Source organism: Nostoc sp., assembly GCF_035638895.1.
GTDB lineage: Bacteria > Cyanobacteriota > Cyanobacteriia > Cyanobacteriales > Nostocaceae > Nostoc.
In genome coordinates this window covers 1-55,128 of record NZ_DASQZC010000394.1, presented here as the reverse complement: position 1 = coordinate 55,128, position 55,128 = coordinate 1, and the positions used below count along the sequence as shown (strand labels likewise).

The window sequence follows — 55,128 nt, the reverse complement described above, 5'->3', positions numbered from 1 at the left end:
ATCGCATTTATTGGAAAGGTTCACATTATGAACGATTACAACAGTTTATTGACAGAGTACTTAACTCAGATAGAGATGAGTAAGTTAGTGATTGCAATATTTAACCAGCTGAAATATTGCCACTAAATATTTGACTACCCCCGATTCTTGGATCTTCATCTCCGCTATTGAAATCATCAGGAGTAGGGTTTAGCTTACTCTCTCCAGTAACTTCTTCAGGTTCAATGGGATCTGCCTCTTGACCTTTATCGATATCAAGAGAGAGAGGAGGTTCTTTGGCGTGAGAGAAATCGATAAGTGGATTGGCTTGGTCGGAAGTCATGAGTTGTTAAATTATACAGTCTTCTTTAGTGTTGAATTTATTTTGCTTGCAAACATCTTTCTTGAGAAATAAACCACGTATTATATAAAGATAAAAAACTATAGGACTCATATTTGATTTTTGAACAAAACTCAGTACACCTTTATTCCTTCTTCCCAGTCACCAGTCCCCAATCCCCAGTCCCTTACCTTTACGAGTGATTCAGAAATCAAATCGGATTGCTATATGACCTGATTTGATTATTGTTTTCTTTAATTATGAGTCTCACAGTCAAAATTAACATTTTTAGCGATATTCAAATATTTTCTTTTATTTAAGCCTACTATTACTGTTGAATACCCTGGCGAAACTCTCTAAGCGCTTCCAAGGGAGACGACAACAAAATACAACGATTGAGCAGGGATAAATCTAATTCTGGTAATAGCTCACTTTTAACAACTTTCTCATATTCTTGTTCTCGTAAGCAGTAAACTTCAATTGTGCCATCTTCCCAAAACCAAACTTCCGGGACTCCCATTAATTTGTACTTCTGTAACTTTATGGGACTACCGCTAGTAATCACTACTTCAATGCACAAGTCTGGTACAGGTTTGTCCGTTCCAAAGCAATAAGATAAATCTGCTTGATATTCCACTATCTCAGGAATAACCTGGCTAAAACTCCCAGTGGGGAAAAATTCAATGCCCTGTTCCAAGAAATACTGCCCCAAGAGCAAACCAGTCAAACACTTAATTGCCTCATGAGGCTTGCCAATACTCACAATTTCTAAGATTCCCTCACAATAAAACAACCGCACTCCTGCTACATTTTCAAAGCTAGCTTGAATCGCTTTAAACTGTTCCCAACTTAATCCACGTTTGAAGAAGTGTTGTTCTTCTGGGAAGTTAACAGCATTTTCTAACATTTGAGTCATAATATTTTTTACTCTCGCAGTTAGTACTCATGAAATTTATCTTATTTCCATCCTAAATCAAAACCAAATTATCCCGATGAATCACGGTTTCCACACCCGCATAGCCTAAAATTGCGGAAATCTCCCGCGAATGACAGCCGCGAATCTTTTGCAATTCATCGCTGTTGTAATTTACAAGTCCTCTAGCAATTTCGTTACCGTTGGTATCACACAATTGCACTGCGTCCTGTGTGCGAAACTCTCCTTCTACTAACTTAATTCCAGCTGCTAATAAGGATTTTCCTGCTAGAGAAATTGCCGCGATCGCACCTTCATCTAAATACAATTTACCCGCAGGTAAAAGTCCATAAGCTATCCAACGTTTACGCGCCGAAGTTGGTTCAGGTTGCGGTTCAAAATGCGTCCCAATCAGTTCACCTTGGATAATTTTTTCGATATTCTGGGGAAATCGCCCTTGGGTAATTACGGTACGAACTCCAGCAGCGATCGCAATTCTCGCAGCCGAAATTTTTGTCACCATACCGCCAGTACCCCACTGAGAACCTTGAGAACCTGTTTGTATTTGTAATTGAGCTAATTCCTTAATGCTACTCACTAAAGCGATCGGCCGCGCATCTGGTACGGAACGCGGATCGGCTGAGTACAATCTATCGACATCGGTAAGCAAAAATAGCCAATCTGCTTCTACTAGGCTGGCGACTAATGCCGAAAGGGTGTCATTATCACCAAATTTCAGTTCGTCTATGGCTACGGTATCATTTTCATTGACTATAGGGATCACTCCCAGCGCTAATAGTTCCTGAAAAGTGTTGTAGGCGTTGAGATAGCGGCTGCGCTGTACTAAGTCGCTGCGAGTGAGTAATACTTGAGCGATCGCCTGTTGCAAGGTAGTAAATAAATCATCATATATCCGAATTAACCTGCCTTGTCCAACTGCTGCTACAGCCTGTTTTAGTGCGATCGCTTTGGGACGTTCAGTTAAGCCCAACCGCGCACAACCCACTCCCACAGCCCCAGAAGAAACCAAAATCACTCGGTGTCCTTGGCGTCTTAAATAACAGAGTGTTTCCGCCAAGGTAGCAATGGTAGAAAGTGCTAATTGTCCCGTTTCTGGTTGGGTTAGGCTCGAAGTGCCGATTTTGACAACAATTGTTAATGACATCTAAAAAGTGAGGAGTTAAGAGTGAGGAGTTAGGAGCTGAATTTAATTCATAACTCATAACTTCTAACTCCTAACTAAATTTGTAAAGCGCCAATCCCTCTATAGTGAAGGCTGACGCTTTACGGGTTTATATTTATTTTGTATGCTGTAGGGTCTTTTTTGGCTGACCCTATGTTATTAATACTTATGATCCCCGATTTTTGGATTCCAGTAAGATTCTTTAACCATTTCTTTAGATTTACTTTCCTGATGATTTGTCAAGTTTTGTGAATCTTGCTTTTCTTGGGGGTAATAGAAGCTCCCAGTATTTCAGATATCCAAACTTCAAAGTTGCGGACAGGATGAGAACGCAGGGCTGTGTCTGCATGGACAATCGGTTCAACTAGAATGGTAAACATCCCCAAGCGATTACCTGCAATGACATCCGTAAATAAGCGATCGCCTACCATCCCCACTTGATGAACTGGTAGATCCATTCCCCTAAGTGCTGCTCTAATTTTGCGTCGGGAGGGCTTGGCTGCACCTAAGTAGTAAGGTAGGTTGAGCGATCGCGCAATTCCACCAATTCGCGCTTCACTCAGGTTGTTACTCACTAAACACAATGCAGTACAGGTGCGAATTTGCTTTACCCAATCTTGTAGTTCTGGGGAAGCCAGCCCTACTCTAAAGGGTACTAAAGTTTCATCTACATCCAATACCAGCCCTTTAAGCCCGTATTTTTGGATAATATCTGGTGTTAGGTTCAACACTGAACCTTCTAAAATCAAGTCAGGCTGTAAAAAATTGTTCCAGGCCATAGTCAACAGTCAAATTTAAGTAGCTCTAGACAAATGAGCATAACCCAATATAGTTTAGTTAGTCGAACTCGATTCTGGTATCTCTCCCTGAACACTTTGAGATAAAATCCCTAAAATCTTATCGATCTCTTTAATGTAATAATTATTCAAATCAATAAATATATCGTTTTCTTCTAACTTCAAAAACTTCCAAATATCCCCCGTTGTTACCGCGCCATAAATTTTCCTAATATCATTTCCTTCTCGTTGATTAAACAATTGTGCTGCCAACATTGTCGCCCCACATTGACCTAATCCACCTTTAATATTTTCATTTTTCGCTTCAATAATAACCACCACAGGCACATTAATTGTTAATTGCTCTTTAGCACGGCTGATAATAAAATCACAATAGCCATTTAGACCTTTTTCGGCATCTACATTAAAATCTGTTCCCGAAAACAAACTAATTGGATAATTAGCCCTGCGTCTTACCTCCAACAAAATTGGAGTGATAATCATTTCTGAACGAGCTTTTTCAGTATTAATTGCTAAAGCCAGTTCTGCCGTTTCTTCTAAAGAATTTATGAGTTTCTCGCTTGGCTGTAAAGGTTCTATGTCGGCACATAAATCAGTTTCTTCATCAATGTGGATGCTGAATGACTTTTTAAATTTACTTAGTGTAAAGTCGCTATAAGCCATTTTCAGCACCTCATCCCAATTTTGGATTTTGCGGAAAGTTGTAAGGAGGGTTTCCCTCGGTAGCAAACTTTTCAAGACGGATAATGGAATTGAAAATCTTTACCAACTAAAATGCTTTTTTCGGGATTTTAAACAATACTATAGCCTTTCTTAATCATACAAGATACATCATAGCCCCCTCCTCGCTTGCGGGGAGGGGGTTGGGGGTGGGGTTCTTGTACCTCATTCAACCGAGAACTGCTATAATTGTCCCAGTTTAATGTCAATATTTCACTGTTTCCACATTTCATGAGACATGGTAAAAGGTTTAGCTAGATTTTGATTACAATGAAAACTTTCAATTAAAAAATTCAAAATGAAAATATTACATTTTGAATTTTTAATCTTATTCCACTTCATTAAAAAGATGTTCTTCTAACAGAGGTTGCACTTTGCGAAACTCCTCTGGAGAAAGTAATTCAGGTTCACCTGTTTTTGTTATTCGTGCAAAAAACAACAGGGGATCGAGGGGTGTATAAATTGCATACTCCTGATCTTCATCATAGAAGCTAGCGAGTAGCTGTAATTGCTCTGGATCTAAATCCGCTTCTTCGTCCTCGATTTCTAAGGTGAAGAGTTCTGATTCTTCAACGGGCGGTAAATCACCTGCAACAGTCAGAGCATAAGCTGTATTCTTCAATATCAGGTTCTGCTCAGATAGTACAGCTTGGGCAGTGGCAAAAATTTGCTCAATAATGCTGTCATCTTCTACCAGAACCGCTTCTTCTTCCTCACCGTCACCTTCCCAAGAAAAAATTTCTACAGGTGAGTCTACAGGAAGGAGTAAAACGTATTCTTGCTCATCGACTTCGAGGGAATGCTCTATGTAACATTCGAGCGATCGCCCTTTGTCATCGGTTAAAGTGATGGAACCCGCATGAGCGTTATCATTTTCTTCAGGAAATGGAGGGGAAAACATAGCCGAAATGTAGAAATTTAATAAATACCAACAAGTTTTAAAATCGCTTAACTATTTAATGACATCTTATGTCAACTAAATAACTTTATACGTAGATGCAACTGCTGGCTAATCGTTTTCAGAATATCATGTTAAAAGGTATCAATATTCAATAGCCGCAACTGAACTGTGGGAGGTAGCACGCTTAACATCCAACCATTGTTGTAAAATCAAAGCGGCTGCCTTGCGGTCAATCAAACCTTTATGGCGTGACGGGGAGCGGTTCTCAGCTATCAGCAGTTGTTCTGCTTGAAATGAAGTTAATCGCTCATCCATATATTCCACAGGCAGTTTCAGTGCTTTAGCAAGTCTTGTAGTAAATTTTTGAACTTGACGCGCTTGAAATCCTAGTGAGCCATCCATTGAATAAGGTAAGCCCATCACCAGGATTTGCACCTCGCGTTCATTAACTATTTGCCGAATTTGTTCGACATCCTGCTCAAAAGATGTGCGCTCAATTGTGGTAATCCCGGTGGCAATTAAACCCGTGCGATCGCACCCAGCGACACCAATGCGTTTGCGACCAAAATCTAGTCCTAACGCTGAAATAAAAGGTTTTGGTTGCTGTTGGGATATCACAATTAATTCTCCTGGGGTGCATCTGCTGATTCAGAAATCGCTGATGCTTCCATGCTAGGATTTTTTACCGAAAAGTTAATCGGTTCTGACAAGCTTTGCAGTGGTTTATCTGACGATGGCAGTTGTCCTGGTTGTATCCATGACATCCCACCTGGTATAGGTTTACGTGCCGGTTGTAAACCTTGCAGCATATCAGTCCACTGAATTCCTTCTAAGGAGACGAATTTAGACTCCCGTAGCTTGTGCCATACAGAGCGAGACATAACTAATGTATGTTCTACGCGTTTTGCCCCAATTCGCTCCAAATATTCTTCTCGCTCTGCCTGATAGTCTGAGGAGGCGAGTTGTAACCCTTGTTGAGGAAAATCTTGGGCAATACGAGCCAGTTGAGATAGTAATTCTGGGTACAGCCAAGTATAAGCAGGATGGACTGTCAGCGTTGCAACGTGCGGAACTTCACCCTTACGGTCAAGTTGTACCTGAAAATAGCCGATCGCAGCTTTGCGTTGCGGTTCAAATACGTAACCACTCACTACTTCTGTTTTGCTCACCCATTGCATTACTGCATCAGTTAAAGCACTAAACAAGCTGGTTTTAAAGTCGCGGGTATTACGGTCAAAAACCTGACGGACTAAAGGCGGCATCGATGCCGTATCTAGTTGATATAGCAACTGGGCATCAGCATTACTTACTGGCAAAAGGTTGGGTAAGTCTGGCTCTGCTTGCGCTAATTCAGCCAGTAATTCTGGCCCAATTTCCCAGTATGTCATTTCTGCCAGACGCTGGAATCCATTTTGTCGATATAGTGCCAGCGCCTCTATGTCATTGATATTAACTTCCAGTAACCAAGTCCGAGCTTCCAGAATCGATTCAAAGCAATGACGCAAAAGTTGTGAGCCAGTTCCTTGTTTATCGACACCACGCTCTAATAGGACTCGATCAATGCGCCAAGTGCTGCGTGTCCGGTTAAAGGGTGACACTTGAATCATCCCTAAAAGGATCCGTCCTTGCTCTGCTATGTAGGCACAGAGGCGATACTGTAGCGGGTTAGGAAACCAACTCAAAAATTTGAGTAATCCATACCAGCGACGCAGCATGAGCATCTGGCTGATGGCAAAACCTGCTCCCTTGGGAGTGAGGGCTGAGAATGACTCTTGAGTTATGCGCTCAATTCCGTCCAAATCCCGGTATTGGACTGGTCGGATAACAACGCTGAGGTTTCTGGGAAGTAATGAAGTCATTTTTATTCGAGCCGCTATTTAGCCTTAACTAACTGCTCTTCAAAGGAACTGCTGCAATAATATTAACATTAACTGCTTTTTGCCCCTTACTATTGCGCCAAAAGGGTGATTTTAATAACTTAATACTTAAAAAAGCAGAAAGAGCAGACCTTGCGAGAACACCATTGGCATTAACCCAACAACATCTGCCTTATATTTTATTGGAATTTTGATTAAAATTTGTATATATTTTATAGCCCTTGTCGAGAAACTAGCTTTTCAAAGTTGGCTTGGGTTTGATGGAGTAATTGCTGGCGACTATCTACCAGTGTTTGCTTCAGGGTTGGAACAAGATTGCGAGCTTGCAGAGTCATGTGAAGTTGCAGGTTGGCGACGTATTCACTGAAATCTTGATTCATTTCATCTGCGCTTGCATTCGTTAATAAATTTGATTCCCTTGCCACTGTGTTCTCCTGTGTTAATCCTGTGCTGTCTCTCTTCATGACCAAAAAGTATCACGTTATTTTGACTAACTTCTTAATTTGCAATGAAGTTTAACGCTTCTTAGGGATAGGGATAGCGATCGCAGTAGGGTTTTCTTTGCCCCTTAAAATCTCAAACCAACACCACCTTGTACAGAGATAGCTGTACCACCACTATCACGGTAGGCATCAAAAGCAATGATGGCATTGCCAAAAAGCACAGTATTGCTATTTGGGATCATATAATCAATGCCCGGTTGTAAAGCAAAACTAATTTTGTCGCCTACAGGAGAAGATCCACCACCACCAGCCAACACTAACCCAGCACCCAGGTAAGCATCAGCTTGCCAGTTAAGGGGAAAATCGTAAGAAACCGTTGGTACAATTGCCGTATTATTACCAACTAACACTTGGGCACGCAGTGAAATCGGTGCTTCCAAAAGCTTATAGCGGCCGGCTATAACCCCCCCCAATTGGATACCGTCAGTAAAACCAAGAGTGGGGCCTATACCGATATAACTGCCGTATGCTACTTGAGCTTGTGCTGGTTTAGCACTTGCCAGACTCAAAACCAAGCCAGCCCCCAAAACTGAAACCAAACATGGAATATATTTCATAACCAATTCCTCACACCAATATGTCATTTGTCATTTGTCATTGGGCATGGGGCATTGGGCATTAGGTATTGGTTATTCACCTTGTCTTCCTCATCTTCCCCTGCGCCCCCTGCTCCCTCTGCCTTTCCCCTCCCCCTGCTCCGTGCCCCCTGCCCCTCTGCTCCCCTTCCCATTCTACGGGCAACTAGAATGAATGCCTCCTTGAGTACAAATGTATGCTATTTGCTTGGGATCTAAATTTTTGGCTTTAGAAAAATCAACCCCTTGGACTACGGCAGATACTGAGCCTAAATCTGGGGTTTCTACAAATTGATCTGCTGGATCTTGTTTACTAGGGGCGAGAATTGCTCCCTTAAAATCTGCTCCAGCAACATTTGCCCCCCGTAAATCTGCAAGACTCAGGTCGGCATTTTGCAAGTTAGCGTTTTCCATCTGGGCAGAACGCAAAACAGCGCCAGCTAGACGAGTGGCGCGAAGGTTAGCATTGCTGAGATTAGCACGATCCAAATAGGCTCCTGATAAATCTGCCCCTTGCCAATCAGTGTTAGTTAAATTGGCAAAGGATAATTGCGTTCCGATGGCAGTGGCGCGACCTAAACGGGCAGCGTACAGATTGGCTTCGTTCAATTTAGCGTCGCCTAAATCGGCTCCAGTCAAGCTGGCTTTTTCCAAAAGTGCGTTTCGCAGATCGGCTCCTACTAGTTGGGCGCTGTTGAGTTTAGCCTCATATAGACGTGCGTTGGATAAATTGGCTCTGTTAAGAGTAGCACGGCTCAAATCGGTACGGTTCATCAAGACGCGACTGAGATTAGCATCAGTAAGATTGGCTTGCTGCAACTGAGCTTGGCTTAAATCAGCCATTACATCGTCGTAGGTATCCCAACGTCCATCTTCACCCACATCTCGAAAGCGGCTACCTTTAAAGCTGGCTTGGTTAAGATTTGCAGATTTAAACTTAACTCCTGACAAATCAAGGTTGTCTAGTACCAGGTTGAAGAAGGAACTTCCTGGAATCCCGCTTTGACCTAATTGGGTGCTACTAAGGTCAACGCCCTCGATTTTACCGCTATAAACAGAGAGAATCTTGTTAAGCGTTCGCTGGTTTCTTTGTAACCGCCCTTGCCGTAATTCTCGTTCTTGAGTTGCAGTACTACCCACAGCCTCTAGTTCGCTAACCAAAAACTGATTCTTATTTTTTAATTCCGGGATGGCTTTGGGGCCGACAGTTGTTAAAGCTTGTTGAATCGTATCCAAAAGGCTGGGGTTGGTTTCGCTAACCAAAAGATCCGCTAGAAATTTAGCGGACTGTGGGTCATTAATGCCACCCATAGCCAGAATTGTACTTTGGCGTTGCTCATTAGTCGCTCCAGAGTTGGAATTCCATTGGTTGCTAAGTTCAAGGAACTGTTCCCTGTTGATTTCCTCGGTTGCTCGCTGGGATTGTTGAATTTGGATATAAACTTGAGTACCGATTAAAGTTGCCAATACAGCAGTCATACTTGTAAGCCCTACCCCAAACAAAGTCAGATTAGGATTTTGCTGTATCCGTCGCCAGATATTGGGCGACTGATTAGTTTGGGCTGCCGCTAATTCTTCTCCCTCCTGCCATTCTTCTGCTTCATCATTACCATCAGCAGACTGAGCTTGTTTGTTATTAGCTAAGAGTGAGGATGGCAAGGGGCGAGTCGCATCTATTGTATAAGTGCCTGCAAGTTGATCGTGCAATGCGCGACGGCCCCGGCGTGACGGTAAGCCTATCCCTTCACCCACAATCATTAACAAAGATAAAAATGTGAATAATCCTAAATTAGGAAAAGCAAAGCTGTAGCGCCACAGCAGATAGGCGATGGAAACGGGTACAGTCCAACGCCCAACTCCTTCTCTAATCACGACTGCCCCTAAACCAGGTGATCTTCCTTGCTCGTTGACAACCCGCACTTTTAACCAACGTTTAGGAATTGTGCTACCAGTCTTAGCCAGTAAATACAATTGCCACCATGAGAGAGTTACAGGTGCTAACAGGGCGATTGTCCACAAAATATTAGTCGGCCATGCCACGTTACGGATGCCATAACTAACAGGTAGAGCCAGGGGTCTAGCGATCGCTCTTTCTGTAACTACCAGCACGGGGTTAAGGGGCACTCGGTCAAAATCGCTTCTAGAATTGGCATAAACACCAATGCCGAAGGGAATCAACCCACTTGTAACCACTAGTGTAATTTCAGCCGCCCAAGCAGCAAACCGCCTGCTTGCTAGTAGCAACGAATTGGCTCTTTCTGGTTGTTTAGACTGCCCAGATTGATTACTTCTTTTGACAATTGGTGTCGTCATCGCATAATTTCCTTTGACATTATTTATACGCCGCGATCGGCACAGTTAAAATAGACTAAGCTAATTGGCAAAAAGAAAAGCATATTGAAATAGAATGCAGTCATAAGTCAGGAGCCTTTTATATCATGGCTCCTGACTTTCATAACTACAGGTATGCAAAGTAAATGCATATCAGCTTATTACTTACGTTGAAAGCTACTGGACACAAAAATTTTGTATCCAACATACACTAACACTGCCAAAAGTGCCAAACTAATTACAGATGCAACCAGTTTAAACACTGCTTGCAGCATTGCCAAGCCTACTAGCACCGTCACACCTGAAACTACCAGCTTTTTTGTTCCAGATAGGCTGTTGAACCAAATCTGAAATCGCTCCAGTTGCAAATTAAATTTGGCAAAAATAGATGCCTCAGTCTGTTTTTGCTCTTGTGGTTGGGGAACCACTTCCGGCGAAGAATTAATCTCTGCCTCTAGCTTATTGAGGCGACGCTGCAAGTCTTCTTCTCTTTGAGGATTCATCAATCTTTTCTACCTCAGCTAGGTCACTTATTCCACAACAGACCAACCAAATTATATTTTTGGTGGTTGTCTTAGTGATTTTAGCTAATGTCTGTGTATGCAATACCTTTCTAGGCAGTAAAAATTATGATGATTTTTGAAATATTAACGTAATACGGATTGAAGTGTAAAATCTAGAGTAGAAAATTTTGGTGTAAAAGCGCCACCACACATAGATAATTTGCATAGTTAATGGTCTTTATACCCATCGTATCTTCACAAAAAATCCTTAAATGAATGGTATTACTTTATACGGCAGATTTTGGAACCAAGATAGATTGCTGCCGTCTATTAAATCAGACGCTATAACTAATATTGCTCTAAAAAAAATTTGGAGCATTAATTAAAATGAAAACGCTTAGGCTACTTACAATTGTTCCCACAGCTTTGGCGATGAGTTTGGTTTTTGCCCAGACTAATTTGGCACAGACACCAACAATCCAAATTAATCGGAATCTCGAAGCAGATCCACTGATTTTGAAGGGAAAGTCTGGGGGAACTGTCAAAAGTAATTGTGGCAATATTCCCACTGAACCTAATCACGTTATCCAGGTTACAGAATCACTACCTTATTTGCGATTAACAGTAGAGAGTGAAGGAAAGCCAACGCTATTGATCGATGGGCCTGGGGGGCGTTTTTGTGTAATGGCAGATAAATATTCTGGAGGCAAGCCAGAACTTTCTGGTTTCTGGCAAGCAGGAACATACTCGCTGTTTGTGGGCGAACAATCCCAAGGAAAGCCAAACTTTAACTACACCCTCTCAATCTCGCAAGAAACAAAGAAATAGTCATTTGTCCTTTGCTAATGACTAATGACTAATCTTCCAGTGATTTGGCTGGGACTTCCACAGCTTTGACATCAATTGTGCCTTCTGGTGTGAAACGCTGAAAATGACTGTTTTGTACTAACAGTGACTCTCCACAGTTAGGGCACTGCAACTGACTGTTATTTAAACCTGTAAATTCATATCGACAAACGGGACACTCGTCAGCAACCAAGTTACGTTGCAGCCACCAACGAAAGCCAAAAAAAGCCACAATGGGTGCTAAAAACAGCAAACCGACAATAATTAGCAACGAATTAACCAACCAACCCAAGCCCAATGATGCCAGCAACCAAATAACTGCCAGCAGGGTAAGCCAAGGGCGGAGATTTAAAAGATTCAATTGAAATGATTTAAAGCTCATTTTTTAAATTTCGTCCTGCTCTCCTTCTAGGATAGCGATTTTATTGACAACTCCCCGTCCCGAAGGAGCGCGGATTCTTGGTTCATTGGGACTATTCATGTAGCTTGCCCTCCCCAAAATTCACTGCGATTTGCCCAACCGCTCTATATCCGCGCCGCAACACCACTTGCGCGGCTGCAACATCTCGATTCGTTTCATAGCCACACTCAAGACATCTATGTACCCGTTCGGATAGTTCTCTATCAATCAATTCACTTGGTCATTGGTCATTTGGACTTCATTGCTGAGGATAGAAGAATTTTTTGCAAGTGCTGTTGAAAGGCATCTATGCCAAACAGAGCGATCGCTTGTTCTCGTAGCCACTCTCCATTACATCGCTGGTCATTTCCTTGAAGCATTTCTATACAAGCCTCTGCTACCGCATCAGGACTGCGGTGTGGGACTCGCCATCCCAGTTTACCATCTTGCAAAGGATCGGCTGAACCATCGTCGTCACCCGATAATACAGGCACTCCACAAGCCATTGCTTCCAGATAAACTATGCCAAAGCCTTCTTGTGAAGGCATAATATAAGCATCAGCAAGGCGGTAATGTTCTATTAATTCTTCTGTAGCAACAAAACCAGCAAATACGACGCGATCGCTCACACCTAAATATGCAGCCAGTTTAGCTAATCGCGGTTGGTCATCACCGCGACCAATTACTAAATATTTCACTTCTGGGAAAACTTGAGCGATTTGTGGTAATGCCCGAATCGTTACATCTACACCCTTGTAAATATCCCCTGACCATAACCGTGCTACTGTCATTAACACCTTAGCACCAGTTAAGCCATACTTCTTTTCTAATTCTGCCTGCTTGGAACCAGGAGTAAATTTATCCCCATCAATTGCACAAGGCATCATCTGTACAATTTTCGGGTTTAGACTATTAGCAGCACAAGCGCGATCGCGGCTGTAACGACTAATTGTCCAAATTCCAGCTGCTGATGTCAGGGTGCGACGTTCTTTATTTTTGAGCGGTTCCCAGACTTCTTTGCCGTAAGTTAGGACTGTGTAAGGAATCCCCAAGGGCTGGCAAAGAGTTTGTACTAATACTCCTAAGTTAATATGACCGCAGAAAACTTGTTCTGGACGGTTTTGCAATAGACACTTAAGTAAAGCTGCTGCCATTTGCAATCTCCCCAAATAGGGAGACTGATTTTTAAAGTAATGAAATTTTAAGTTTTTGTCTTTAAACGGATTTAAGCTCTCAGGACTATCTCGCAGCAAAAACACTTCCGCTTTGTAGACTTGATTCAATCCCAGATAGGCGCGAAAAATATCTTTTATATATGATTGAATACCGCCTTCGTGGGCAAAAATTTCTAAAAACACGAAGACATGATTAGTTTTTTTGTTAATTTTATCACCTAGCTTGAGGTTTTCTGTCGCTGTTGTGATATGCATGTTAGGTTATTTACACTCGCGGTAAGGGTGCGATGCCTGCGGCAAGGACTTCATTTTACGCACCGCTTTTTAACCGCTCTAAATCTGTTTTTACCATTTTTTCTAAAAGTTCCTCAAAGCTTACTTGGGGTTCCCAACCAAGGTTTATTTTAGCTTTTGCCAGTGTTCCCAGTTTGGTCAAATTAGGTTGTCGATGTGGGGGTACTAATCCTACAACTCGATAACCACGGTTGAGGAGCAAATGGCTGAGATAGTAGCCATCTTGACCAGTTATTCCTGTAATTAGGGCTGTCTTAATCATATCTCCCCTATTTCCTCTATCTCTTTAAGCACAAAATGGCACTTGTTGGAGAACAAAAATAAGACTCTTAACACTGCTGACAAATATTAACAAGGGAGCTAATGTAACTCGAATGTTATCTTTACTGTATTCATTAATTTTTTTTATACAATATTCTTTGAGGCTTTACAAAAAAAATATAATAAATAAGCAATTTTACGTAAAAAACATACTACCCCAATCTAGATAATCTTGGAAAAGAGTATACTTTTATCAATCAAATAACTACATATTTGACTAAAGACTCCTTTTGCCGATGCTTCTGTTTTAACATGAGATTTATTTCTGCCTCCTTCCTCTTCTTTGGCTGCTTCACTTTTACTTTTGTGTTTCTTGAGAGTATTTGACAATGAGGAGGCAATTTCTACCATCTGCACCACGTTCGTATACAACACGATCAGCCAACCGCCGCAGCAGAAACCATCCATAACCGCCTACTTGCAGCGTACCTGGTTCTGGCTCTGCGATCGCATCAGGATTAAAAGGTTTTCCATAATCCCAAATTCTGATCTCTAGTCGGTCAATCCATAGATAAATGTTAATCTCAATGGTTGTTTCTGGGGGTAAAGCATGATGAGCGTGACGAACAGCGTTAGTAAAGCCTTCTGCTAGTGCTAAATTTAGCCGATCAAGTTGGGTTTTTGACCAGCCAAGTTGAGACAAATGTTGCAGACAAAATTGCTCAAACCATTCTTGTACCTGGTTTAGGAGACTGAGTTCGCTCTTAACCGTCAGATGGTCTTGCTGCACTATGCTAAACATTAACTGTGACTTAAATATAAGTAAACCCAAGTTGCTAGTTATTAAATTTTGCACTATTCGCAAAATTTCTTTGATATAGAAAAATTTAAATTGAGATATTCTATGTCCCAAAAGACAAAACATGAACGATTTTGGCATTTCGAGAATTGTAACTAGCAACTTACGTTAAGTAAGTTAAAAATGTTTGTATTTGATGACTTTTGGTGATTTTAACTTTTGGAATAGCTTTTCCATCCAAAACTTCAGATCCCAGATGCAATCTGAATTATTAAAATTGACGCCTGTAAATTTTTTTCAAAAGCACATCTGCATCTGCTCTTGAAACTCACAGGCGTCAAAGCACTTTGTGGTGACTAATTTAGAATAGTCCCAAGGTTAAAGATTTATCCAATGGCAAGGCAGCACCAATACCCAGCCACAAGGTGATAAGGGTACCAAAGAGGAACACTGTAGTTGCAACTGGACGACGGAAGGGGTTTTGGAACTTGTTAACGTTCTCAATAAAGGGAACGAGGATTAACCCCACTGGTACGGAACCCATTGCTAACACTCCTAAAAGTTTGTTAGGAAGCGATCGCAAAATCTGGAAGACTGGATACAAGTACCACTCTGGCAAGATTTCCAATGGTGTGGCGAAAGGATTTGCTGGTTCACCGGTCATAGCGGGATCTAGCACAGCTAGAGCCACAATCGCAGCGAAGGAACCCATGATCACGATTGGAAAGACATAAAGTAGGTCATTAGGCCAAGCGGGTTCACCATAGTAGTTGTGACCCATGCCTTTAGCTAGTTTGGCTCTTAACTGAGGATCGCTCAGGTCAGGTTTTTTTTGTGTTGACATATTGAAATGTGCTCTCCTGCTTAACTTAAATTAAAGCATTTGTGAAAGCTATCAGCTACTAGACAACCCTAGAAGGCGGCAAACAGTATTTATCTATTTCCGGTCAGCCGCCTGGAGGGTCTCTACAGCTTTAGCCTTCAGATACAAGTGTTTGTTTTTTGAAACTTATGTACAATTAATTTCTTGTGTTTCATAAGTTTAAAACAAACAACTTCATCTGGGAACTGATAAATCTTGGCTTTAGATAATAGCTGAGATTACAAAGGCCCGGAAATGCCTTGTTTGCGGATCATCAAGAAGTGAAACAGCATGAAGACTGCAATCAACCAAGGCAATACAAAGGTGTGTGCGCTGTAGTAACGAGTTAGTGTTGCTTGACCAACACTCGAACCGCCGCGTAGCAGGTCGGAAATCAGAACGCCAACCACGGGAATTGCTTCTGGTACGCCGCTAACGATTTTCACAGCCCAGTAGCCAATTTGATCCCAAGGTAAGGAATAGCCTGTGACTCCAAAGGAAACTGTGATGACAGCTAGGATGACACCACTTATCCAGGTCAGTTCGCGGGGTTTTTTGAAACCACCAGTCAGATAAACCCGGAAGGTGTGCAAAATCATCATCAATACCATCATGCTGGCAGACCAGCGATGGATGGAGCGAATTAGCCAACCGAAGCTGACTTCATTCATGATGTACTCCACAGAGGAGAAAGCTTCAGTAACTGTTGGTCTGTAGTAGAACGTCATCGCAAATCCAGTGGCAAACTGGATGAGAAAGCAAACCAGGGTAATTCCACCCAAACAGTAGAAGATGTTGACGTGGGGAGGGACGTACTTACTAGTAACGTCTTCGGCGAGTGCCTGAATCTCTAGGCGTTCCTCAAACCAGTCGGAAACGTTGGCCATACAATCTCAAGTTCCTAAAAGTCGGTTGCGGTTGATAAATCCCGAAGTTCTAAATCGGCGACCAAAATTCTGATGATCTCAAGCCTCGGCATCCTGTAAGTTTGCCTTTAGGTTTTCCCGTTCGATAAAGGAAAGGGGTTGCCACAGGCTAGGGTAGCAGCAGAATTGTCTACGGACTTCTCATAAGCCGCCGTTTGTGACTTCTCTCCCAATTAGCAATTTTGGGATTTTAGTAAAGGCGAGTTTTCTTTGCTTGTCAGCTTTCAGCGTGCTAAGAGTCTTCAGAAACTTTACACTCTGTAAAGAAGGAATATATTGCGATCTCTTTACGCCCCTGCACAGAAAAAGGTGGACACAAAGTAGATTTTATCCTTTGATGAGTGGATACAACGCATCAGTTGACTGAACAACTTGATGAGAGGAATGCACCACTTCTATAAAAAAAGTAACATAATCGAGAGATAGATTTCATCAACAACAGAGCAAGTGAGCATTTCTAGGCAATTTGGGTTGAGGTGGAATTGATAATGGGGTTCATGAACAAACAAGTCTTTCGGGTTGGATTTTCATTGTTAATGGCGTTTTGGTTGGCGTTGGGTACGCTCACCCAGCCGGCGATGGCTTTGACGACGGAACAAAAGCTGGTTTCGGAAGTTTGGCGAATTGTTAATCGCACTTATCTCGATGAGACGTTTAATCATCAAAACTGGGCAGCAGTCCGGCAAAAGGTTCTAGAGAAGCCACTAACAGACTTAAATGCCAGTTATGCGGCAATTGGGAAGATGCTTAAGAGCCTTGACGATCCTTTTACCCGCTTTTTAGATCCGGAACAGTACCGCAGCTTACAGGTTAATACTTCTGGCGAACTGACTGGAGTCGGATTACAAATTGCTCTAAATCCTGAGACTGGCAAGTTGGAAGTAGTGGCTCCCATAGCAGGTTCACCAGCAGACAAAGCGGGAATTAGACCACGCGATCGCATTCTCAAAATTGAAGGCGTTTCCACAGGAAATCTTACCCTAGATGAAGCTGCGACTAAAATGCGGGGCCCCAGTGGCAGCCTTGTGACTCTCGTGATCGAACGGGACGGAGAGGCAGAAACGGAAATTAGACTGACACGCGATCGCATTGCTCTTAACCCTGTGGTTTCAGATTTGCGTGTTTCTCCTGAGGGTACGCCCATTGGCTACCTTCGTCTTACTCAATTCAATGCTAATGCCTCAACGGAATTGGCACACGCTATTTCTAGTCTAGAAAAAAAAGGCGCTGATGCCTACATTCTAGATTTACGAAATAATCCTGGGGGGTTATTACAATCAGGAATTGAAATCGCCCGTCTGTGGTTAGACTCTGGTACTATCGTCTACACTGTGAACCGACAAGGTATTCAAGGTAGTTTTGAAGCCTTTGGGCCACCCCTGACGACCGATCCTCTGGTGATTTTGGTGAATCAAGGAACTGCCAGTGCTAGTGAAATTCTTGCTGGCGCCCTCCAAGATAATGCTCGCGCCCAGTTGGTAGGCGAAACCACCTTTGGTAAGGGCTTAATTCAATCTTTATTTGAATTATCAGATGGTTCGGGCTTGGCAGTCACAATTGCTAAATATGAAACTCCTCAACACCGGGATATCAACAAACTAGGTATTAAGCCAGATAAAGTGATTTCCCAAGATCCAATTAACCGTGACCAGATTGGCACGGAAGCGGATTTGCAATATCAAGCAGCAATGGAACTTTTGAAGAAAAACTCGGTTGTGGCGGGGAAGGTGTAAAAAGTTGGTGTTGCTGATTTCATGTATGGAAATGATTCTGCATGATATCAAAATCCTTGTAGAGACGTTGCAATGCAACGTCTCTACATTGGGATTCATACCGCAATTCAGCAACGCCATAATTTGACAGGCGATCGCGACTCATAGCTGATTGCTAGTCCTAGCCCAGTACCTTCTCCTTGTTTCTTTACATCACCCACCTGTTCAAAGGGTTGGAAGATTTTCTTGAGTCCGCCTGGCGATATCCCAACCCCTGTATCTTCGACCTCAAAGCGAATTCGATAGGTTGCAGTTTCTAGTTTGTGAGTTTTCATCACTAGGATACAATTCCAACTTACGGGCTTCGATTTTGGCGAGGTCAAGGATATCGTTAATCAGATTGAGCAAATGATTGCCGGACTGATAGATAATATCTATACCTTTTTTAGCTCGTTCTGTTAAGGGTTCGCCGTTTTGGAGAATTTGGGCATAGCCCAGGATGCCATTGAGTGGTGTTCGCAGTTCATGGCTCATGTTAGCCAGAAACTCGCTCTTGGCAAGGTTAGCAGTATCGGCTTTCTCTTTTGCTTCTGCTAGTTGTAGTGTCCGTTCTTCTACCTTTTGTTCTAAGGTTGCAAAGGAGCTTTGCAACTGTTTGACCATACTATTAAAAGATGCGGAGAGTTCTCTAAGTTCATCGGTGCGATTGCTCGGTAGAATCGTATTCCAATTCCCTGTTTCTAATTGTTTGGCGGCGCTATTGAGTTGTAAAAAGCCTCAGAAGGTCAATTTTTAAGTTTTAACTCCCCATGCCCAATGCCCAATGCCTCAAAAAGGCTGTATCCGCAGCAAAGCTGATAAATCCAGAGAGGCGAGGTGTTGATAAGCTTGATCGATAACTCGCTTGCCCCTGAGAAAGCCTGTATTAGCACCGGGACAAATGTATCTAAGAGTTTCTGGTGTAAAATTTTCTAACAAGAATCGAAGACTCTGGATTTGCCTGGGCCAGTGAAAGGTTTTAGCTGTCCGTAATGGTACTGGCTCACCGTGCTGATTAGGGAGTAAATGACGACCAGAAAACAATATACCTCCAAGTTCACTGTAGTATAAGCAAGATGAACCGGGAGAATGACCTGGTGTCCAAATCGCTTGGGCTGCGCTATCAAGCGTAAATTCCTGCCTAAAGGTAGTTAAGGTTAAGCCTGGTAACAAATAAGCTTCTTGCTCTTGAATCAACACCTCGCAGCCAAAGGTTTGCTGAATTTCAGCAGCCTTGCCAATCGCGCCTCGATGGGTGATAAATAACCAACGCACGCCTCCATAAGATCGCAAAAAATCTTGATTTGTTTGGTCTAGGGCAGGGCAGTCTATCAGGATATTGCCTTCATTTCTTACAATAAGATAAGAGGTTCCCCCTAATGTGTCCCGATTGGGTGGAAAAGCAAAAATGCTCTCTTGTGCGAAGTCCGATTGCAGAGAACCTGCGCTAGGAACTTCGTTAGGAAAAACAGCCCGTGGTGGCTTAGTTGTATGACTTGGCACTTGAGGTAGAGGGCACATGATAAAAGAGCCGAAACTGAGGAGTTGTAGACAATCTGGTGACAGTGTGGAAATTCTAAAGATTGAACTGGGGATTGGGGATTAGGGACTAGGGACTGGGGACTGGGGAAGATTTGAATGGAGATTGGTACGCCAACCAAATTTTAAAAGAATTTCTTCCCCAATACCCAGTACCCAGTACCCAACACCCAGTTCCCTGTTAACCGTTGTGAAAAAAAATTGGGATTTGAGGTCTGCCTTGTAGTTAATGCTATGGTGCTGAAGCTACTGGCGGCGCGTTTTGTCAAAATTACTGAAGATAATATGGCATTTTGGTTTCTATTTATCCTCCTACTGGGGCTAGCTACTTATCTAATGGTGCAGCACAGCGTCGCTCAGATCACCCGGACGCCAGTATGGTTGTTGTGGCTGGTTTTAATGGCACCAGCATTACTGTTGAGTGCATGGACGCTGGTATATGGGCCGAAACAACCTCCACCGCCAGGGCTGATTCTTTGGTCGATATTTGTCTCCACAGTGTTGTACTGGACATTGTTTCAATGGGGGCGTCGATCGCCAACAGATACACAGGCACAAACCCAACCCCAAGCCTCAGAATCACGGCCCACTATTCAGCCTATTGCAGAACCAATAGTGCGTCCCATTGAGCCAACGGAAGAAACTCAACTACGAAATTGTTTTCCTTGGTCTGTATACTACGTTCAAAATATTGAGTATCGACCACAAGCCGTGATTTGCCGTGGTCAGTTGCGAACTAAAGCTAGCAACGCTTACCAGCAGATTAAGACTAATATTGAAGCACAATTTGGCGATCGCTTCTTACTGATCTTTCAAGAAGGTATGGATAGCAAGCCTTTCTTTGTGCTAGTTCCCAACACTCAAGCTGCTAAAGAGAGAAATAATACAACACCACGACGCGAACAAGAACGCTTAACTCGTCCAGGACTAGCACTTTTACTGCTAGCAGCTACTTTGGTAACTACTACCTTGGTGGGAGTGGAAATTGCTGGTGTTCCTCTTCCGTCTATATGGCAAATTGGCTCTTTGTTCAAAGTTCTATCTAACCCAGATGTTCTATTCAAGGGATTGCCTTATGCTTTAGGGTTAATGACTATTTTGGGCATTCACGAACTTGGGCATTATTTAACAGCTAAATTCTACAAGATTCGCTCGACTTTGCCTTACTTTATTCCCATACCCTTCTTCTTGGGAACTTTTGGTGCATTTATTCAGATGCGTAGTCCCATTCCCAACCGCAAAGCTTTATTTGACATTAGTATCGCTGGGCCAATTGCAGGCTTTGTGGTGACTGTGCCATTACTAATATGGGGCTTGGCTCATTCTGATGTGGTTTCCATCCCTGAAAAAACCCAACCTTTAAATCCTGATGCCCTTAATCCCAAATATTCCATTTTAGTAGCGGTACTCTCGAAGTTAGCCTTGGGTAGTCAGTTAACGGCAAAATCAGCCCTTGATTTGCATCCAGTTGCAGTAGCTGGTTTTTTGGGACTAATTGTTACAGCCTTAAATTTAATGCCTGTGGGACAGCTAGATGGAGGTCATATTGTCCATGCGATGTTTGGACAACGAACTGCGATGGTAATTGGTCAAATTGCTCGCGTGTTATTGCTATTACTGGCTTTAGTAAGAGAAGAATTTTTGGTGTGGGCAATTATCTTATTATTTATGCCATTGATTGATGAGCCTGCGCTAAACGATGTCACTGAATTGGATAACCAACGTGACGTTTGGGGATTACTGGCAATGGCATTGCTGATTGTAATTATTTTGCCACTACCGCAGGCGATCGCTAATTTTTTGCAAATTTAAAAAGTTTCAACGCCAAGAGAAATATATCTAATACCAATTCGCAATGACGCTCGTTCCTCGCTAACGCTGCGCTAACGCAATTCGCAATGGGCTAACGCCCCGCTCCGCTAACGCAATTAAGAAACTTAAATGCAGTAAGACTTTCGTGATTTATATCTGTTGCCTCCTTTTGGAGAATTGGTATAAGTTTTTCCCCACTATGGAATCAACCACAGCTTGGTATTTTTTTATTTGGATTTCTTCTAATATAAAAATGTGCGTTATGGACATTAGTCCTAACGCACTGAAAAACGTAGTAAAAATTTAGGATGGTGCGTAAGAGAGCGGCATAACACAGCCTACATAACTAACTCGATACTGAATTAGCCGCTTCGGAAGCCTTCGCAGCTGGTGGAAAACCACCCATGCGAATCTCAGAAGTAAAGGAAGCGATACTAAATCCATCAAAAGTCTTGAGGACATTTACCCGCATTCGTAAATTGGGGCTAGCAAACCACAGACGCTCTTCTAACGACATGGTTTCATCCTCTATAGTTAGGATTAAAGCACCATCACTGTCAAATTTATAGTGTCCGGCAACTGGAGTTTTATCGGCATCAACCACTTCCCGCAGTAGCTTACCTTCATCTGGATTATTTGCATCAGTTACAGAAACTAACACAGTTGAACCACTGTGTTTTGTTTTATCTTTTTCCATTGTGCCATTCCAGGTAATTTTGGCAGCACAAGAGGCGGAACTAGGATTAATTTCGTACTGTTGGCACAGTTTTATCACTTGTGGATCATTTAGTGCCAGCGCCTCAATAATGATGTCTGACTTACTCTCTTCAGATTGGTTAAAACCTAAATGTTGACTAGTGCGATGAGAAAACCATTTACCAGTACTTAACTGAAAAAACTCTTCAATATTCATGAATAAAATTACCCTGCATCAAAATGCTAAAATTCCCACTTAATTATTATTAAAAGCTAGCAGGAAACTTTTATATTAAGCTTGATTGTCTATTTCCTCAAGCTTTTTGAGGCCAATCCTAGCTGCCTCAGCAACGTTGAAATGATTGTCTTTTTCTAGGTATTTTAAAGCTGAGACACTCTTAGGAGTAGGAAGATTACCCAAAGCTTCTGCCAAACGCTGTCTTACTAACCAATCATCTGATTGGGCAAAGCGCAGAATCTGATCGACTGACTCAATGTCTTGAATTTCTCCTAGTGCAGAGATTGCAGCTTGTTGCAACACTACTTCTTTGCTATCCAATGCTTGAATAAGTATTTGATGGGCACGAGGATCTTTAATGTTACCAAGAGAAACGGCTGCACTAAAGCGTACTAGCCAATCAGTATCTTCATAAAATGCCCGTGAAAGTACCTCAAAGGCTCTCGCATCACCTAAATATCCTAAAGCACCAGCAGCATCAGCGCGTATTCCATAATCGGGGTCATTTTCAAGAATTCTGACCAAAATTGAATAACATTCTGGTGTCGGCTTGATTCCAAGGGCAAAAATTGCCATTGATCGCAGTTGCAAGGATTCGTCATCTAGTACCTTTTTAATCAAAGGAACTGCATCCTCAGGGGACGCATGACGCAGATTGGCTAGGGCTACCATGCGATCGCGTAAATTCGGACTTTCTAACTGAGTAGAAATTTCTTGTAAGCTTAGAGCTGCCATTTAGTTCAAAGCGTTTTCTTTACTTATCTTAATTTACCTGATCTGTTCATCAGGCTGTCACCATAGTGAAGTAGGAGTTTGGCGACTTTACAAAGTGGCTCAATTATGAGTGAAAAATAAACAAATGTTAATTGCTGCTAGATTGTGCTGGTGCTAATAGGTTTCGTTAATCCTATGTAATGGGATTTCACGAAATGCTGAGAATATATTTGGCAGTACTATGCTTTTTACAGAACCCGACCAATTGTAGAAATCTGGATCAAACTATATATTTAGACTAGGTTTGAGAACGGAGAGGGAGAGATTCGAACTCTCGTAGACGTTTCCACCTAACAGACTTTCCAGTGCTGTGTGAAAAAGCGCTGTAGTTGTTATGCAATAAGCTTTGTAGCTTTTCTTGTGTAAGTATTTTTTAGTAATTCAACCACTTTACTAAACCATTGTGCTATGGTGGATCTACAATTTCAACCAAAGTGATATCACTGTGAGGTAGAAATGAGTAACATCCAAACGGCGATAAGTCAAGTCAGAAGTCAAATGAATTGGGATATCATTTTTACCGCCTTGGGCATCAGCAAGAAATTTGATATCCCACTTGCTGGTGACGATGTTGTATTTTGCGATATCGAAACAATGACTGTAGTTTTTGTAACAAATAAGGATTACGACTAATGGTTGCTTCAAAAAGCGATTTTATCCACTTGCACATAAACGAGATGAAAACAAGTAGCGGTATATTCTACCAATTGCGGTTAAGCTTGCGACTTGGCAGAAAGACAATAGGACTTGGGAGCCATAGAATTCATGCATTGAGTATTGCTATGGCAGTGGACGAGGAAATAACACGGCAAATAAAAGCAGGTGATGAAATAGACATCGATACCCTCAAGTCGCTTGTGCGTGAACAACTAGAAGCACTAAAGGACAAAAAACAAGGAATTATAAGGGTAGTAGAAAAAGATGACTTGAGGGTGTTATGGGATAAGTATGTTGATTGGCATACCAAGATGGGTACATGGTCACAAACTACAATACTGACTCGTAATGCTACTGTTACAGCAATCATCGATCGATGCCCTTATCAACGCCTTGAGCAAAAACGTGAGATTGTGAATTGGCTGCTAGAGGATGGTGACAGAACAATCAAAACATCCAAGGAAAGGTTTAAGACAATTGTTGCTTGTGTTGACTGGTGTAGTAAACAAGATATCATTCCAAGACGTTGGGGTATCGAGTATCGTGACTTGCTGGCAACGATGACGATCAAAGGACATGTAGCTGATAATGTCGATGCCGACGGCAACGTGGATATCTTCAAGGTGGCTGAAGTGTACAGGATTATTGAAGCATTACGCAGTGAAGAGTACGCACGATTCAAGAATACTCATTGTCAGTATTGGAGGTATGTAGCATTTTTATGGCTTACAGGTTGCCGTCCATCGGAAGCGGTGGCACTCAAGTGGGGTAATGTCGATCTTGTGAAACGTCAGGTAAATTTCAAAGAAGGTCAGGTAAATGCTAGTGGTACGATTGTCAAGAAGTCTGGTACAAAAACAGTACAAAGTAGAATATTCCCGATAAATGAAGAACTGCAATTACTCATCGAATCATTACCAGGTAGCAGGAGACCAAACGAGTATGTATTCCTCAATAAAAAAGGTAACGCTATAAGTCAACAAGCACTGAATACTGTATGGCGTAAGCTACTTGATGATATGAACATAAGGTATCGAGTGCCTTATCAATTACGCCATACCATGATCTCATACCACGCTAACAACGACTTTCCACTACACAAACTTGCAGTACTTGTAGGAAATTCAGAAGAGGTAATTAGAGAACACTACCTCAAGCTTGACATTGAGAGGATATCGTTACCAGGGATCATAAAATAAAAAATTCACTACAACAAAAGCAAATACCCCAGGAAAGTATTTTTACTCTCTTGGGGTATTTTTTATGGGTAGGGTATACCTGTGTGTGAAAGTGTCACTCACGGGTGTCACTTGAAGTGACAGTTTTTTTGTCACTCTTGAGTGTCACTCTTGTGTTAATGCATAACAACTCATCAAGAGAGTGCTTGCGTTAAAAGCCTACGGGGTAAACAATCCGTACAATTCAAGTTCACCTAGACAGATATAATAAGCGTTTGAAGAATTTACCCCGGTAATCAGTAATCTAAAGTTAGAATATTCGACATTAGATGTTACTGGCAATGACAGCCATTGGGATGGAGTAACCAAGAAAGTGTTATTTACCTGAGCGTCTAAGTCTACCCAATTAGTACCATCATTGCTGCCTTGGAGTTTCCAGTTCCTTAGGTAGTGCAGATCAGCGTTTCTGTTGCGTATTGAGTAACGATTGCACTTCAATCTAGCCCCCCCTAGATTTATTCTTACCCAACTTCCAGCAGCATCGTTAGTATGGAACTCTCCTTCTGCTCTATCAGAAAGTAAAGGTAATGAACCTTTAGTGACACTACTCGCGGTTAGTATCAATCCACTATTGTGGGGATTTTGCCAAACACGAGTACCGTTACCTGTCCCAACGTAGTACAATACCCCATTGGCATCACCATTGGAAACAAACGTACGATCTACACTAGTGGTTGTGCTACCGCCCCATTGCGTTAAGCCTGCTAACAAATCCGTCTTTGATATCTTGTAAGTTTGCGCCGCACTGTCAATACCGATAAAGTAATCACCGTTAGCGGCAACGGTTTTTATTGTCTGTGGTATCACTAATCCCGTGGTGGTATTAGTGGTATTAAAGTTGTTAATGGTAGTCTTGAATATCTTTCTGTAAAATGGCATTGTTTTTTTTGTTTTTTATACTTCTGTTATTTGTTCTGATGTAATCCATCGTTGTGTGATAATGACGCTACCAGTTACGACATGCACCATATCTATATCCTGATCAACTGCGATAACTTGTCCGGTAGCTTGCGATCCGTTATCATCGTCAAACTTGATGTACTGACCTATCCTTATTTCAATTGTTTCGTATTCTTCAGTTAATGGTATTTGTGGCTGGTTTGTATACAACATTTTTTCGTTTCCCTGTAACGTCTACTAGTTCTATTGGTGGTAAATTTATCCCCAAGTTAAGGTATGCATGGGTGAATTTCACCATACCCTCCTTACCCTTAATTGGCAACTCCTGAACCTTGCCCCTTACTGTTACTTTCTCACCTTTTATAGGTGCTGGTGCAATCACTCCATCTGCTGTAATTTTGCGACTACCAACGCGAAAACACTCATCCCTGAAAAGGTGTCCTTGGATATCTTGCACTTTCCTTATAATGCGTTTTGCTTCCGTGCTATTGATAACATCAAGCTTGAATTGGTAGCCTTTCTCAAAGTCGGCATAAGTGTACGTCGATAGTCCTTTACTGATAGTAAAAGGTGGCGTTGCGAATTCTCGGTAAATAGCACCTGCTAGTACTTGTAGGTATGCATCGTCGGCAAAGTCTTTAACCGACTTATCCATCAATCTAAAAGCGATCTGCATTGATACAGCGTCAACAATTGCACCTTTTCCGGCGTTCTTATTTTGCTTCTGATAGAACTTAAGTACCACTTCTGGGCGGTGTCTACGCTCTGGCATATCAGCAGATGCAGTGCCATATATTACCCCTAAGTCACGACCATTGAACTGTTCGTACGTCGATAGCACTTGTATAATTTGAGGTTTTAGTAATTCTTCACTTCCACCAAGTACTATTTTTTCGTCGGGGTTCTCTCTGTTGGGCGTTATTTCAACGTATCGTGTATGCCCAAGGATTGGTGTTTTTTCGCGTACTAGCATTTGTGCTGATAGATAAGTGTCAACAGCATTCGCTACAACATATCCCGCCTCAATGCACGCCTCATCTGCTTCCTCTTGTGCCTCTTCTACCGCTTCCCTCCAAAATCCATCACTACCAAACCTCTTGTTAAAAGTTTCTTCATTTGATAATGCAAATGACCAAGGCTTACTGTCTTTACTTCCCCACGCTTGAATAGCCTTTTCAGCACCCTTACCGAGTAATTTACCTACAAGTTTGCTATTGCTTTTAATGAGTTTCCTTGCGGTCTTAAAAGTTTCGGTAATCAATATTTGTGTACCAAGTCTCAACGCAGTATTGAATAGTGCCCCAAGATTCTCAAGCAACTCTTCCAGTGCTTCCTCACCTACTTTAGCCAATACAACCGCCCCTAATGGTTCATTGAATGCTGCAATTACCATCCCCGGTAAAATACCGCAAGCGAGATAACCGAATGTGTTCCCCAACGTTCCACCTATTTGACCACCAATAGCAGCCCATTGCGCTCTTATGCTGGTATTCAGTTGTTCGTCGGTGGCGTTCCAGTTGAAATTCCAAATGAACTGTCTAGTGGCTGTGACCCAAGACCAAAATTTAACCCATGAGAAAGCAAATAATTCACCTGCTTTGCTAAGTAAAAAACCACTAAGTGACGTTAATCCTCCTAGTGCCCAGCCTAGAAAATTGATAGCTTCGTTATCGCTTTTACTTTCTATCCTTCCCTCTATGCCTTTGATGATACGAGTACCAATGTCAGACCGAACCTTGCGTGATGTAAGTTTTGATAAGTCAAATGTTAATGCCATGTGCATACCTTTGTGTAAAGTGTCATTCTCAGGTGTCACTAAAAGTGTCACTAGAAATGACATCTCAGAGTGACACTCTCACCAACAGATATTACCCTGGTGTGTTATTCCCGTCTTTACCGTAATTACCTTTTTCAGTACCAATTTCCCTGATCTTTGGTCGTTGGCTGTAAGGTCTGCCCCAAGGATTAACAGTGTCAGTAATACCAGATACTTCTATGAACCCCCTCTCGGCTTGCTCCGTGAAGTCGTTGAAATCACCCTGCTCACCTTCTTTGTGTGTTTCCTTGATAGCGTCAGGATTACCAAATAGTGTCTGCTTTAATGACTCAACTGGATCGCCTGTTACTTGTCGCCAGTTTTGAGCATTCCACCTTGCAGCCATTGTCTTAAGGAATTTCAAATCATCCTGTAAATCGTTCTTATCGTTGTTTTCATAAGATACTATCTCTACTTCTTTTTCTTTCAGTGTCTCAGTAAGGTTCGCACCACCCGGCGTAAACAGTGATGGTACCTTGCGTTTCACTTGTTCCAGTTTGTACCCCAAAAATTCAGCATTCCCCAGCGTTACATCTAGCGTTTGTACTGCAAGATTTTTTGTCATACCAGCTTCACCCATTGCTTTAATCGCTGTTATTAATGTTGCGTGAGTGTCACGTTTTATCGTTAACATCATTCCCAGAATTTCTGCTAAGACTTCCGCTTGGTTTGGTAATTCCAGTTTTTGTGTCTGGTTGCCTTCTTGTGTTAAATCGGTGTCCTCTACTTCAATCTTGATAGGATAAGCACCCATGAGGGCATCGAGTTGCTGCATTTGCCAGAATGCCAATTCTGCTAATGACTCAACATTTATCATCGATGGATTTTGTTTCGTAAAATTGTCTGGAACACTTGCGGGCAAGTTACCAATACGCTTTAGTATCAGCTTTAGTAAAGCATCATCATTCTTGTTCTCTGGGCAACACATACATTTACATTCCTTTTTTTGTGGCGGTGGCGGTGGCGTGCGAATATCTCCACACGTTGTGATTATCTGGTAAGTTCTTTTTGTTATCGTCGTCAGCCATTGATTCACTACAGTCTCATCCTGTGAAATTGTAGGTACTGTTAGTTCCCAAGCGTCTATGGCTTCTGCTCTACCAAAAACAGCAGCAGCAGCAAAATCAAAATCCCCAATATTGACTTCAGGAGTGAAAGCGAATTCGTAGATAGGGTAACTTTTGCCACTTTGCTCTATGTATATCAAGTCTCCGTCGGGATTGATATCCCTTCTGTCCTTGGAGTAAAGCCATACATCGTAAAATTTAATTTCCTCATAATCGACTTTTGCTTGGAATCCAGCAGTAATAGTGTTAGAAAGTCCGTCAATTCTATCAGCGTCAAAACTACGCTTGATTTGCATCATAATTCTTGCGCCATACATTACACTACCTGCTTTTGGCTTCCCTTCTGGAACTACGAACTCTACAGGATATTCTATGTTTATGATTTGTACATCCTGTTTACAAATATAGTGTGCTCCCTTTCTGTGTGGTGGTGCTTCCTGGGAATTCAGTATTGTACTTTCTTGAGATGCCAGTATTTTAATTGCAAGCACTGGTAGGGAATTTCCACAACTTAAGAGATTCCTTGGCACTGTCACGGGATCTCTGTTCGGCAACGGTGGTGGTGGTGGTGCTGGTGGCTGGCAAGCCGGGTTTCTACGAGTAAATGTACCAAACGTAGTTGTTAGTGTAATATTACAACTATCAAATTCTATGGATGACTCACGAATGATTTGACCGAGAACGCTGGTAACTGGTTTTGTTAGCTGTCCAGGAAAAACAGGTATAGGTTTGAAATCCTTGTTCTTTTCGAGTAAATCCATTAGATCAGATCGTTGTTTTTCTGCAAACATCAAACGAACTCCCTGACATCTATTGCAGTACTACCACTCTCAACTACCGCCCAATAATTCCCCGTGTAAATCGGCGCTGGTGATTCATAGTAGTCACCAGGTTCTAACTTGATAATGTGTGATGTCGTGCTTACGGTATTCACCACATCAATGAACACGTTTTTATCGCTGCTATTGAAGAGTGTCGCAGTAGTGCGATTGATATTAGTATTCATAATAGTGCTTGGGGTCGTAGTGATATTGTTAGCAATTTTTATGCCACTATCGGAGATTTTTTCTATTGTCACAACACGCACTAAATCGGCATACACAGTTACTCTGTCACTACCAAGGTTCCCGTTTTGTAATAGTCCAAAGCCTACGTTACGCATCTGGATACCAATCATTGCATTGTCACCAAGTGTGTGATCACCAAGCACATATTCCCTGTAAGGGTAAGGGTCGCTATTCAGCAAGCTGTATGCTGCTATACGATTCCAATTCGTACCTTCATTTGTGGTAATGAGTACATCCATTTGAATGCGTTCGGACTTCCACTCAAGATTTATTGCTGTAAGTAGTTGCTTACTTTCCGTGTCTTCTAACTCAAATACTGGGAATGGAACCTTGGCAACACTGTAGATCCATGCAACTGCTTTGAGATTGTTGATTTCCAGATATTCATTGATAACTCTATAACCTGCTTTTTGAAATGGTGTGTAGTCGAAAACAGGGGTGATAGTAGTACCTGTATCAGGTGTAATCGTGAATACTATTTTGCCTTTGATCGTAAATGTATCGAGTGCCATCTGCGGTAGGGAGGGTAAAAAGTTATTCTTACTGGTTAACCTGTCTGAAAAACTTTGTCTAGTGCCTGACGAAAAACGCTAAAAAAGTGCATGTACATATGTTGGTAATAGTGACACTTAATAGTGACATTCCAAGTGACACTATTTTTGTCACCTTTGAGTGACACTACAGCAGCACATATATACCATCGGGTAAAAAAGTTTTTTTCTAGGTATTGACGATTTAAAAAGGCACTGTTAGTACTTAAAGCATCAACTACAAACCCTTACGGGGCAAAACAAATGGCTGTTACTGCTGATTTAACACTCGCTGAAGTTGCTGCTAAATGCACTGATTCTTCTGTTGCTACCTATGTATCTGGCATGGATGCTTTACCTACTGGTGTAGCACTGGCAGAATTCCTTGCTAAGTTCTTGCAAGCTTGTGCCGTTGCTCAAGTTACTAAGAATGCATTGAATACCACCGCTACGGTTGGTGAGTTACTTGACTCCTATCCTTTGCCAACTACAGGCACAGTTCAGACCGATACGACCTTGAATATTCAAAGCTTTGATAGCACCTACCAATTGAATGTAGTTTCTATCGCTGGTCTTGATACTTCAGTTCCAAGCTACGCCTAATTGATAATTCTGTAGGGTGAAATTCCCTACACTCATTACATATTTCAAAAAGGAACAGATGGCAAATAAATCATTGCAGCATGTATTTTATCCTCTTTATATGGATAAAGCGGGTGCGGGGACAGGTGCAGTAAAGGATAAAGCTTATGGTGTTTTTGCTGCAAGACTTAGCACACACCGTTTTCTTGATATTCCCGACACATCTATTTTTGTTGGTGATATTGAGCGCACTGCAAAGGGCGGTACAAGGGTAATGACTCTTGCTGACGGAACTGTTTTGACACAAAGCACAGAAAACAGTGACGGAAAGAATGCCGATTACGTTTTCCGCCTCAAAAAGCGTATTGGTCAACGTCGGGTAATCATCAAGACTGGTAAGCGTATTTACCCCAGTGACCCCAAGAAGACTCAAGTACACACCATTAGCTTTGCTTTCCCGAAGTGGGCAAATATCGCTACGATCTCAGACGCGCTCGGTGAATTGATTCCACCCGGTAAAATCTCGGTCGATGGTAGTCCCAATGCTACAGAAATTCAGCCATACTTTACCTTACCTGGTGGTGGTACTTATGGTATCCAGAAACAAGCATCAGCCACGGCAAATAACCGCGCTGGTAGCAGTAGGGCTGGATTAAAAGCTAAGGTGGAAGCTAACGGCGGAAGCGTAGTTGAATAATATGTACAGCATAGCAAGTGAGTGGAAACAAGTTATCAACACAAGCCGTACTGCGATAGTGAAAGCTGGGAAAACACTACCAATTGCCGCGATAGAACCTGACGCTGTTCTGACTCACAACACTATTGCTGTATACATTACCAGTACAACTGCCAATCCTAAATGGTATAAAGCAGGTAACTTATATCAAGCGTTTTTTGTACCCTTTGGAACTGCTGGTGCTGCACAAGGCGAGCAACTCCGAATAGTACTCAACAGGTACATCATTTACAGATTTACAACTTTCCCGTCATTGGACGGCAATAAATATGTCTTGAGTTACGTACCTGAAAGTTACTTTAAAGATGTTAAATTGCAAGTGTGGGAATACATCGGCACAAGCCAGGGTGCAACGCTTGACAGCCTGGATAAAACCGCAAAAGTGGTACTAGCAAAAAGTACATCATTGTCTGCACAAGTAGCAAAATTGTTGCTCAAAGGGTAAAAAGTTTTCAGTTCGTGTGTTCTAGCTTGCATGGATTTTATCTGTGTAAGCTATTTTTTTTAAGTAGTTATAGGTGTTGTCAGGAGTGTCACTCACTAATGTCATTTGAAGTGTCACTAAAACTGACACCTTTGAATGACATTCTGATTTAGTAGTAGGGTAAATATATGACGACGGAGAGTATTATGGGTTTTGTTGTTCCAGCAGTGGTGGCACTGTTAGTACTGTATCTTCAGGAACGCGCCACTTCACATAGACAATTACTTGCTGACAAGGCATCAAGAGAAAGGGCTGTAATCGTATTAGAAAGCAGTCTAGGTGAACTCAAAAGCACCACAGATAAAATGTCTGTAGTGCTTGATAGGGTAGATTCCAGATTAGATATAATGAGTGAAAGGATTACGAGAGTAGAGGCTAAGACTTCTTAGGTCTGCCACGTTTTTTTGTTGCTATCACGGGCACGATTGGGGAATCTTCTTCGGTCGTGTTTTTTGCTGGTAATTCTTCAGCGTCGATATCTCCCTCTGAATAGATTTCGATTGCTGCAACGGTAACAGTATCCTCTTTTTGTGGTGGCTTCCATTCCCCGCAGCCCTCTTCTGTGTCGGCGTCGTAGTCATCCATTAATATTTCCCGTTCCTCTAAATCTTCCTCATTGTGTGCAGGTATACCAGAAATATAGATTTCCTCGCATTCGCTATTTTGTACGTGTTCACCCTCATCACTCGTTTTGCCTTTAATCGTAGTGTCATTGTTTTCCTTAGTTGTGTCTTGAAGTTGTACTAGCAGCACTTCCTCCCATTCTTTTGGTGTCTTATTAGGGAATGTTTCAGATAGCTCTACAGCCTGTTGCCGTAACTTCGCTAGTTGTTTTCGTTGCTCTATATCTCCACAGTAGTTAGCAAAATCTTTCAGAAAATATCCTAGTACTTCGTTATCGATCTTGCCGTCATTTTCCCAACCCATATTGACGATGATTTTTTGGTACAAGTATTCAAAGACATATTCGGCATCAAATAATACATTAAATTTTGTCTGCTTTTTGTCGTCGATAAATTCTTTGATACTGCCTTGTGCCTGCATGAATTCTAAACGCGGCGCTGTGCTACTCACACCAGGATGCCAATTACCTTTTTGTGTAAAGTGTTTCCAGTGAAACGTACCTGTAGACTTGTACTCAACCGATTCTGTGTTTTTGCGTGGTGACATTGTTTTATCCTTGTGTGTGTGATTGAGTGACATTCTGTAGCGTTGCTTCCAGTATATGTGATGACACTATTGGGTGACAATAAAACCTGTTGCGCTTCTTGTCATAACACCCAAAAGCCGTTGTGTGATCAGATACTAGTATTATCGTTTTCGTGAACATTGGTGTAGTAGTGGCAAGTAATGACATTTTGTCAAGAAAGTTGTCATCCTGTATGCCCTTGTATTCGATGAAAATTTGCCCTAGAGAGGTATGGTTTGTGTCGTGAAAGGTATTTATAAGTTCAGCAAGAATTGCACTAGCTAGAGGTTGGTTACGGCGGGCTGTAATTTGAAAGTCAAGCTTCCAGTCAATAGCACCAAGCGATAGAGTGTTGTGAACGTCGATATCAAACATTGGCGACTGGAAGTAGCGAGATATCATCATGTAGCAGTTGAATTCTGCTGTACTGTCAAAGCATGTTTGCTGTTTCGTCAGCCTTGTTTCACTGCGTTCGCCTGTATGTCGGTCATAGAATACTCGCTTTACGTTACTGTATTTTTGTTTTGTTCGCATATTGATATGTGTTTTCTGAAGTGTCATACATAAGTGTCATTAAAAGTGTCACTACAGATGTCACCCTGGAATGACACTTGGTGATACAGGGTGGCAATGCTACTTTTTAGTAAGTGTTTGTTGTTTCACAAAACCCATTGCAGCGCCTACGCGCTCGTAGTTGTAGCCAAAATTACTCATAAGCGTTATTAGTTCGTCGATGTCGCGGCGACTGATCGAGAAACCCATGCGTGTAGTGATCTGCTTTATGAGTTCTTCCTGTGATATCTCGATATCAATACGCTTTGATGCTTCGCTGGCGTAACGATTATTGCGATTAGCCTCTCCTAATTTTGGTAGTTCATCTTTCACCCATTTTGTAAGGACAATAGAGAGGGCACTACCTACACCAGCTTGTTTACTGCCTTTGAGGTACTGAAAATGACTTGCAAATGCTTCTATGCCTTCCTCTATTGATTGCCATACACCACAGTAAACCCCTACAGCAATTGGTACTTGGCATATAATCCATTTCTTAGCAGGGATACTATCAGGTATTGCTGTCGGCTTAATGCGCCCAAGTTTACCAAGTGTTGGTGCATATTGTTTGTGTAATAAATCCATTGATTCATCACCCCAGATACGAGCGAATACCCTACTCATGCCTTCCCAGTCGTACATAATGCGATTGTTAGCGGGTTTACCTTCTAAAAAGTTCAGAGCGATAGTACGACGTTCTATTTCTGCATACTCTGGCGCCTGTCCTTTCGTGAGGTCGAAAATACTCGTGAATATTTTGTAACTGTAATGCCTGTACTCTGACTTCTGTTGATCGTTAGATGCACCACAGATGCGACTTATAGCCGATTCTTCATTGTTCGCTAAGAGGATGTCGTAATGCGCCCCCCACTTTGCCATTGCATCATTCGTGTTGAAATTATCGATAAGGCATAGTCCAGCATCACCACGACCGAACTTCTCATCAAGTACATCACGGATACTTGCACCAGTGTTCCCTGGACGCACTTCAACATATAATTGCTTGGGGTAATGCTGTCCTATTGTCTTACCAAGTTCAGTCTTTCCACTGCCATTGTTGCCTATAAAATATGGCATCGGTATGCACTGACGTTGACTGAGGACAGCTTTGCAATTTAGTAGCGCGAGTGCGGTAGCAATAGGATACTGTTGCTCGCTGTCTGGCATCGGCAAGAACTTTGGTAGGTACTCTGTACGAAACCATGTAGCATACTCCTTTGCAATATTACCTGACTTTTCGTTGAAGCCGAATTCCTTTAAGCCGCAAATTTCCTCGTAATCCTCTTTAAAGTCGTAGCGCGGGAAATGTCTTTTATTGCTGTCATTACTGCTATTTGATGTTGAATGCGTTGCTTCCGACGATTGTGGAATAGAGAGTTGTGTGGCGTATGTTTCAAGTTCTAACCGCATATCATCGGAAAGTTCGGTATCTCTTTCCATTTGCTGCAATATCGATGTTATCTTGAGTTGCTGTTTTGTACCAAGGAATACCGTTTTATCGAAGTCTTTTTTGTACTTGGCAGTTTTGTCAGTTGTCGTATTCATGTGATATTCTGATGTCTTCAGTATCGTGTTTTGGTAGTTTAGAGGTATTGATAATTACCTCTACTGCCTTTTTTTATTGCTATGCTTCAAGATTATGAAAGTTTTTGGCATCAACCCTGTAACTGTTAACTGCAAGTATTTGCCCTAATTGACGCGCTAACACGACGGCGTACTGTGATGTTTTCCTTGCGGGGTGACATTGTTGCCAGAGTTCATTGTACATATCATCACCAGTATCGAAAGCCATCCCAGCGAGATAAGGTCTGAGGAAGTCATACACTTCTTTCGATGAAAGAAAATTACCCTTAAAGCCTAGCCGTGCAAGTGATGTGGTGATAAAATCAAAGTTTTTAAAAGCGTGATCTACCGTCATGGGTGGTATATATGTGTGAAGTGACATTTGTGGGTGTCACTCTAGGTGACACTAAAAATGACATCCTAGAGTGACAGTTCAAACAAAGGGCACTACTTACCCATTATTTTGAGCAATAATTCAGAGTATTCGTGGTATTCTTTATTGGCTTTTATGCTGGCATATGCTCCTTTTATGTCGGTAATATTTTCGTCACATTTTGCCATTTCAGATACATAAAATTTGGCACGTGCCTCTAATGCTGCTTTAGGGTCAACACTGCCGCCGCCACTGTAGCTACCACGTCCACCGCCTTTCTTCTCTTCTTTCTTGGGCAACACAACCGAGACACCATCGATAAATGGTAGTTCACCAGCGAACGGGAAGCACTCCACTTTGTGTCCAGTAATCTTGCCCATGACGTTCTTCAGTGGCACGTTTGGCAACATTTCAGCACTCATGGCAGGTAAACACATCAAACCTGACTCATTGATAAGTAGTGCAGCACTGTAAGCTTCCGTGCCTTCTTCTGGTGTTTCACCATCATTTGCAACAAGGTATGCCCAGAACACAGAAAACGCTGCCTCAAGTGCCGGACAATCTGCTTCAGCAATATTCATTCGCACAAGCAACTCTTTCGATTCGTTAGTGCAGATAATCTTAAGCTCTGACATCACCTTAACGAATGTCTTCATCACGGGAATAGAACTTACCTCTATCGCTGCGTAGCATCCGTCTTTTTGCCATTGCAGCCCAAGAGCGTCACCTGCTGCTTTGTCAAAACTACCCTTGTTACCGCCTTCACCGTTCTTCCACACCTTGAATTCAAATACTCCACCTTTAGGGTTGCAACTACCAGTCCCTAGAACTGCTATTAACCAATGATTATCACCATCAATAACGCCAGTAAAGGCAGATGCTTGTAAAGTAAAGTTTTCGCCAGTGAAATTGTACTTTTCGCGTTCACCTGTCTGCTTATTGTTCGCAGTCAGTGCCACCCATGTCTTGTCAGCATCAACGAATGAAACTTGACCGAAACCGATAAAAGCGTCTAAAGGTGCGTTAGCCATGATTGTAAATTCCTTGTTTTTCAGTATGTGTGTTTGAGTTGATAGGATGTCATACCATCACGGTTGTCATCGTCAGTCGATCGTAAGGTTACCGTTTAGCGTCTTTAAATGCTTGTGCTAAAGTTTCTACTTGGCTGATTGACAGTGAATTGAGGTCAACATTTAACTTGACATCCATACTCTTAGCATCTGACTGAATAGTACGGATAGTAGAATCCTTCGTGGTGTTAATCATGCTCTGATACCTGAGATTGAATGAGTTTATAGCCAAACGGTGTAGATATTTCTGTAAAAGGTTGCACTATACCAAAGTCTTCCGAGCGTTGTGGTACCGAGTGCGTGATCATTGCAAACGAGAAAAACTGAACAAAAAGACTACCATCAGCCCATACCACTATTCGCATTATTTTGTCCTTTTACTTGAAGAAGCTTTTGTATCTGTGAGCGTGTTTCCATGCAGCACGGAACGTTAGAAAAACGAAGCCCGGATAGTACTTGTTGCTGAAATTAGAGTACTCAATGACATATCCAGATGGGTGATCAGGGTGATCTAATACTCTTCTAATGATTAGCTGTTTCATTGCATTCGCACCCTTGACGGCTTTCACCACGGTGGCAGATACCAGCATTAGCAACTACTGCAACAATTAGAGCTAGTATTGCAATCGATGTCCTTATATTTTTCATGCTTTGTAATCCAAATAAACGTGTGATGTGTCGTATACGGGAGCGTGTACAGACTTCACGGAACAGGGTGACTCTGGTGCATAGAAGCTTACGAAAGCATTTTGATTAGGGAGTGATAGTAGTGCCGAGACTAGTTGAGTGACTGTCATTGTGTAACCGATTTCAGCATTGGTATAACCTGTAGTAAATGTAGAGCCATCGTTGTTGTCAAAGAAAGTTTTTACTTGACGAGCAAGGATACACAGTCTCGATATCTCACACATATCAACGTTGAGATAACAACTCAACCTTCTTTTTGCGCCAATATAATCGGCAAAGTTGTATGTGTCTTGAGTTACTGCATTCAATAAGCTAATAGCTAGCGAATAATCTTCACTGTAATCAGTAAGCTGTGATGCAAGGTACTCTACTTCAGAAATTTGAATGTTGCCTGTAACTGTTATGAAGCGTGTCATTGTTTATTCTCCTTTTGTTGGTAGGTGAAGTTGGACCATCGGAACTATTGCAGCAAGATTCGTGCGCTCGTTGGTACATACTGCCATGAGGCAAAGGTGTGAATAGTACAGCTTGTCTATGCGGTAGGTATCGAACCTCTTGTCGTTACCAACCTCAGCTTGTAACACTACCTTTGCACCTACCGGAAAGAGATACTTCCTCGCAGCCTGTACTACTGACAGCCATTTCACACCATTCGATCTGTTAGCAAGCAACCAACGACCTCCGACACGTTGAAACGTGCCAACGCTCGGGAAATAACGGGTAATACCAAAAACGTGATCGTCGTAGTAGCGACAAAGACATATATCGTCAGATGTAACGAGATCAGGTCTCTGTCCATTTGTATCAACTTCAATAATGCTGCTATGGGAGTCGAGTACTGAAAGTCTTGCTTTTATTTGGTAGTAGCGTGTAGATGCATCAGGGTGAAGCCAATCACATCTTCCCTCAACAGATGTAATAGGGAATGCCCTGTAACTACCGCGTTCATCGCCTACTATCTCAATTTTGCAAACATCGTTGTTACGACCTACCGCAGAATCACCTGTAATCGCAACTTCTTTATTGATTGTTACAGCACTATCGGATTGATTGTCCCAAAAGCAGGGAATAACGCGATATTCGCCATGAATACCAAGCACTACCGTGTCATCGTTTCGTACTTCAAGTACTTTGATGGATGCTTGCCGGGAGTGACAGTCTAGGGTGTCATTTTTAGTGTCACTAAAAGTGTCATCTACAGGTGACGCTTCTGTAACAACATTACTTACGGGATGCAGTTTATCGTATTCAGCCTTTAGTATCGAAAATTCTGCATCAAGTCTACAGCCTAGCTGTATGCCGTTATTGCGTAGCGTTTTGAGTTCGCTTTGCAGTTCTCTGTACTTTAATGTCATCGTCGTTCAGTATCGTGTGTGTTTGGCTTTGTCTGCCATGTAAACAATGTAGCTAGAGTGACATCACTACGACATCAGAGTGATTACGTAACATAAAAAATACTTTGTTTTTTGACATCACGGTGATTGCACGGTGATGATTTTTGGTATACTTGCGCTATTTTCTATCAATAATATTGATGTCAAGTTTCAGGGTGATATCAATGTCGATCTCAAAAAACAACGTGCGTTTTCTAGTAAAGATAAGAAAAGATATAAAACATTTCCTTGAAGCTCAAGCCGATCTTGAATTTAGGTCACAGTCGGAACTAGCACAATATGCAATAGCAAAATACTTGAAAGAGTGTGGACATCCAATTGAAGTGGATACCAGCAGAAGGGATTAATAGCCTGACCTTAGCATGTCAATAAACTGCTAGACCTCAGTACTGAAAAGATTATTGTGTGATATTTTTCCCGTAATTAAGTGCAGCCACGCAAGCATCACGGTGACATCACTTGTTAGGATATATCCAAGAAGTGACACCCAAGAGTGACACTAGGAATGACACTCACGAGTGACACTCTTAAAACACACGGTACTAAAGGTTTAAAAAGATGACAAGATTTACATTCGCTGCAACTCAACAATACGCATTAGATAACGGTTATGAACTCGTAAGGACGTCAGAGGGGTATAGCATTTATCCTTGCAACGGGAATCTTGCTGAACGGATGGGAGGGTATAAAGCTAGAACACTCTCTATAGTTATAGAGGTTATAAAAGAGGGTTATGGCTTACATGGTCAGTACTGTAATGTAAACCCGTTGGTCATGTCTTCTGAAAATGCAGATGCGATTGCAAAGATTGCTTACCAAACAGATGTGGATTGGGGGGATGTTGATGAAACACCGGAATTGTCTAGCATGCCGACCACTGAGCAATTCAACACGCAGGAGTCACACTATGTCATTAACATGTTCTTGATTGCATTCAACGTGAAACTCACCGCTACAGTCATTGAGCTTTACTGTGCTGAGATATCGAAGGAATGTGACGATCGATCTATCGGGCATCCTGAGATAAAACCCGATTTGATTGGCACTGCTGCAATGTATCTTGGGTTTGACGCTAACGACCTATTTAGTAATGCCTATTGTGGATATGCTGATGATATGCCTGGGTGGTGGTTTGATTGCCTCAATATTTGCACCAATATCATACAGCCGATAATTGCCAACTACGCCCTTGAATTACTTGCCGATGAACTTCCACTGCCTGACTGGTTTAGTGATGCCATAGATATGTTTACAGAGTCAGAGGAAGATTTTAACACCCGCATCATACTGGAAGAGATGTATAAAAGCCCCGAAGTCTTAGAGCCTATCTATTGGGATGAAATAAGAAATGCTTTTTGTGATGCACCGATGAAAGAGAGTATCTTTGCTGAACTTGGCAATATGAGTAGAGCATCGGCGCGGTAAGCATACCCTTCTCTCAAAGTGTCACCCAACACTGTCACTAAAACTGACACTCTACAATGACACTTCTACAACAACATATAGGATACTATGACAAATCTATCAGTTTTCAACTTTGAGTCTCACGAAGTACGGTTTGTTGGTACAGCGAATGAGCCGTGGTGGATAGCACAAGATATCTGCAAGGTGCTTGAACTCGATGATGTAAGTAAAGCTGCAAGTAGATTGGATGATGATGAAAAGCTGATACGAACATTACACGTATCAGGTCAAGGTAGGCAAACACTTTGCATTAATGAGTCTGGTTTGTACTCACTTGTTCTCACATCCCGCAAAGCGCAAGCAAAACGTTTCAAAAAATGGCTGACATCAGAAGTTATTCCCGCCATACGCAAAACAGGCACTTACACGATAAACGACAAGACATCAAATTTTGATTCCAAAGTAGCCGCACTTGACGGCAAGCGTCGGGAACTCAAACAAAGAATTGATATAGCAAAGTCGGAACTCAACCGACTTGAAGGTGAATACAGTCAACTGGATATAGAAGAGTCAAAACTGTATGTACTCAATAATCACGAAGTTGGCGAAACATACATCAAGCACAAACAGAAGATTGAGACAGTAAGGGCAAGTATTTATCTACCGAAGGGAAAGTAAGATGACCAATTACTACAACCGTGACGGCGATATCCAGTGTCCACAATGCCAACAATGGCAGTGCAAAAAGAACGGCATACACACTACCAAGGCTGGGAAAGTGCAAAGAATTTACTGTAAGTTATGCCGTACTAACGTCGATCAATTCTTAGTAAAACAAGATAAGCGCAAATACGAGAGGTTTTTAAGATGAGTAAGACAAAAGTAAACAGTGATGGTAGCTTTAGTACTGACGATAATGGGCGCGAACGAGAAGCTACACCGCAAGAGATAGATACAACACTACGAGAATGGGAGGGTGATAATAGTGGCAAGAAAGGCAAGAGAAAGTGATCTGCAACGTGGCAAGGCAATACATTACTGGGGTGAAAATTGGCAGGTATGGAACAACGACGGTGAATATGTAACTTTAGTAGCACCGGGTCACACACCTGGTGGATGGTACAGACCTTACCCTGGTGAATTGACAAAACCTACAAGCACCATCGTAAGTGTTGACAATGAGTTCTTGTTGTGCTTTGACGATATCAAAAAAGATGTGTTTGGGAAAGAGATAAAATAATCTACTTGTCAAGACATATAAGTAAAAAACACACCTTACTGTAAAAAGTAGGGTGTTTCTTTATAGGTATACGAATGATAAGCAAAACTTGTAATAGTTTGTGGCGATTGCCTGATTTACCTTATCAATTGAGTCACTAAACCAACTAAACCAATTTACTAAACCACAAAATACAGCATAAAACGTGTAAAATGAAAACCGTACACGCTGAAATGCTTACACAGTAACGAGAAACGGAGAGGGAGAGATTCGAACTCTCGAATAAGTTCCCCTATTACAGACTTTCCAGGTCTGCGCCTTAAACCACTCGGCCACCTCTCCAGGTGCCACAAGTTACGATCATACTATAGAATCCCAGAAAATGCAAAGATAAAGAAAGATATTTTAGATTGAATCTGAAAGTCCCAATTCCAAAACGCAAATCCAGATGTCTCGTACATACACAATTAAAGTTCGCGATCGCGCCACTGGCCAAACCCACACCCTAGAAGTCCCAGAAGACCGCTACATCCTGCAAACTGGCGAAAAACAAGGGGTAGAACTGCCGTTTTCCTGCCGTAACGGGGCTTGCACCACTTGTGCGGTGAGAGTTTTATCAGGAGAAATTTACCAACCGGAGGCGATCGGATTGTCGCCACATTTACGTCGGCAAGGTTATGCCTTGTTATGTGTGAGTTACCCCCGTTCTGACTTGGAGGTGGAGACGCAAGACGAAGATGAAGTCTACGAACTCCAGTTTGGCCGGTATTTTGCTAGGGGGAAAGTGAAAGCGGGTTTACCCTTAGATGAGGAATAAACATAAACAATTCAAAATCACCGAATTTTTGATGCCTATACATCTTGGTGATTGGGTGCGAAAAATAGCGATTTTGGGTTGCTTGTTGCTCTTGGTAAGTTGCCAAGGTAAAAATCAGCTACCAAACAATGAGGCTCAGGTAAAAGTAGCGCGGGTAGTTAGTGGGCAAAGTTTGGAAGTGATAGGCATGGCTGAACAACCAAATTTGATTTCCCAAGTGCGGTTAGTTGGTATTGATGCACCAGATTTGCGACAGCGGCCTTGGGGGGACGCAGCAAAAGAACAGTTAGAAAATCTAATTGGAGGTGCAGAACAATCGGTAACGCTGGAGTTTGATTTAGAAACAAAAGACAAAATCGGACGAACTCTAGCTTATGTGTGGAAAAATAAGGTGTTGTTGAATGAGGAATTAGTTAAACAAGGGAATGCAATGTTTATTGAGCGATCGCCTAACCACAAATATAACCAGCGTTTAGAACGTGCCCAACAATGGGCTAGACTCATGGGCCAAGGAATCTGGAACCCAGAAAAACCCATGCACCTTACTCCTGCTGAGTTTCGCCGTCAAAATCTTTGAGGAGTGGGGAGTGGGGAGTGGGGAATGGGGGATGAGGGAGCAGGGGAGGCAGGGGGAGAATAACTAATGACCAATGACAAATGACTAATAACTAATGACTAATCTACAAATTTTTCTAGATATTGCTACTGAAGCTGCGTTAGCTGCTGGTGTCGTTTTGCAAGGTTATTTAGGTAAATTAGAAGACGCAATTATTGAAAAAAGTCGCCCTGGTGACTTAGTTACTGCTGCTGATAAAGCCTCAGAAGAGGTGATTTTAGAAATTTTGCGCCGCCACTTTCCCGATCACTCTATCCTTGCTGAAGAATCAGGAAAATTAGGTAATCAAGAGAATGAATACCTTTGGGCAATAGATCCTCTAGATGGGACAACCAACTACGCTCATCAATACCCATTTTTTGCTGTTTCTATTGGACTGTTAATTAATGGCATTCCGCAACTTGGTGTAATTTATGACCCTTTCCATAATGAGCTATTTCGGGCTGCTGCTGGCTTAGGAGCAACGCGTAATCGTCGCCCCATTAAGGTTTCAGTAACATCGGACCTTAATAAAAGCTTGCTAGTGACAGGATTTGCTTACGATCGCCGCGAAACCTCTGATAACAACTACGCAGAATTTAGTCACCTGACTCATCTTACTCAAGGAGTCAGACGTAGTGGTTCCGCATCGCTAGATTTAGCGTATGTTGCCTGTGGACGTGTCGACGGTTACTGGGAACGAGGGCTTTCTCCTTGGGATATTGCCGCCGGGATAATTTTGTTACAAGAGGCTGGGGGCAAAGTCACTGCCTACGATGGTACTTCTGTCAAAATCGAGTCAGGTAGAATTCTTGCTACAAATGGTTATATTCACGACACTCTCAGTAACGAACTTTTACAAGTTCCACCACTGTCAGCATGGGTTTAGCAGGTGGGAGCTTTCCCCCTTACTTTGGGTAAACTAAAAAGAATCTAACTGCTGCTTTGGTGCAAAACCTCTATATGTCTTTCAAAATAGATCGTGGACTATTTAAATATGATTTCATAGATCATCACGCAGTTTTATGCGTTCCAGTGGATGCGGATGTCAAAGAGATTCGCAAACGCTATCTCAAAGTTGCCCGTCGCTTACACCCGGATAGTAGTTTTACTGAAAGTGCTAGTCACAAAGAGCTAGGGAACGAATTATTATCAAAGCTGGTTAACCCAGCTTACGAAAAACTGTGTGGCGATCGCACTCGCACGGAATATATTTTAATTTTGTCGCAAATTGGCAAGCGCCTTTTACAAGAATCTACTTCAGTGACTCTCACCACCGAGTTGGCTAAACAGTTAGCCCAGACGCCTAATCTCGAGCATTTCTATAAAAGTGCGATCGCTAAAATCGGCGAAACCCAATATGATTCTTTAGAGCAAGCCCTGCAAGTTATTGCCCAAGTTAGTGAGTTGAATTTAGTGTATTTAATGCGGAGTGCAAGCAAACCATCCGCAGCGACGCGGCCACCTGCTCAACCCAAAGTTGAATCAGTTACGCCTCAGTCAAATACACTACCAGCAGCACCAGCGCCACCAAAAGAAGACTCGATTGTAGAACAATATATTCGTCGCGCTCAATCTTTGATTGATAAAAACCAATTTCCCCAAGCCAAAGTAGAGTTGCAGGATGCCCTGAAGCTAGAACCTAAAAATAGTCACTGCCATAGCTTAATTGCAATGGTGTATTTGAAGCAAAATCAGCTAAAAATGGCAAAAATCCACTTCGACAATGCTCTCAAATTAGACCCCAACGACGAAACGGCTTTGCAATGGAAACCTAAAATAGATAGAGCTCTAGGACAACAACCAAGTGATCATAAGGTGACTTCATCCGCCAATAATGGAGATAAGCAACCAGATAAATCTGGTAGTGGTGGTTTGTTCGGTGGTTTGTTTGGTGGGAAGAAAAAATAATGGTGTATCAACCAGCAGCAGGAGCCAGGGATTTATTGCCCTTGGATGTGGAGAAAAAACGCTGGATTGAAGATAGATTACAGCAGGTGTTTCACCGTTGGGGATATCACAGGATTATCACCTCAACTTTAGAACGCATGGATACCCTGATGGCGGGGGAAGCAATCCAGCGCCAGATGGTGATTCAACTACAAAATGGCGAAGATGATGAATTAGGGCTACGTCCAGAATTAACAGCATCCATTGCTCGCACAGTTGTCACTCGCATGGCAAATGCAACTTATCCGCAACGGTTGTACTACAACGCTAATGTGTTTCGCCGCACTTGGGAAAGTAGACACAATCGCCAGCAAGAGTTTTATCAAGCTGGGGTGGAATTATTAGGTGCTGGCGGATTGTTGGCTAATGCGGAAGTACTACTGTTAGTAGCAGATTGTTTAGCAGCACTAGGGTTGCAAGAATGGCATTTAATTTTAGGTGAAGCGGGAATTACCCGATCGCTCCTGAGTGCCTTTCCTGCTAATTTACAGGATAAAGTTCGCAGTGCGATCGCTCATCTTGACCGCATTACTATAGATACTTTACCTCTAAGTGATAAGCTACGCGATCGCGCCCGAACCATGCTAGATTTGCGTGGCCCCAGTGCAGACGTGTTGCAAAAAGTTAGTAGTTTGGATCTAGACAAAGAACAGCGAGAGGCAGTAAATAATCTCAAATCCCTAGTAGAATTACTGGAATCAGAGAAAAAATTTCCCTTAATCCTCGACCTCAGTCTCATCCAGACCATAGATTACTACACTGGCATCGTCTTTGAAGTTGTCAACGATACCGAATCTCAAGCTAGAGTTTTAGGGCGAGGTGGTCGCTACGACCAGCTTTTGGGGCTATATCATCCCCAAGGAGAAAACATTCCCGGTATTGGTTTTGGACTAAGTATCGAAGATTTATACCAAGTTCTGTTGTCTACTCAGCAATTACCACAGGCAACTCCAACGAGTGACTGGTTGGTAGTGCCAGAGACGGCTAGCGCTAACGCCTTTGCCTTTGCCTACGCGCAAAAACTCAGAGATTCTACTGATTTGGTGCGCGTAGAAATTGATTTAGGGGGAAGGGATGCAGACGCTATTCGCCAATATGCAAGCGATCGCGGCATTGCTCAAATTGTTTGGATGAAAGCTGATGGTTCCCCAAAAATTGAACCATTGCGTTAGTGGGAATTGAGCAATTCAATTTTAGATTTTAGATTGAAATTTAATCCAAAATCCAAAATCTAAAATCTAAAATTCTTACTCCCACTCCCCACTCCCCACTCCCCACTCCCCTGCTAGGCTAGAAATAGCCGATACAGAAAAGAGGGAATCGAGAACATGCCGCACACAATTGTTACAGAAGTCTGTGAAGGCGTTGCTGACTGCGTAGATGCCTGTCCAGTAGCTTGTATTCATGATGGCCCAGGCAAAAATGCCAAGGGAACTGATTGGTACTGGATTGACTTTGCCACTTGCATCGATTGTGGTATATGTCTCCAAGTTTGCCCAGTAGAAGGGGCAATTCTTGCAGAAGAACGACCAGAGTTGCAAAAAACTCCTTAATAGTCCATAGTCAACAGTCAATAGCTATTTTTAACTTGACTGTTGACCAATGACCAATGACAAATGACAAATGACAAATGACAAATGACAAATGACTATTTACTAGATGTCCAAAATGTCCACGCTGGATACATTAAAGATGTAGATATCTTGCAAGGCGTAAATTTCCGCGTTGCACCAGGCGAATTGGTAACTGTGATTGGCCCCAACGGCGCTGGTAAATCTACTTTAGCAAAAGCAATTTTTGGGCTTTTGATCCCGCACACAGGGACAATTACCTTCAAAGGTGAAAATCTCGTGGGGCTAAAGTCCAATGAAATAGTTCAGCGAGGAATGTGCTACGTACCGCAAATCGCCAATGTTTTCCCCTCCCTTAGTGTTGAAGAGAACTTGGAGATGGGTGCTTTTGTGCTTAACGTTCCTCTGAAACCAATTAAAGATAAAATATTTGCTATGTTCCCCAGACTAAGCGATCGCCGTCGTCAACGCGCTGGTACTCTCTCTGGGGGAGAACGCCAGATGCTAGCGATGGGTAAAGCTTTAATGTTGGAACCTAGTTTGCTGATTTTGGATGAACCATCTGCTGCTTTGTCCCCGATTTTGGTGACACAAGTGTTTGAGCAGATTAAACAAATTAATCAGGCGGGTACTGCGATCGTATTAGTGGAACAAAATGCCCGTAAGGCTTTAGAGATGGCTAATCGCGGCTATGTACTGGAGTCAGGACGCGATGCTATTTCAGGCCCGGGTCAAGAACTGTTGAATGATCCTAAAGTGGGTGAGCTATATCTGGGAGCAGGTAAAAGACATTAATCCGGATTTTTCCCTCTTGCCCCCATTCAATATAAGACCACTTTAATAAGGAAACTTCACCAGGCGATAGCGATGTCTAAGGCGGGGTGCGCCTACGCTATCTATAAACTAATACAAAAGCTATAACAATTCCTGCCACTGCCGCGACCGTCGTTTTCGATGCTCAAAGAATTCTCCCCAATAATCCTTGCGTTTCTAATCACATCTACAGGGAGTAAAAAGGTAAAACAGGACATTCATTCAGGAAAAAATGATTAAAATGCAAATTAACTGGATGGGGCAGAACCCCAATTCAACAGCAAGGCTTATCGAACTTCCTATATATAAAGTTCTGCATCAGTTTTTAATATACTGCTGAGTCGCAACAAACCCTGCAAAGCCGCTCCAGAGGAAACCTGGGGCGTTTTCTCATGGTATAAAAACGCCTATGTTTACCCAATCAAAATTGATTGAGTACTTTTGGCAATTTGGCATCCAAAATTTTTCTGTTGCAGTTTTAATTGAGATATCAACAGGGTTACTGGGAAATTGAGAAAATTCTACAAGGGATCGATTCCCGTCTCAAAAATCCCACCCAATGGCCAGTTGTTGACGCCCGTGTAAACTACCCTTTCAGGGTTAGATGCACTTAACAAGCACGAGCAGTCACCGCTTCACCACAACTGGCTAGAAATCAAACAGAAAACACATAGTACAAATGGTCTAATATCATTTCACGAAATATCTGATATATAAGTAGGAGCGTATAGCTGTACGCTCCTACAGCCATTGGCACTTTTTCTAACTGATTAATAATACTCTGCAATTGGCTCAATACCCGATTGTGCTGCACATCATGAACATCAGTAGGAATTGAAGCTAACAAGCTTTCAATTTCTCGTTGCGCTGCCTCCAAAGCTTCCACAGCATCTGACTCAGCTTGCCGCCTTACCTTAACTTGACCTAAATTAGCCTCATAAATTGCTAATAATTTCTGTGCCTCGGTATAACCAGCCACGTCTTTTGAAGGAATTTCTTTAAGCCGCTTGGCTTTGCTATGCACTTGCTGAGAGGATTTTTTGAGAGCCTGCCTCTCTACGCTCCATTTCATGCTCTAATTTAGCTAGGTTTTTGGGGGTTAATGGTGTTGTAGATTGTTGGATAGGGGCAGATGGATCTATCCCAGAGCTATTTTGAGAATTTTTACGTAGAAAATTCCAGTTGATTTTGTTTAAAAAAGTCATAAATATAGCCAACACTGTGTTAAGTATTCCCAAGTAACACAGAAAATATATACATAGGGGTGAATAATTAAAGGTTTGTAGTAAATACTTTAGTCCCAATAAAACTTGCTATGAGCGATGAATCGCTCACTACGAACTAGGATTTTTTTGTATGTTTAGTTATGCTTACCTACATACTTATAAAAGCTAAATTACGATGCTATCTGAATATTAAATGACTCTTAAATCGTGTAAAAGGGTACTATTGCATCTTGCTTAAGTCTGATATCTTCCTGAGAACAGCTTTGTTTTCTGGTAGATTGATGAGTCGAATTAATGGATTTGTCGGGCGACGTGATTTCTTAAAATTTGCCAGTTTAGTAGGTATTGCAACTACTGTTTTTGGTGATAGTTTTTGGAATACAGAGCAAACTGCTATTACTGATATTCATCAAGACAACCCCAATCCAGTTAATGCTAATGAAGCTATCAGACGTTTATTGGATGGTAATCAACGATTTATCCAACAAAAACGTAAATATCCGGATCAATCACTAGAACATTTGCGATTAGTTGCTAAAGCTCAGTATCCCTTTGCCGCTATATTAGGGTGTGCAGATTCCAGAGTCCCTGCGGAAATCGTCTTCGATCAAGGGCTTGGAGATTTATTTGTTGTGCGAGTTGCTGGTAATGTCGTCAGTGACACGGTTATAGGTAGTCTGGAATATTCTACAGCAGTTTTAGGGTCGCAGTTAATTGTGATTTTGGGTCATAAAAGATGCGGTGCAGTAGCAGAAGCAATCAAAAACGAACCACTTCCTGGCAGAATTGGTTTGATTATTGAGGGTATCAAACCATCTGTAGAAAGGGTAAAGTTAAGAACAGGTGATAGTATACAGAATGCAGTTATAGCCAATATTCAATATCAAGCTGAAAAATTGCAGGAAAGCTCAACAATTTTAGCTAAATTGATCGATGAAGGGAAACTAAAAATTGTTGGCGCTTGTTACGATATTGACACTGGTAAAGTCAACATTATTACTTGAAAATCTCATAAAATCTTGGCGTAGTATTTTTAGGTTAATTATGTTGCAAAATATTATTAGTTATTGATAGTCTTGAAAATTAATCAAATTTATTGCTCAACTTAAAAAAATATTTCTTATACTATTTAACGAAATACCTGTTACATGTATATTCGCAGGGGCAACGATGCCTGGGTTGGTCTACGCTAAGGCAAACTCACAAAAATTAAGAAAAACCTAGAAACAAGGCACAGTCGCAGCTTTTAACAAATAAATCCGGCAGGGGCCATATAACAAGGCCGCCCGCCAGGAAGGTATAGTATATTTTGGCCATGTTTGATTAGGTTAGCGCTTATTTATAAAAAATAATTGCATATCCCTAGATACAATAACTAAATACTTTGAAAAACACAGTTAAGAAAAGTTACTAAATAGGTTAATTTCTAATTAAAACCAACAATTCCCAAAATGGGGAGATGAGTGACCAGGGGGGCAGAAAGCAACAAGGGGGAGAATAAAAAATTACCTCGTTTCTCCTCTGCTCCCGTTCGGCTGCGCTCACGGCAAGCCTGCTCTTCTGCCTCTTTCCAACGCCTAATGCCCCATAATATAAGAAAGCGCTTCACACTTCTTAAATAATCAGCTTTATTAGAACAATGGCAAGAGACTTGCGGGGATTCATTAAAATTTTGGAAGATAAGGGACAATTACGGCGAATTTCAGCTTTAGTTGACCCAGATTTAGAAATTGCTGAGATTTCCAACAGAATGCTGCAAAAAGGTGGGCCAGGATTGTTGTTTGAAAATGTCAAAGGCGCTTCCTTCCCGGTGGCGGTGAATTTGATGGGAACTGTGGAAAGGATTTGCTGGGCGATGAATATGCAGCATCCAGAGGAGTTGGAAACTCTGGGTAAAAAACTAAGTATGCTGCAACAGCCAAAACCGCCGAAGAAGATTTCCCAAGCGATAGATTTTGGAAAAGTGCTGTTTGATGTGGTGAAAGCGAAACCAGGACGTGACTTTTTCCCTGCTTGTCAGCAAGTTGTAGTTCAAGGTAATGATTTAGATTTAAACAAGTTGCCCTTGATACGTCCTTATATTGGTGATGCTGGCAAGATTATCACGCTGGGACTAGTAATTACCAGAGATTGTGAGACGGGTACTCCAAATGTAGGTGTGTATCGCTTGCAACTACAATCCAAGAACACGATGACGGTTCACTGGTTATCGGTGCGGGGTGGGGCAAGGCATTTGCGAAAAGCGGCCGAACGTGGGAAGAAATTAGAAGTTGCGATCGCACTTGGTGTAGATCCTCTAATTATCATGGCAGCAGCTACACCTATACCGGTAGATTTATCAGAATGGCTGTTTGCTGGACTTTACGGCGGTTCTGGTGTGCAGTTGGCAAAGTGTAAAACTGTCGATTTAGAAGTTCCCGCAGATTCCGAATTTGTCTTGGAAGGAACGATTACACCAGGAGAAGTTTTATCAGATGGGCCTTTTGGCGACCACATGGGTTATTACGGCGGCGTGGAAGATTCACCCTTGGTACGCTTTGAGTGTATGACGCACCGGAAAAATCCGATTTACTTAACAACATTTAGCGGTCGTCCACCTAAAGAAGAAGCGATGATGGCGATCGCACTTAATCGCATCTATACACCTATTCTGCGGCAGCAAGTATCAGAAATTGTCGATTTCTTCCTACCAATGGAAGCTTTAAGTTACAAAGCGGCGATTATTTCCATTGATAAAGCATATCCGGGACAAGCGCGACGAGCAGCCTTAGCGTTTTGGAGTGCTTTACCACAATTTACATACACAAAATTTGTAATTGTTGTGGATAAAGATATAAATATTCGTGATCCGCGTCAAGTTGTGTGGGCGATTAGTTCTAAAGTTGACCCAGTGCGGGATGTGTTTATTCTGCCGAATACACCTTTTGATACCTTGGATTTTGCCAGTGAGAAGATAGGCTTAGGTGGACGGATGGGAATTGATGCGACTACAAAGATTCCGCCGGAAACAGACCATGAATGGGGTTCGCCTTTGGAATCTGATCCAGATGTGGCGGCGATGGTAGAAAGACGATGGGCGGAATATGGTTTGGCAGAGTTGCAGTTAGGAGAAGTAGACCCGAATTTGTTTGGCTACGATATGAGGTAATGTATTAGATAAAAACTGGTAAAAATCTATGTTGGCTATCAGCTTAACTGATTTTTATCAGTCAAATATAATTTTAGTTTGTCATGGCGATCGCCGTCCTTATGCTGACTTATATGCTTTTAATTTACCAGATATAATTCCACCTTTTCCCCTGCCTTTGCGTTCTGGAGATACGCAACCAGTTATAGATTTGCAGACATTGTTAAATGAGGTATATGATATCTACGGCTATGATTTGGTAGTAGATTATAGTCAACAACCAGTACCAGCGTTGTCACAAGCAGATGCAGCTTGGGCAGATGCAGTTTTGCGGGAGAAGGGGTTACTGTAGAACAACTTAATAGGGATTTGAGATTTCTGTAACTTAACTGGGAATACTAACCGGAGATTCCTTGTAAGGTAAGACTGAATTCCTAAAAAGATGAACTTGACTAGACTACAAAAAGCAGAACAGGCTGTATTTATAAAATCTTCTAATATATTGCAGCACCTCTCTAAACTTGTACTTTGTATTTTACTCGCCTCGATTTTGAGTATGACAGAGATTATTTTACCAATAACAAGGTATGGAGTGGCTGAAGCAGTTCCCATAAATAAATATCTATCATCCTTGCAAGTAGATAAGACACTTGCAGTTTTGGAAAAAGCTAGAAATTTTATTGCCACAGGGAGTTCTTTTATCCCAGATATTTCTATTTTAAGGGCAACATTAGCGCCGACTATTGCAAGTGCAAACTGGCAAAGAAATTAATACCCTAGAAGGACATCAAAGGTGTGTTCGTGCTATAGCTTTTAACCCAAATGGTCAGACTTTGGCTAGTGGTAGTGAAGACAATAACATCATACTTTGGGATTGGCAAAATAATAGGCAGATACGTACTTTTAAAGGTCACTCTAATGCAGTGACATCCTTGGCTTTTAGCCCTGATGGACTAAACCTTGTGAGTGGTAGTGATGACAAAACCATTAAAGTATGGGATGTGCAAACTGGACTACCAATTATCACTCTTTTTGGACATGAATCTTATGTAGAGTCAGTAGCTTTTAGTCCAGATGGTAAAAATATTGTTAGTGGTGGTTATGATAAAACAGTTAAAGTGTGGGAGATGCCTTGAATGGATATTTTAATAGAATAATCTCATCAAAAGATTTGCAGAAATATAAATGGACTGGATTACACTATTGCGATCGCATACACTCCCAAAACCCACATAATTAGCCCCCTCCTCGCTTGCGGGGAGGGGGTTGGGGGTGGGGTTCTATCTCTGCAACCAAGCACAAATATCCTGCAACACCCCTTCCATCCTCTCCAGAACATCCTCATTTCTAAATCGCAAAACCTGCAACCCCAAACTCTCCAAAAATTCTTGACGTATCGCATCTTCCTGTTGGGTGTAGTCGTGAATTTCACCATCCACTTCCACCACTACCCGCGCTTCATTACAGTAAAAATCCACAATAAAACGGTCAATTGTTTGCTGACGGCGAAACTTGAAACCCAAAAGTTGCTTGTGTCTCAACTTCTCCCAAAGTAGTTTTTCTGCTGGAGTTGGTTCACACCGCATCTGTCGGGCCAATGGCTTAAGTTTTTTCCAAAGTTCGTATGGGGTTTGCCAAGGGTATCCCGGAACCCCACCCCCTAACCCCCTCCCCGCAAGCGAGGAGGGGGGACTGGAGTCGGTGAGAGGGTTGGGGTTTTGATTTTGGGTCATTTGCGATTTTGGTGGTTAGCGTAATTAATATTTCATGTATTATTCCCAGCGATCGCACTCTCCCAACTCTTCAAAACTCTGGCATAATCAGACATGGCTACGCCTAAAAAGCTGATTTAAAGCTTTACGCCGAATGGATATTTTAATAGAATAATCTCATCAAAAGATTCGCAGAAACATAAATGGACTGGATTACACTACTGCGATCGCTACAGTCTGATTTTATTAAAAGGTTAGCATCTGGTTCTCTGCTTCATTGTGAAACAGAAGGTCAATATAGTGAATTAACTGTAATCTCTGGAGAAAGGCTAAGGGCATTACGAGAATTTTGCTGGTTGATGGCTGAGAAATATAAGCGTGTTTTGCCAGTCCGTGATGTTTTTCTTAGCTATCTCAAAGGGAAGTTGGGTGAGGAAGTTGTCAAAGAACGTTTAGCTGATTTTATTACGGAAGTCGATTATGAAAAGCGATTCGGCGGCGATGGCAATATAGATTTTACATTGACTTCTGACCCATCTATTGGTATCGAGGTTAAATCTCGTCACGGTAGTATTGATAGAGTTAGATGGTCAATTAGTTCTGAAGAGGTTGAAAAAAATGCAGTTGTAGTTTGCATTTTGATTCAAGAAGATGTAAGTGAAGCCCAATCTGAGTATCACCTTTTTTTGGCTGGCTTTCTTCCAACGCGGATGATTAAGTTGAAGACTGGTAAAATATCATTTGGGATTGAACAATTACTGTATGGTGGTGGTTTATGGTGTTATCTAGAACAGTTACAATCTTCTATAAATTCTTCTAGGCAACAAACACCAATTTATAAATATCTCCCGAAGCAGGAAATCGTATCTAAGCCAACTATTAATCAGTTGAGTAACTCTTATTTTAAACCAGAATATAATAATGAAAATTTAAATATACTTTATGTAAGATTAGGTGATGAATGTTTTCAGAAAGGAGAGTATTCAAATGCGATCACTAACTATAATCAAGCCTTACAAGTAAAATCTAGTGATACAGATTTATATTATAAACGAGGTTTAGCTCACTATCAAATAGGAGATTATGAAGCTGCGATCACAGATTATTCTCAGGCAATTCAGATGAATCTTCATGATGCTAAATCTTACAATAAACGAGGTTTAGCTCTGTCTCAACTAGGGCGGTTAGAAGAAGCAATTAATGATTATACTCAGGCTATCAGAATTAATCCTAATGTTGCCGTAGTTTATAAAAACCGGGCTGAAGCTCGTTCTCATGTAGGAGATAACCAAGGAGCGATTGAGGATTATACACAGGCTATTAAAATTAATCCCCATTATGCAGATGCTTATAAAAACCGTGGAATTGCTCGTTATTTAATAGGCTCTCAACCAGGATTCCCCCAAGCAATTAAAATTAATCCTAAAGATGCCATAGCTTATAAAAAACGTGGTAATGCTCGTTCAGATTTAGGAGATTTTGAAGGAGCGATTGAAGATTATACTCAGGCGATACAAATTAACCCTAATTATGCAGATGCTTATTACAACCGTGGTAATGCTCGTTCAGATTTAGGAGACTTTGAAGGAGCGATTGAAGATTATACTCAAGCAATCCAGATTAATACAAATTATGCAGATGCTTATTACAACCGTGGCAATATCCGTTTAGAAATAGAAGATAAACAGGGAGCAATTGAAGATTTTCAAAAAGCGGCAGACATCTATCGTCAAGAAGGTAAGCTAGAATCGCTCAAAGATACACGAGAAATAATATTAGATTTAGAAATAGAAG

The 55,128-nt window shown here is 41.9% G+C and carries 63 protein-coding genes, 1 tRNA gene and 3 pseudogenes; 26 read left to right on the top strand and 41 right to left on the bottom strand.

Features of this window, described 5'->3' with window-relative positions:
* Positions 1 to 100: 100 nt before the first annotated feature.
* The 12 genes from VE944_RS19710 to VE944_RS19655 form a co-directional block, all read right to left on the bottom strand.
* Positions 101 to 322, bottom strand: a complete 222-nt coding sequence (locus VE944_RS19710) for a hypothetical protein (RefSeq protein ID WP_324980619.1) — start codon at positions 320 to 322, stop codon at positions 101 to 103.
* A gap of 325 nt (positions 323 to 647) precedes the next feature.
* A complete protein-coding gene (locus VE944_RS19705) occupies positions 648 to 1,235 on the bottom strand; it encodes a Uma2 family endonuclease (RefSeq protein ID WP_324980617.1) in 588 nt (195 codons plus the stop codon).
* A gap of 52 nt (positions 1,236 to 1,287) precedes the next feature.
* Positions 1,288 to 2,397, bottom strand: coding sequence for a glutamate 5-kinase (proB, locus tag VE944_RS19700; RefSeq protein ID WP_324980615.1), 1,110 nt, complete (start codon positions 2,395 to 2,397; stop codon positions 1,288 to 1,290).
* 257 nt (positions 2,398 to 2,654) lie between these two features.
* Positions 2,655 to 3,194 carry a YqeG family HAD IIIA-type phosphatase gene (locus VE944_RS19695; protein ID WP_324980612.1) on the bottom strand — a complete coding sequence of 180 codons (540 nt, stop codon included), beginning with the start codon at positions 3,192 to 3,194 and terminating at the stop codon, positions 2,655 to 2,657.
* A 54-nt stretch (positions 3,195 to 3,248) separates the two neighbouring features.
* Positions 3,249 to 3,875, bottom strand: coding sequence for a hypothetical protein (locus VE944_RS19690; RefSeq protein ID WP_324980609.1), 627 nt, complete (start codon positions 3,873 to 3,875; stop codon positions 3,249 to 3,251).
* A 385-nt stretch (positions 3,876 to 4,260) separates the two neighbouring features.
* The gene (locus VE944_RS19685; protein ID WP_324980607.1) at positions 4,261 to 4,833 is read right to left on the bottom strand and encodes a DUF3727 domain-containing protein; all 573 of its coding nucleotides are present in this window, start codon (positions 4,831 to 4,833) and stop codon (positions 4,261 to 4,263) included.
* A 141-nt stretch (positions 4,834 to 4,974) separates the two neighbouring features.
* Positions 4,975 to 5,451, bottom strand: a complete 477-nt coding sequence (ruvX, locus tag VE944_RS19680; protein WP_324980604.1) for a Holliday junction resolvase RuvX — start codon at positions 5,449 to 5,451, stop codon at positions 4,975 to 4,977.
* A 2-nt stretch (positions 5,452 to 5,453) separates the two neighbouring features.
* Positions 5,454 to 6,692: a GNAT family N-acetyltransferase gene (locus VE944_RS19675; RefSeq protein ID WP_324980601.1), complete on the bottom strand. Its 1,239-nt coding sequence runs from the start codon at positions 6,690 to 6,692 to the stop codon at positions 5,454 to 5,456.
* A 230-nt stretch (positions 6,693 to 6,922) separates the two neighbouring features.
* Positions 6,923 to 7,135, bottom strand: a complete 213-nt coding sequence (locus VE944_RS19670; RefSeq protein ID WP_324980624.1) for a hypothetical protein — start codon at positions 7,133 to 7,135, stop codon at positions 6,923 to 6,925.
* Positions 7,136 to 7,278: 143 nt separating this feature from the next.
* Complete coding sequence (locus tag VE944_RS19665) at positions 7,279 to 7,770, bottom strand: hypothetical protein (RefSeq protein WP_324980598.1); 492 nt, start codon at positions 7,768 to 7,770, stop codon at positions 7,279 to 7,281.
* A gap of 174 nt (positions 7,771 to 7,944) precedes the next feature.
* Complete coding sequence (locus tag VE944_RS19660; RefSeq protein WP_324980595.1) at positions 7,945 to 10,101, bottom strand: pentapeptide repeat-containing protein; 2,157 nt, start codon at positions 10,099 to 10,101, stop codon at positions 7,945 to 7,947.
* Between the two features lie 179 nt (positions 10,102 to 10,280).
* On the bottom strand, positions 10,281 to 10,622 hold the full coding sequence (locus VE944_RS19655; RefSeq protein WP_324980593.1) for a hypothetical protein: 342 nt from the start codon (positions 10,620 to 10,622) through the stop codon (positions 10,281 to 10,283).
* Between the two features lie 387 nt (positions 10,623 to 11,009).
* On the opposite strand from VE944_RS19655, the gene VE944_RS19650 reads away from it, so the two are divergent.
* Positions 11,010 to 11,450, top strand: a complete 441-nt coding sequence (locus VE944_RS19650; RefSeq protein WP_324980590.1) for a hypothetical protein — start codon at positions 11,010 to 11,012, stop codon at positions 11,448 to 11,450.
* 28 nt (positions 11,451 to 11,478) lie between these two features.
* Here VE944_RS19650 and VE944_RS19645 read toward each other — a convergent pair whose 3' ends face one another.
* From VE944_RS19645 to petB, 7 genes and pseudogenes are all read right to left on the bottom strand, one after another.
* Positions 11,479 to 11,850 (bottom strand): hypothetical protein, encoded by a 372-nt coding sequence (locus VE944_RS19645; protein WP_324980587.1) that lies wholly within the window; start codon positions 11,848 to 11,850, stop codon positions 11,479 to 11,481.
* A gap of 91 nt (positions 11,851 to 11,941) precedes the next feature.
* Positions 11,942 to 12,100 carry a hypothetical protein gene (locus VE944_RS19640; protein WP_414690141.1) on the bottom strand — a complete coding sequence of 53 codons (159 nt, stop codon included), beginning with the start codon at positions 12,098 to 12,100 and terminating at the stop codon, positions 11,942 to 11,944.
* 16 nt (positions 12,101 to 12,116) lie between these two features.
* Positions 12,117 to 13,298: a glycosyltransferase gene (locus VE944_RS19635; RefSeq protein ID WP_324980585.1), complete on the bottom strand. Its 1,182-nt coding sequence runs from the start codon at positions 13,296 to 13,298 to the stop codon at positions 12,117 to 12,119.
* A gap of 157 nt (positions 13,299 to 13,455) precedes the next feature.
* Positions 13,456 to 13,599: pseudogene (locus tag VE944_RS19630) on the bottom strand (GDP-mannose 4,6-dehydratase); the annotation flags it as partial.
* Positions 13,600 to 13,956: 357 nt separating this feature from the next.
* Positions 13,957 to 14,400, bottom strand: a complete 444-nt coding sequence (locus VE944_RS19625) for an ATP-binding protein (RefSeq protein WP_324980583.1) — start codon at positions 14,398 to 14,400, stop codon at positions 13,957 to 13,959.
* 358 nt (positions 14,401 to 14,758) lie between these two features.
* Positions 14,759 to 15,241: a cytochrome b6-f complex subunit IV gene (gene petD, locus VE944_RS19620; RefSeq protein WP_229554036.1), complete on the bottom strand. Its 483-nt coding sequence runs from the start codon at positions 15,239 to 15,241 to the stop codon at positions 14,759 to 14,761.
* Positions 15,242 to 15,498: 257 nt separating this feature from the next.
* Positions 15,499 to 16,146 carry a cytochrome b6 gene (gene petB / locus VE944_RS19615; RefSeq protein ID WP_100900603.1) on the bottom strand — a complete coding sequence of 216 codons (648 nt, stop codon included), beginning with the start codon at positions 16,144 to 16,146 and terminating at the stop codon, positions 15,499 to 15,501.
* 527 nt (positions 16,147 to 16,673) lie between these two features.
* Here petB and ctpA point away from each other — a divergent pair.
* Positions 16,674 to 17,918: a carboxyl-terminal processing protease CtpA gene (gene ctpA / locus VE944_RS19610; protein ID WP_324980578.1), complete on the top strand. Its 1,245-nt coding sequence runs from the start codon at positions 16,674 to 16,676 to the stop codon at positions 17,916 to 17,918.
* A gap of 146 nt (positions 17,919 to 18,064) precedes the next feature.
* Here the strand turns inward: ctpA and VE944_RS19605 are convergent.
* Both VE944_RS19605 and VE944_RS19600 read right to left on the bottom strand, forming a co-directional pair.
* Positions 18,065 to 18,668 (bottom strand): annotated as a pseudogene (locus VE944_RS19605) (histidine kinase dimerization/phospho-acceptor domain-containing protein); the annotation flags it as partial.
* A 57-nt stretch (positions 18,669 to 18,725) separates the two neighbouring features.
* Positions 18,726 to 19,457, bottom strand: a complete 732-nt coding sequence (locus VE944_RS19600; RefSeq protein WP_324980575.1) for an MBL fold metallo-hydrolase — start codon at positions 19,455 to 19,457, stop codon at positions 18,726 to 18,728.
* A 303-nt stretch (positions 19,458 to 19,760) separates the two neighbouring features.
* Here VE944_RS19600 and VE944_RS19595 point away from each other — a divergent pair, with 303 nt between their 5' ends.
* Positions 19,761 to 21,287: a site-2 protease family protein gene (locus VE944_RS19595; protein ID WP_324980621.1), complete on the top strand. Its 1,527-nt coding sequence runs from the start codon at positions 19,761 to 19,763 to the stop codon at positions 21,285 to 21,287.
* Positions 21,288 to 21,633: 346 nt separating this feature from the next.
* Here the strand turns inward: VE944_RS19595 and VE944_RS19590 are convergent, their stop codons facing one another.
* Together VE944_RS19590 and VE944_RS19585 are read right to left on the bottom strand one after the other, a co-directional pair.
* On the bottom strand, positions 21,634 to 22,200 hold the full coding sequence (locus VE944_RS19590) for a phycobiliprotein lyase (RefSeq protein ID WP_324980572.1): 567 nt from the start codon (positions 22,198 to 22,200) through the stop codon (positions 21,634 to 21,636).
* A gap of 75 nt (positions 22,201 to 22,275) precedes the next feature.
* Positions 22,276 to 22,956 carry a HEAT repeat domain-containing protein gene (locus tag VE944_RS19585; protein ID WP_324980569.1) on the bottom strand — a complete coding sequence of 227 codons (681 nt, stop codon included), beginning with the start codon at positions 22,954 to 22,956 and terminating at the stop codon, positions 22,276 to 22,278.
* A 495-nt stretch (positions 22,957 to 23,451) separates the two neighbouring features.
* Here VE944_RS19585 and VE944_RS19580 point away from each other — a divergent pair, with 495 nt between their 5' ends.
* The gene (locus VE944_RS19580) at positions 23,452 to 23,628 is read left to right on the top strand and encodes a hypothetical protein (RefSeq protein WP_324980567.1); all 177 of its coding nucleotides are present in this window, start codon (positions 23,452 to 23,454) and stop codon (positions 23,626 to 23,628) included.
* A 44-nt stretch (positions 23,629 to 23,672) separates the two neighbouring features.
* The gene (locus VE944_RS19575; RefSeq protein ID WP_324980565.1) at positions 23,673 to 24,851 is read left to right on the top strand and encodes a tyrosine-type recombinase/integrase; all 1,179 of its coding nucleotides are present in this window, start codon (positions 23,673 to 23,675) and stop codon (positions 24,849 to 24,851) included.
* 198 nt (positions 24,852 to 25,049) lie between these two features.
* Here the strand turns inward: VE944_RS19575 and VE944_RS19570 are convergent, their stop codons facing one another.
* From VE944_RS19570 to VE944_RS19550, 5 genes are read right to left on the bottom strand one after another with little or no spacing between them, the layout of a single operon-like run.
* Positions 25,050 to 25,769, bottom strand: a complete 720-nt coding sequence (locus VE944_RS19570) for a hypothetical protein (RefSeq protein ID WP_324980564.1) — start codon at positions 25,767 to 25,769, stop codon at positions 25,050 to 25,052.
* A gap of 15 nt (positions 25,770 to 25,784) precedes the next feature.
* Positions 25,785 to 26,003: a hypothetical protein gene (locus tag VE944_RS19565; RefSeq protein ID WP_324980562.1), complete on the bottom strand. Its 219-nt coding sequence runs from the start codon at positions 26,001 to 26,003 to the stop codon at positions 25,785 to 25,787.
* A complete protein-coding gene (locus tag VE944_RS19560; RefSeq protein ID WP_324980559.1) occupies positions 25,966 to 27,630 on the bottom strand; it encodes a hypothetical protein in 1,665 nt (554 codons plus the stop codon). The genes VE944_RS19565 and VE944_RS19560 overlap by 38 nt, the downstream gene beginning before the upstream one ends.
* A 28-nt stretch (positions 27,631 to 27,658) precedes the next feature.
* The gene (locus VE944_RS19555; RefSeq protein WP_324980556.1) at positions 27,659 to 29,434 is read right to left on the bottom strand and encodes a hypothetical protein; all 1,776 of its coding nucleotides are present in this window, start codon (positions 29,432 to 29,434) and stop codon (positions 27,659 to 27,661) included.
* Positions 29,435 to 29,463: 29 nt separating this feature from the next.
* A complete protein-coding gene (locus tag VE944_RS19550) occupies positions 29,464 to 30,252 on the bottom strand; it encodes a hypothetical protein (RefSeq protein ID WP_324980553.1) in 789 nt (262 codons plus the stop codon).
* Positions 30,253 to 30,534: 282 nt separating this feature from the next.
* On the opposite strand from VE944_RS19550, the gene VE944_RS19545 reads away from it, so the two are divergent.
* The 4 genes from VE944_RS19545 (at position 30,535) to VE944_RS19530 (ending at position 32,461) form a co-directional block, all read left to right on the top strand.
* Positions 30,535 to 30,873 carry a hypothetical protein gene (locus tag VE944_RS19545; RefSeq protein ID WP_324980550.1) on the top strand — a complete coding sequence of 113 codons (339 nt, stop codon included), beginning with the start codon at positions 30,535 to 30,537 and terminating at the stop codon, positions 30,871 to 30,873.
* Between the two features lie 58 nt (positions 30,874 to 30,931).
* On the top strand, positions 30,932 to 31,549 hold the full coding sequence (locus VE944_RS19540) for a hypothetical protein (protein WP_324980547.1): 618 nt from the start codon (positions 30,932 to 30,934) through the stop codon (positions 31,547 to 31,549).
* Between the two features lies 1 nt (position 31,550).
* A complete protein-coding gene (locus tag VE944_RS19535) occupies positions 31,551 to 32,033 on the top strand; it encodes a hypothetical protein (protein WP_324980544.1) in 483 nt (160 codons plus the stop codon).
* Between the two features lie 167 nt (positions 32,034 to 32,200).
* Positions 32,201 to 32,461 (top strand): hypothetical protein, encoded by a 261-nt coding sequence (locus tag VE944_RS19530; protein ID WP_324980541.1) that lies wholly within the window; start codon positions 32,201 to 32,203, stop codon positions 32,459 to 32,461.
* Here VE944_RS19530 and VE944_RS19525 read toward each other — a convergent pair.
* The 9 genes from VE944_RS19525 to VE944_RS19485 form a co-directional block, all read right to left on the bottom strand.
* Complete coding sequence (locus tag VE944_RS19525; protein ID WP_324980538.1) at positions 32,448 to 33,242, bottom strand: hypothetical protein; 795 nt, start codon at positions 33,240 to 33,242, stop codon at positions 32,448 to 32,450. The genes VE944_RS19530 and VE944_RS19525 overlap by 14 nt on opposite strands.
* A 4-nt stretch (positions 33,243 to 33,246) precedes the next feature.
* Positions 33,247 to 33,795, bottom strand: a complete 549-nt coding sequence (locus VE944_RS19520) for a hypothetical protein (protein WP_324980535.1) — start codon at positions 33,793 to 33,795, stop codon at positions 33,247 to 33,249.
* Positions 33,796 to 33,894: 99 nt separating this feature from the next.
* On the bottom strand, positions 33,895 to 35,223 hold the full coding sequence (locus tag VE944_RS19515; protein ID WP_324980532.1) for a hypothetical protein: 1,329 nt from the start codon (positions 35,221 to 35,223) through the stop codon (positions 33,895 to 33,897).
* A 214-nt stretch (positions 35,224 to 35,437) separates the two neighbouring features.
* On the bottom strand, positions 35,438 to 35,758 hold the full coding sequence (locus VE944_RS19510) for a hypothetical protein (protein WP_324980530.1): 321 nt from the start codon (positions 35,756 to 35,758) through the stop codon (positions 35,438 to 35,440).
* Positions 35,759 to 35,823: 65 nt separating this feature from the next.
* Positions 35,824 to 36,780, bottom strand: a complete 957-nt coding sequence (locus VE944_RS19505) for a hypothetical protein (RefSeq protein ID WP_324980527.1) — start codon at positions 36,778 to 36,780, stop codon at positions 35,824 to 35,826.
* A gap of 88 nt (positions 36,781 to 36,868) precedes the next feature.
* A complete protein-coding gene (locus tag VE944_RS19500) occupies positions 36,869 to 37,015 on the bottom strand; it encodes a hypothetical protein (RefSeq protein WP_324980523.1) in 147 nt (48 codons plus the stop codon).
* Positions 37,016 to 37,341: 326 nt separating this feature from the next.
* A complete protein-coding gene (locus VE944_RS19495; protein WP_324980520.1) occupies positions 37,342 to 37,467 on the bottom strand; it encodes a hypothetical protein in 126 nt (41 codons plus the stop codon).
* Positions 37,464 to 37,922, bottom strand: coding sequence for a hypothetical protein (locus tag VE944_RS19490; RefSeq protein ID WP_324980517.1), 459 nt, complete (start codon positions 37,920 to 37,922; stop codon positions 37,464 to 37,466). Before VE944_RS19490 ends, VE944_RS19495 begins: the two co-directional genes overlap by 4 nt.
* Before the next feature lie 3 nt (positions 37,923 to 37,925).
* Complete coding sequence (locus VE944_RS19485; RefSeq protein ID WP_324980514.1) at positions 37,926 to 38,861, bottom strand: hypothetical protein; 936 nt, start codon at positions 38,859 to 38,861, stop codon at positions 37,926 to 37,928.
* Between the two features lie 597 nt (positions 38,862 to 39,458).
* Between VE944_RS19485 and VE944_RS19480 the strand changes: the two genes are divergently transcribed.
* From VE944_RS19480 to VE944_RS19465, 4 genes are all read left to right on the top strand, one after another.
* Positions 39,459 to 40,325, top strand: a complete 867-nt coding sequence (locus VE944_RS19480) for a hypothetical protein (RefSeq protein ID WP_324980511.1) — start codon at positions 39,459 to 39,461, stop codon at positions 40,323 to 40,325.
* Positions 40,326 to 40,412: 87 nt separating this feature from the next.
* Complete coding sequence (locus tag VE944_RS19475; protein ID WP_324980508.1) at positions 40,413 to 40,982, top strand: BRO-N domain-containing protein; 570 nt, start codon at positions 40,413 to 40,415, stop codon at positions 40,980 to 40,982.
* Between the two features lie 189 nt (positions 40,983 to 41,171).
* The gene (locus tag VE944_RS19470; protein ID WP_324980505.1) at positions 41,172 to 41,315 is read left to right on the top strand and encodes a hypothetical protein; all 144 of its coding nucleotides are present in this window, start codon (positions 41,172 to 41,174) and stop codon (positions 41,313 to 41,315) included.
* Positions 41,290 to 41,544, top strand: coding sequence for a hypothetical protein (locus tag VE944_RS19465; protein WP_324980502.1), 255 nt, complete (start codon positions 41,290 to 41,292; stop codon positions 41,542 to 41,544). The genes VE944_RS19470 and VE944_RS19465 overlap by 26 nt, the downstream gene beginning before the upstream one ends.
* Before the next feature lie 234 nt (positions 41,545 to 41,778).
* Here the strand turns inward: VE944_RS19465 and VE944_RS19460 are convergent.
* Positions 41,779 to 41,865 (bottom strand) — tRNA-Ser (locus tag VE944_RS19460).
* Positions 41,866 to 41,971: 106 nt separating this feature from the next.
* On the opposite strand from VE944_RS19460, the gene VE944_RS19455 reads away from it, so the two are divergent.
* From VE944_RS19455 to VE944_RS19425, 7 genes are all read left to right on the top strand, one after another.
* A complete protein-coding gene (locus tag VE944_RS19455) occupies positions 41,972 to 42,340 on the top strand; it encodes a 2Fe-2S iron-sulfur cluster-binding protein (protein WP_324980499.1) in 369 nt (122 codons plus the stop codon).
* A gap of 31 nt (positions 42,341 to 42,371) precedes the next feature.
* Positions 42,372 to 42,917: a thermonuclease family protein gene (locus VE944_RS19450; protein ID WP_324980496.1), complete on the top strand. Its 546-nt coding sequence runs from the start codon at positions 42,372 to 42,374 to the stop codon at positions 42,915 to 42,917.
* A gap of 94 nt (positions 42,918 to 43,011) precedes the next feature.
* Positions 43,012 to 43,824 carry an inositol monophosphatase family protein gene (locus VE944_RS19445; RefSeq protein WP_324980493.1) on the top strand — a complete coding sequence of 271 codons (813 nt, stop codon included), beginning with the start codon at positions 43,012 to 43,014 and terminating at the stop codon, positions 43,822 to 43,824.
* Between the two features lie 74 nt (positions 43,825 to 43,898).
* Positions 43,899 to 44,846: a J domain-containing protein gene (locus VE944_RS19440; RefSeq protein ID WP_324980490.1), complete on the top strand. Its 948-nt coding sequence runs from the start codon at positions 43,899 to 43,901 to the stop codon at positions 44,844 to 44,846.
* A complete protein-coding gene (locus VE944_RS19435) occupies positions 44,846 to 46,057 on the top strand; it encodes an ATP phosphoribosyltransferase regulatory subunit (protein ID WP_324980487.1) in 1,212 nt (403 codons plus the stop codon). The genes VE944_RS19440 and VE944_RS19435 overlap by 1 nt, the downstream gene beginning before the upstream one ends.
* Positions 46,058 to 46,213: 156 nt before the next feature.
* A complete protein-coding gene (locus VE944_RS19430; protein ID WP_012407913.1) occupies positions 46,214 to 46,438 on the top strand; it encodes an indolepyruvate ferredoxin oxidoreductase subunit alpha in 225 nt (74 codons plus the stop codon).
* A gap of 84 nt (positions 46,439 to 46,522) precedes the next feature.
* Complete coding sequence (locus tag VE944_RS19425; RefSeq protein ID WP_229554046.1) at positions 46,523 to 47,251, top strand: ABC transporter ATP-binding protein; 729 nt, start codon at positions 46,523 to 46,525, stop codon at positions 47,249 to 47,251.
* A gap of 673 nt (positions 47,252 to 47,924) precedes the next feature.
* Here the strand turns inward: VE944_RS19425 and VE944_RS19420 are convergent.
* Together VE944_RS19420 and VE944_RS19415 are read right to left on the bottom strand one after the other, a co-directional pair.
* A complete protein-coding gene (locus VE944_RS19420; RefSeq protein ID WP_324980477.1) occupies positions 47,925 to 48,293 on the bottom strand; it encodes an ATP synthase subunit B family protein in 369 nt (122 codons plus the stop codon).
* On the bottom strand, positions 48,286 to 48,474 hold the full coding sequence (locus VE944_RS19415) for a hypothetical protein (protein ID WP_324980474.1): 189 nt from the start codon (positions 48,472 to 48,474) through the stop codon (positions 48,286 to 48,288). The genes VE944_RS19420 and VE944_RS19415 overlap by 8 nt, the downstream gene beginning before the upstream one ends.
* 302 nt (positions 48,475 to 48,776) lie before the next feature.
* Here VE944_RS19415 and VE944_RS19410 point away from each other — a divergent pair, with 302 nt between their 5' ends.
* The 5 genes and pseudogenes from VE944_RS19410 (at position 48,777) to VE944_RS19390 (ending at position 52,758) form a co-directional block, all read left to right on the top strand.
* Complete coding sequence (locus tag VE944_RS19410) at positions 48,777 to 49,499, top strand: carbonic anhydrase (RefSeq protein ID WP_324980471.1); 723 nt, start codon at positions 48,777 to 48,779, stop codon at positions 49,497 to 49,499.
* Between the two features lie 635 nt (positions 49,500 to 50,134).
* Positions 50,135 to 51,643: a UbiD family decarboxylase gene (locus VE944_RS19405; protein ID WP_324980468.1), complete on the top strand. Its 1,509-nt coding sequence runs from the start codon at positions 50,135 to 50,137 to the stop codon at positions 51,641 to 51,643.
* Positions 51,644 to 51,713: 70 nt separating this feature from the next.
* A pseudogene (locus VE944_RS19400) lies at positions 51,714 to 51,974 on the top strand (DUF4058 family protein); the annotation flags it as partial.
* A gap of 90 nt (positions 51,975 to 52,064) precedes the next feature.
* Positions 52,065 to 52,394, top strand: coding sequence for a hypothetical protein (locus VE944_RS19395; protein ID WP_324980465.1), 330 nt, complete (start codon positions 52,065 to 52,067; stop codon positions 52,392 to 52,394).
* Positions 52,372 to 52,758, top strand: coding sequence for a WD40 repeat domain-containing protein (locus tag VE944_RS19390; RefSeq protein WP_324980462.1), 387 nt, complete (start codon positions 52,372 to 52,374; stop codon positions 52,756 to 52,758). The genes VE944_RS19395 and VE944_RS19390 overlap by 23 nt, the downstream gene beginning before the upstream one ends.
* Positions 52,759 to 52,902: 144 nt before the next feature.
* Here the strand turns inward: VE944_RS19390 and VE944_RS19385 are convergent, their stop codons facing one another.
* Positions 52,903 to 53,355, bottom strand: a complete 453-nt coding sequence (locus VE944_RS19385) for an endonuclease domain-containing protein (protein ID WP_324980458.1) — start codon at positions 53,353 to 53,355, stop codon at positions 52,903 to 52,905.
* 182 nt (positions 53,356 to 53,537) lie between these two features.
* Here VE944_RS19385 and VE944_RS19380 point away from each other — a divergent pair.
* A partial coding sequence (locus VE944_RS19380) for a tetratricopeptide repeat protein (protein WP_324980456.1) occupies positions 53,538 to 55,128 on the top strand: 1,591 nt, incomplete at its 3' end.

Bases quoted from the DNA above. Each gene is read 5' to 3' on its own strand.
- VE944_RS19710 (WP_324980619.1), bottom strand. From the start codon at position 322: ATGACTTCCGACCAAGCCAATCCACTTATCGATTTCTCTCACGCCAAA.
- VE944_RS19705 (WP_324980617.1), bottom strand. From the start codon at position 1,235: ATGACTCAAATGTTAGAAAATGCTGTTAACTTCCCAGAAGAACAACAC.
- proB (WP_324980615.1), bottom strand. From the start codon at position 2,397: ATGTCATTAACAATTGTTGTCAAAATCGGCACTTCGAGCCTAACCCAA.
- VE944_RS19695 (WP_324980612.1), bottom strand. From the start codon at position 3,194: ATGGCCTGGAACAATTTTTTACAGCCTGACTTGATTTTAGAAGGTTCA.
- VE944_RS19690 (WP_324980609.1), bottom strand. From the start codon at position 3,875: ATGGCTTATAGCGACTTTACACTAAGTAAATTTAAAAAGTCATTCAGC.
- VE944_RS19685 (WP_324980607.1), bottom strand. From the start codon at position 4,833: ATGTTTTCCCCTCCATTTCCTGAAGAAAATGATAACGCTCATGCGGGT.
- VE944_RS19675 (WP_324980601.1), bottom strand. From the start codon at position 6,692: ATGACTTCATTACTTCCCAGAAACCTCAGCGTTGTTATCCGACCAGTC.
- VE944_RS19665 (WP_324980598.1), bottom strand. From the start codon at position 7,770: ATGAAATATATTCCATGTTTGGTTTCAGTTTTGGGGGCTGGCTTGGTT.
- VE944_RS19660 (WP_324980595.1), bottom strand. From the start codon at position 10,101: ATGACGACACCAATTGTCAAAAGAAGTAATCAATCTGGGCAGTCTAAA.
- VE944_RS19655 (WP_324980593.1), bottom strand. From the start codon at position 10,622: ATGAATCCTCAAAGAGAAGAAGACTTGCAGCGTCGCCTCAATAAGCTA.
- VE944_RS19650 (WP_324980590.1), top strand. From the start codon at position 11,010: ATGAAAACGCTTAGGCTACTTACAATTGTTCCCACAGCTTTGGCGATG.
- VE944_RS19645 (WP_324980587.1), bottom strand. From the start codon at position 11,850: ATGAGCTTTAAATCATTTCAATTGAATCTTTTAAATCTCCGCCCTTGG.
- VE944_RS19635 (WP_324980585.1), bottom strand. From the start codon at position 13,298: ATGCATATCACAACAGCGACAGAAAACCTCAAGCTAGGTGATAAAATT.
- VE944_RS19625 (WP_324980583.1), bottom strand. From the start codon at position 14,400: ATGTTTAGCATAGTGCAGCAAGACCATCTGACGGTTAAGAGCGAACTC.
- petD (WP_229554036.1), bottom strand. From the start codon at position 15,241: ATGTCAACACAAAAAAAACCTGACCTGAGCGATCCTCAGTTAAGAGCC.
- petB (WP_100900603.1), bottom strand. From the start codon at position 16,146: ATGGCCAACGTTTCCGACTGGTTTGAGGAACGCCTAGAGATTCAGGCA.
- ctpA (WP_324980578.1), top strand. From the start codon at position 16,674: ATGGGGTTCATGAACAAACAAGTCTTTCGGGTTGGATTTTCATTGTTA.
- VE944_RS19600 (WP_324980575.1), bottom strand. From the start codon at position 19,457: ATGTGCCCTCTACCTCAAGTGCCAAGTCATACAACTAAGCCACCACGG.
- VE944_RS19595 (WP_324980621.1), top strand. From the start codon at position 19,761: ATGGCATTTTGGTTTCTATTTATCCTCCTACTGGGGCTAGCTACTTAT.
- VE944_RS19590 (WP_324980572.1), bottom strand. From the start codon at position 22,200: ATGAATATTGAAGAGTTTTTTCAGTTAAGTACTGGTAAATGGTTTTCT.
- VE944_RS19585 (WP_324980569.1), bottom strand. From the start codon at position 22,956: ATGGCAGCTCTAAGCTTACAAGAAATTTCTACTCAGTTAGAAAGTCCG.
- VE944_RS19580 (WP_324980567.1), top strand. From the start codon at position 23,452: ATGAGTAACATCCAAACGGCGATAAGTCAAGTCAGAAGTCAAATGAAT.
- VE944_RS19575 (WP_324980565.1), top strand. From the start codon at position 23,673: ATGAAAACAAGTAGCGGTATATTCTACCAATTGCGGTTAAGCTTGCGA.
- VE944_RS19570 (WP_324980564.1), bottom strand. From the start codon at position 25,769: ATGCCATTTTACAGAAAGATATTCAAGACTACCATTAACAACTTTAAT.
- VE944_RS19565 (WP_324980562.1), bottom strand. From the start codon at position 26,003: ATGTTGTATACAAACCAGCCACAAATACCATTAACTGAAGAATACGAA.
- VE944_RS19560 (WP_324980559.1), bottom strand. From the start codon at position 27,630: ATGTCATTTCTAGTGACACTTTTAGTGACACCTGAGAATGACACTTTA.
- VE944_RS19555 (WP_324980556.1), bottom strand. From the start codon at position 29,434: ATGGATTTACTCGAAAAGAACAAGGATTTCAAACCTATACCTGTTTTT.
- VE944_RS19550 (WP_324980553.1), bottom strand. From the start codon at position 30,252: ATGGCACTCGATACATTTACGATCAAAGGCAAAATAGTATTCACGATT.
- VE944_RS19545 (WP_324980550.1), top strand. From the start codon at position 30,535: ATGGCTGTTACTGCTGATTTAACACTCGCTGAAGTTGCTGCTAAATGC.
- VE944_RS19540 (WP_324980547.1), top strand. From the start codon at position 30,932: ATGGCAAATAAATCATTGCAGCATGTATTTTATCCTCTTTATATGGAT.
- VE944_RS19535 (WP_324980544.1), top strand. From the start codon at position 31,551: ATGTACAGCATAGCAAGTGAGTGGAAACAAGTTATCAACACAAGCCGT.
- VE944_RS19530 (WP_324980541.1), top strand. From the start codon at position 32,201: ATGACGACGGAGAGTATTATGGGTTTTGTTGTTCCAGCAGTGGTGGCA.
- VE944_RS19525 (WP_324980538.1), bottom strand. From the start codon at position 33,242: ATGTCACCACGCAAAAACACAGAATCGGTTGAGTACAAGTCTACAGGT.
- VE944_RS19520 (WP_324980535.1), bottom strand. From the start codon at position 33,795: ATGCGAACAAAACAAAAATACAGTAACGTAAAGCGAGTATTCTATGAC.
- VE944_RS19515 (WP_324980532.1), bottom strand. From the start codon at position 35,223: ATGCGGTTAGAACTTGAAACATACGCCACACAACTCTCTATTCCACAA.
- VE944_RS19510 (WP_324980530.1), bottom strand. From the start codon at position 35,758: ATGTCACTTCACACATATATACCACCCATGACGGTAGATCACGCTTTT.
- VE944_RS19505 (WP_324980527.1), bottom strand. From the start codon at position 36,780: ATGGCTAACGCACCTTTAGACGCTTTTATCGGTTTCGGTCAAGTTTCA.
- VE944_RS19500 (WP_324980523.1), bottom strand. From the start codon at position 37,015: ATGATTAACACCACGAAGGATTCTACTATCCGTACTATTCAGTCAGAT.
- VE944_RS19495 (WP_324980520.1), bottom strand. From the start codon at position 37,467: ATGAAAAATATAAGGACATCGATTGCAATACTAGCTCTAATTGTTGCA.
- VE944_RS19490 (WP_324980517.1), bottom strand. From the start codon at position 37,922: ATGACACGCTTCATAACAGTTACAGGCAACATTCAAATTTCTGAAGTA.
- VE944_RS19485 (WP_324980514.1), bottom strand. From the start codon at position 38,861: ATGACATTAAAGTACAGAGAACTGCAAAGCGAACTCAAAACGCTACGC.
- VE944_RS19480 (WP_324980511.1), top strand. From the start codon at position 39,459: ATGACAAGATTTACATTCGCTGCAACTCAACAATACGCATTAGATAAC.
- VE944_RS19475 (WP_324980508.1), top strand. From the start codon at position 40,413: ATGACAAATCTATCAGTTTTCAACTTTGAGTCTCACGAAGTACGGTTT.
- VE944_RS19470 (WP_324980505.1), top strand. From the start codon at position 41,172: ATGAGTAAGACAAAAGTAAACAGTGATGGTAGCTTTAGTACTGACGAT.
- VE944_RS19455 (WP_324980499.1), top strand. From the start codon at position 41,972: ATGTCTCGTACATACACAATTAAAGTTCGCGATCGCGCCACTGGCCAA.
- VE944_RS19450 (WP_324980496.1), top strand. From the start codon at position 42,372: ATGCCTATACATCTTGGTGATTGGGTGCGAAAAATAGCGATTTTGGGT.
- VE944_RS19445 (WP_324980493.1), top strand. From the start codon at position 43,012: ATGACTAATCTACAAATTTTTCTAGATATTGCTACTGAAGCTGCGTTA.
- VE944_RS19440 (WP_324980490.1), top strand. From the start codon at position 43,899: ATGTCTTTCAAAATAGATCGTGGACTATTTAAATATGATTTCATAGAT.
- VE944_RS19435 (WP_324980487.1), top strand. From the start codon at position 44,846: ATGGTGTATCAACCAGCAGCAGGAGCCAGGGATTTATTGCCCTTGGAT.
- VE944_RS19430 (WP_012407913.1), top strand. From the start codon at position 46,214: ATGCCGCACACAATTGTTACAGAAGTCTGTGAAGGCGTTGCTGACTGC.
- VE944_RS19425 (WP_229554046.1), top strand. From the start codon at position 46,523: ATGACAAATGACTATTTACTAGATGTCCAAAATGTCCACGCTGGATAC.
- VE944_RS19415 (WP_324980474.1), bottom strand. From the start codon at position 48,474: ATGACTTTTTTAAACAAAATCAACTGGAATTTTCTACGTAAAAATTCT.
- VE944_RS19410 (WP_324980471.1), top strand. From the start codon at position 48,777: ATGAGTCGAATTAATGGATTTGTCGGGCGACGTGATTTCTTAAAATTT.
- VE944_RS19405 (WP_324980468.1), top strand. From the start codon at position 50,135: ATGGCAAGAGACTTGCGGGGATTCATTAAAATTTTGGAAGATAAGGGA.
- VE944_RS19395 (WP_324980465.1), top strand. From the start codon at position 52,065: ATGAACTTGACTAGACTACAAAAAGCAGAACAGGCTGTATTTATAAAA.
- VE944_RS19385 (WP_324980458.1), bottom strand. From the start codon at position 53,355: ATGACCCAAAATCAAAACCCCAACCCTCTCACCGACTCCAGTCCCCCC.